Genomic DNA, 47,800 nt, shown 5'->3' on the forward strand with positions numbered 1-47,800 from the left:
CCGCGACCCCGCACACGCCGTGCGGCCGACAGCGCTGCAGGTAGAGCCGCCGACCTTTGTCGTCGCCGCCCTTTCCTGACGCTCCGCCCACCCGCCGGACGGCCAAGGCCCGTCAGCGGGGTACCTGCCGAGCCGCACCGCCCACCCGGCCGGAGCCCGTCAGCGGGGTACCTGCCGAGCCGCCCGCCTACCCGGACCGCGTGGGGCGCACCGACCTGCACCACCGCGCACCTTGGTAGGGGTGGGCCCACCAAGCAGCAGCGGCCACAAGCAACGGGCGGTGGGGTCACTCCCTGAGCCCACGCCCCTCCACCGTCAATGCGTCCCAGGTGGCCGGAAATCCGATCACGGCGCAAGAACGGCGGCGGTGGCTTCCCGTACCCACCGCCGCCGTTCGTCCCTTTCACCGGGTCCCGGCCGCCGTCCTCTCGGCCCGGACCCGGTGGCCCCCGCGGGGTTCCCCGGGCTCAGGCGGACTCAGGCTCGCTCAGGCCGGCATCGGGGTTCCGGCCGGGATCTGCACCGTGGCGTTGACCCTGTTGAAGAAGTTGGTCAGCCCGATCATCAGCACCAGCGACCCGAGCTGCCGCTCGTCGTAGTGCTTCGCGGCCGCGTTCCAGACCTCGTCGGGGACCGCCTGGCCGCTGTGGTCGGCCAGCCGCGTCGCCACCTCGGCCAGCTCCAGCGCCGCGCGCTCGGCCTCGGTGAAGTACGGGGCCTCCGCCCACGCCGCCACCGTCGCCAGCCGCTCATCGGTCTCGCCCTGCTGCTTAAGCTGCTCGACCCCCATGTTCACGCAGAAGCTGCACCCGTTGATCTGGCTGCCCCGCAGGTGCACCAGCTCCAGCGTCTTCCGGGGAACGCCGCCCTGGTGGATGACCTTCAGGATCGGCTGGATAGCCTCGTACATGCCCGGCATGGCCTTCATGGGGTCGGCGAAGCGCATGTCCATCTGTTCTCCTCATGGGGTGCCCCGCCGCGGAGGCGGGGTGTTTCCTCCGTCGCCCATGAAGACGGACGCCGACCGTGAGGTGTGACAGTGGACCACCAAGATCTTCTCGCGGAACGCTTCGAGCTGCACCGCACCCGGCTCAACTCCGTCGCCTACCGGATGCTGGGCTCCCTCTCCGAGGCCGAGGACGCGGTCCAGGAGGCGTGGCTGCGCCTCACCCGCACCGACGACGCGTCCATCGACGACCTGGCCGCGTGGCTCACCACCGTGGTCGGCCGCATCTGCCTCGACATGCTCCGCTCGCGCACCTCCCGCCGCGAGGACCCGCTCCTGCCCGAGCGCCTCCCCGACCCCGTCGTCACCGCCGAGCCCGTCGGCCCCGAGCAGCAGGCCGAGCTGGCCGACACGGTGGGCTACGCGATGCTGGTCGTCCTCCAGCAGCTCGCCCCCGCCGAGCGGCTGGCGTTCGTCCTGCACGACATGTTCGCCGTGCCGTTCGAGGAGATCGCCCCCGTGGTCGAGCGCTCCGTCGCGGCCACGCGCCAGCTCGCGAGCCGGGGGCGCCGCCGGGTGAAGGACTCCTCGGTGGAGCCCGACCCCGACCCGGTGGCGCAGCGCCGGGCGGTCGACGCGTTCCTCAGCGCCGCGCGCGGCGGCGACGCCGACGCCCTGCTGAGCATGCTCGCCCCGGACCTGGAGCTGCGCAACGACGACGGCGTGCACCCGCTGCGGGTCATCCGCGGCGCCGACCGCGTCACCCGCCAGGCGATCGGGTTCCACCGTGCGTTCGGCCCGATCGAGGCGGTCCCGGTGCTGGTCAACGGCGCGGCGGGGATCCTGGACATGACCGGTGGGAAGCCCAGGGCCCTGACCTCGTACACGATCAGCGGCGGCACGGTGCGCCACTTCGACATCATCTCCGACCCCGAACGCCTGGCGGCGCTGCTGCCCGCCGACCTCTCCGCCTGACCCCGGGACGGTCGGCGGCGCCCCGGCGCCCCGGCGCCCCGGTGCTCCGAAGCTCCGAAGCTCCGCGAAAAGGAGTGGCCGACGGGGCCCAACAGGTGTAGTGATCAGGACGGTCCCCGTCCAGATCCACCGAGAGCGGAGCACGATGACGAACTCTGATCGCCCGGCCGTGGAGGAGTTCCCGGTCGGCGCCCCCGGAGCGGGGCCGTACGGGATCACGCGCGGGCCGGGCGGCGCCCTGTGGGTGACGCTGGTCGGCTCCGCCGAGGTCGCGCGCCTGAGCCCCGACGGCGCCGTGGTCCTCCACCCCGCCGGGCCCGACGGTTGCCGCCCCACGGTCATCACCGAGGGCGCCGACGGGGCCCTGTGGTTCACCCGGTTCGGCGACCACCGCATCGGGCGCCTCACCGCGGACGGGGAGCTCACGGACCTCCCCGGTTCCACTCCGGACTGCGGCCCCTACGGCATCTGCACCGGTCCGGACGGCGCCGTCTGGTTCACCGAGATGAACACCGACCGGATCGGGCGCGCGGCCCCTGACGGCACGGTCACCCATGTCGGCCTGCCGGTGCAGGGCGGGTTCCCCTCCGCCATCACCGCCGGTCCCGACGGCGCCCTGTGGTTCACGCTCAACCAGGGCAATGCGATCGGACGGCTCTCCCTGGACGGGGAGGTGACGGTCCACCCGCTGCCCACCGACGACGCCGCCCCGGTCGGGATCGCCTCCGGCCCGGACGGGAACGTGTGGTTCGCCGAGATCGGCACCGGGGCCATCGGCCGGATCACCCCCGGCGGCGAGGTGGCGGAGTTCCCCTTGCCCGACCGGGCGTCCCGGCCGCACGCCATCGCCCCCTCCCCGGACGGGAGGTACTGGTTCACCGAGTGGGGCGCGAACCGGCTCGGTTCCATCGACGGCGACGGGAAGGTCACCGAATACGACCTGCCGACGCCGGGTTCGGAGCCCCACGGCATCACCGTGGGCGAGGACGGGGCCGTGTGGACGGCCCTGGAGTCGGGGGCGGTGGCCCGGCTCCTCCGGCGTTGATCTCGGGAGAAACGACCCTACCGGCGCGGATTCAGCGTCGCTTTTCCCGAGATCAACGGGGGAGTGCGTCCGTGGGCGGCCGCCCCTCCAGCGGGCTGGAGAACACCACGTTGGTCGTCACGGGCCCCAGGCTCGCGATGCGGCCGACGACCTCCTCAAGGTGGCGCATCGACCGGGTGCGCACCTTGAGGATGAAGCACTCCTCCCCCGTCACGTGGTGCGCCTCGGCGATCTCCGGCGTCTTGTCGATCAGCTCGTGGCAGGGCCGGTAGTTGTTGGTCGGGTACCGCAGGCGGACGAACGCCATCACTGGAAGCCCGACCCGCTCGGGGTCCACCACCGCCCGGTACCCGGAGACGACCCCGGACGCCTCCAGGCGCCGCACCCGCTCGGCGACGGCGCTCGGGGACATCGACACGGCCCGCGCGAGTTCGGCGTACCCGGCCCGCCCGTCGGCCTGGAGCGCCTCCAACAGGCGCAGATCGGTGGCGTCCAACGATTCAACGGTCATGGGTCATGAATACCGCGCCTTTCACGGCGGGTGCGCCCCAACACCGTGGAATGGACCTGGTCTGCGCAGGTCACAGAGCCATAGCGTATTCAGCATGACGAACACCGCCGCCGCACCGGCCTCCGCACCGGCCACCGACAACCCCGTTCTGCGCACCTCCGCCGCCGACCCCGCCGTGGCCGAGGCCCATTTCGCCGCCCGCCTGTCCCTGTACACCGACCCGAGCGACGTGCACGCCGCGTTGGCGGCCGACGGCGACCCGGGCTTCACCGTGGTGGACGTGCGCAACCGGGAGGCCTGGGACCACGGGCACGTCCCCGGCGCGGTGCACATCCCCTACGCCCGGGCGGCCGGCCTCGCCCCCGGCCTCATCGACCGGGACACCCCGGTGGTCGTCTACTGCTGGAGCCCCGCGTGCGACGGGGGCGCCCGGGGCGCGCTCGCCTTCGCGCGGCTCGGCTACCGCGTCAAGGAGATGATCGGCGGCTTCGAGTACTGGGCCCGCGAGGGGTTCCCCGCCGAGACCGCCGAGGGAACGGACCGGCGTGCGGCCGACCCGCTGGTCGCCCCCGCCGGGGTGTCATGCGCCTGCTGACTCCAGGTCCTCGTCGGGCACGCCCAGCGTCCCGGCGAGGACGGCACGCCCTTCGGCCGTGACCCCCACGGCGCGCCCGCCCCCTGTACCCCCGAGGCGCACGAGCCACCCCGCCTCCAGCGCACGCGAGCACAGCGCCGCCCCGACCGCCCCGGCGACGTGCGGGCGCCGTTCGGTCCAGTCCAGGCACGACCGGACGAGGGGGCGCCGTGTCCGGGCGGGGATCTCCGCGCCGAGGGCGGCCAGGCCGGTGCGGCCCGACGCCGTCAGTGACGGGCCGTCTTCCCAGTCGATCCAGCCCTGCCCGGTCACGGCCTCGGTGACGGCCACTCCCAGTGCTCCTGCGAGGTGGTCGTAGCAGGTGCGCCCGCGCGCGAGGGCGTTCGACCGGTGCACCGCCTTGAGCCCGCGCGGCGGCGCGGCCTTGGGCGCCGCCGCCGACATGGCCTCGATCAGCTCGGCGGTCTCGCGCGAGGCCAGCCGCAGGTACCGGTGTCGCCCCTGCCGCACTTCGACCAGCAGCCCGGCGCCGACCAGGGAGGTCAGGTGCTCGCTGGCGGTGGAGGGGGCGACGCCCGCGTGCCGGGCGAGTTCCCCCGCCGTCCAGGCCCGCCCGTCCAGGAGGGCCGTGCAGAAGGACGCCCTGGTCCGGTCCGCGAGGAGGGACGCCAGGGCGGCGAGGTCGGGCTCGGTGCCCTGCGAAGTGGTGGGGTGTGTCGTGGTGAGCACACTCCACGCTAACCGGCGCACGTTTCGGCGGCCGCCGAAACGTTCCGCGTCTACGGTCACCGCCATGACGACCACCATCCGCGTCGAGCACTACGCCGGGGTCCGCGCGGTCCTGAGCGACTCCGGCTTCGTGGTGCCCGCTCCCCCGGAGCCCCCTGAGGGCACCGCCTCCGCCCCGTCGCTCGCCTGGCTGCGCGAGCGCGCCACCCGGTTCAGCACCGGGGACGGCCATCGGCGGCGCCGGGCGCTCGCCTCGGCACTCCTGTGCGGCCCGGCCCTGTCCGAGCTGCGGGAGGCCGCCGGGGCCCGCGCGCGCTCGGCCGAACCCGACCAGGCGCCCTACGTCCCCGTCGCCGTCCTCTCCGCCGCCATGGGGGTTCCCGAAGCCGGGGTCCCGGAAGCCGTGGCGGCGGTGCGGGACGTCGCCGCCGCGTACTTCCCGGGCACCGAGGAGGGACGGGAGGACCGGGCGGACGAGGGCGTGCGCACCCTGGTGCGGCTGCTTCCCGATGCCGCTCCTGAGGAGGCGGCCCAGCGGGTGTGCCTGCTCGTCCAGACGTGCGACGCGACGGCGGGGCTGATCCGTACGGCGCTCGACCGCGAGGGCGCCCCGAGCGGCGGGACGGGCGGGCACGACACGTGGGCCCTGCTGACGGAATCCCTGCGGCTGTCCCCTCCCGCCCCCGTCATGAAGCGGACCGCCGTCGCCGACACGCATGTCGACGGCGTTCCGGTCCCTCAGGGCGCCCTGGTGGTGCTCGACCTCGCGGCCGCCAATCGCGACCCGGACGTCTATAGGGCACCGGACCGGTTCGCTCCCCAGCGCTTCTCCGGGGAGGACGGCGCCCCCGGCGAGCCGCCGCCTCTGTCCTTCGGGGCCGGTGAGCGGCCCTGCCCCGGTTCCGACCACGCACTCGCCATGGCGACGGGAGTCCTCCATGCACGGTCACGCTGACACCTTCCGGTCCCTGCACAGGCCCGGGGAGCCGTTCGTCCTCCCGAACGCCTGGGACCACGCCTCGGCCGCGGCGCTCGCGCGCGCGGGCTTTCCGGCGATCGGGACGACCAGCCTGGGCGTCGCCTCCGCCGCGGGGAAGCCGGACGCGGCCGGGGACACCAGGGACGAGACCCTCGCCCTCGCCCGGGGGCTGGCGCGCCTCGACGTGCCGGTGACGGTGGACATCGAGTCCGGATTCGGCGGGCGGCCGGACGAGGTCGGCGCCCTGGCGGCGGAACTGGCGTCCTTCGGGATCGCGGGGGTCAACCTGGAGGACGGGCGCGGCGGCGCCCTGGCCGGGATCGAGGAGCAGTGCGCACTCCTGCGGGCCGTGAAGGACGCCGCTCCCTCGCTCTTCCTCAACGCCCGGACCGACACCTGGTGGCTGTCCGAGCCGCCGGGGGAGCAGGAGCGTGTCGACGCGGCCTTCGAGCGCGCCCGCGCGTACCGTGACGCCGGTGCCGACGGCATCTTCGTTCCGGGGCTGACCGACGAGGCGACCATCGCGCGGCTGGCGCGCGCCGTCCCGCTGCCGCTGAACGTGCTCGCCCCGCGCGACCCGAGCGCTCTGGGCGGGCTGGCCCGGGCGGGCGCGGCCCGGGTGAGCACCGGTTCGCTGCTGTTCCGCGCGGCCGTCCACAGTGCTGTGGAAACCGCACGGGCCGCCGCCTCGGGGAAGGGCGCCCACCCGCAGGCCCCCGGCTATTCGGAGGTCGGCTCCCTCGCGGACGCCTTTCTCAGAGGGCTCTAAGGCCCCGCCCCCTAGGTTCTCAGGCGCATGACCGGGGAGGGAGAAAAAGGAGTCGTGGCCCCTTCTTCCCCTCCGACTCCGGCCGCTCCCCGGCCTCTCCCTCCCCTGATCCCCGATCCCCCGGGTCTCCCCCACAGACAGAGAAGGGACCGCGTGAAGAACCTCAAGAGCAAGGTGATCAGCACCGCCTCCGCCGCCGCACTGACGCTCGGCGCCTTCGGCACCATGGGGGCCGCGGCCCCCGCCGCCGACGCCGGGATCCTGTGCTCGGCGATCAGCAACGGCGGCCTGGGCGCCTACTCGGCCTGCAAGTCCTGGTCCGGGAACGACGCCACGCAGGTGCGCGTGGTCGCCGACTGCGGGTCGGTCAACCGCTACGGCCGGTGGGTCAACGGGAAGACCGACCGCAGCCACATCTCGTGCGCGGTCCGGATCGACCGCGCGTGGGTGCAGATCCGCTGACCCGGGCCCGGCCGGCTGGCCCCCGTCCGGGCGGGGGCGCGAGGAGGAAGCCGAAAAGAAGGCGCTCCTCCTCGCATCCGCCGCCCGACCACCCGTTTTCGACCTCGATCGAAAAGTATGGTGCTTTTCGTCGAGTTCCTCCAGGATCGTCGGAATCAGACCGCATTCCCGACTCCACGGAGGATGAATTGAGACGCGCCATCGCCCGCACCGCCGCGGCCTCCCTCGCCGTCGGCGGCGCGCTCACCGGCGCCCTGCTGGCCGCCGGACCCGCCGCCGCCGAGACGATCCTGGCCGGCCACTACGGCACGGCCATCGGCTGCGACATGGCCGGCCGGGCCGCGGTGAAGTCCGACGACTGGACCATCGGCTACGAATGCGACCACCAGTCGAAGGACACCTGGATCCTCTATCTGGTCCAGGGCCCCTCCCCCGCGTAGGACGGGACGGCGCACGGGGCCGCCCCGGCCTTCCCGCGGGTTCCGTGCGCCCCCGCACCCCCTGTGGCAACGACGGAGCGTCACGACCGGCCACCCCCCGGTGTTTTCGATGGTGGCCTGCGGGTATGGGAGCCCTGACCGAGTTCGGCGCCGTATCGGGGGGTTCGGCAATGAGCGGAATCGACAACGTCCGCAGCATCAACGTCTCCCGCCTCTGGTCCGGCGGTCTGGCCACCGCCGTCGTCGCCGGGCTGGTCATCCTCGTGGGCACGCTCATCGTGCGGGGCGTCTTCGGGATCCCGGTGCTCGCCCCGGAGGAGGCCGGGTACCTGGGCGACGCCACCACCGGCGTGTACGCGGCCACGGCCGCCATCGCGGCGCTCATCGCCACCGCGCTGCTGCACCTGCTCATGCTGAGCGCACCGCGCCCGATGACGTTCTTCGGCTGGATCGTGGGCCTGGCCACCATCGTGGCGGCGGTCACCCCGTTCACCCAGGGCGCGACCCTGGCCAGCCAGATCGCCACCGGCCTGATCAACGCCGTGTGCGGCATCGCCATCGTCTCGCTGCTGTCCAGCGTGGGCGCCAGCGCCTTCCGGCGGCGGTCGGGACGCCCGCGGCTGCACGGCGAGGGGGCGCTTCCCGAAACGGACTACGGGGCCGACGAGTACGAGAGCGGCTACCGCGACGCCTTCTCCGAGCAGCCGCGCCGCCGCTACGACGGCCGCCACCGCTCGTACGACCCCGAGGCCCGCACGCGGCCCGACCGGGACTGACCGGGCCTGGGCCGCAGGCGGGCTCAGCCCGCCAGCAGCGCGTCGACGCGCTGCGGGGCCAGGCCGTGCTCGATCACCATCACCGCCGCCCCGATCACCCCGGCCCGCTCGCCCACCTGTGACGACACGATGCTCAGGTCCTCGGTGGCCAGCGGCAGCGAGCGCTGGTAGATCACCTCGCGCACACCGGCGAGCAGGTGGTCGCCGGCCTGGGAGAGCGACCCGCCGATCACGATGATCGACGGGTTGAGCATGTTCACCGAGGCCGCCAGCACCTCGCCGATGTCCCGCCCGGCCTGGCGCAGCGCGCGCAGCACGGGCAGGCTGCCGCCGCGGGCCAGGTCCACCACGTCCAGCGCGCCGTGCGCCTCGATGCCCCGCCCGGCCAGGGCCGCGGCGATCGCCGACCCGCTGGCCACGGCCTCCAGGCAGCCGGTGTTGCCGCACCGGCAGGGCACATCGGCCCCGTGCGGCACCTGGATGTGCCCCATGTCCCCGGCGGCGCCCTTGGCCCCCCGGTACACGGCGCCGTCGGCGATGATGCCGCAGCCGATGCCGGTGGCGACCTTGACGAACAGCAGGTGCCGAGCCCGGCTCCAGCGGGCGAAGTGCTCGCCCACCGCCATGATGTTGACGTCGTTGTCGACCAGCACCGCCCCGGGCAGCAGCTCCCCGACGAACCCGGGCACGTCGAACCCGTCCCAGCCGGGCATGATCGGCGGGCTCACCGCGCGCCCGGTGTCGTGCGCGACCGGGCCGGGCAGCCCGATTCCGGTGCCCAGCAGCTCCTCCGGGACGCGCCCGGCCTGGGCGAGCAGGGCGTGCCCGTGCTCGGCCACCCAGCCCAGCACCTCGGCCGGGCCGCGGGCGATCTCGATGTCGGCGAAGGTGTCGGCGAGGACCCGCCCGGCGAGGTCGGTCAGGGCCAGCCGGGTGTAGGTGGCGCCCAGGTCGGCGGCGAGCACCACCCGCGCCCCGGGGTCGAAGACGAAGGTGGTGGGGGGCCGCCCGCCGGTGGAGGCGGCCTCGCCCGCGGGGCCGATGAGCCCTCCGGCCAGCAGGGCGTCGACCCGCTGGGTGACCGTCGAGCGCGCTAACCCGGTGACCGCCGCCAGCTCCGCCCGGGTGCGGGGGCGGCCGTCGCGGAGGAGGCGCAGCAGGGTGCCTGCGCCGGGCGGGGCGGGCGGGGACCCGGCGTCGGCGCGCCGGTCCCCCGTCTTCGTCAGCGCGTCTTCTGTCACACGACCAGTGAAGCACACGGGACTAAGGCCGTGCGGCCCCCGGACTATTTCGGCCGGATTCGGCAACTTATGCTTGACCATCGACAGAAGTACCGCTTACCGTCCTCTTATGCGAGTGAGTCAGGTCACAGGAGGCGGCTACCGGGCCGCCGTCGTCGGCGCCGGGTTCATGGGGCGGGTGCACTCCCGCGCGATCCGGGCCGGGGGCGGCCGCGTGGTGGGCGTCGCGGCCTCCACCCCCGAGCGCGCCCGCGCCGCGGCCGGCCCCCTGGGGGCCGAGCGGGCGTTCGACGACGCCGCCTCCCTGATCGAGGACGACGAGGTCGACGTGGTGCACGTGTGCACCCCCAACCACCTGCACGCCCCCCTGACCCTGGCCGCGCTGGACGCCGGCCGCCACGTGGTCTGCGAGAAGCCCCTGGCCACCGACGCCGCCGTGGCCGCCCGGATGGCCGCCGCCGCGGACGCCGCCAAGAGCGACGGCACACGGGTGGCCTCCGTCCCCTTCGTCTACCGCTTCCACCCGATGGTGCGCGAGGCCCGCGCCCAGGTCGCCGCCGGGGCGGTGGGGCGGGTGCACCTGGCCCACGGCGGCTACCTGCAGGACTGGCTGCTGCGCCCCGACGACGACAACTGGCGGGTCGACCCCGCCCTGGGCGGCCCCACCCGCGCCTTCGGCGACATCGGCTCGCACTTCTGCGACCTGCTGGAGTTCGTCCTGGGCGACCGGATCACCGCGGTCAGCGCGCAGACCACCACCACGCTGCCCCGCCGCGGCCCCGGCGAGGGCGCCCCCGTCGCCACCGAGGACCTGGTGGTGCTGCAGTTCCGCACCGCGGCCGGGGTGATCGGCACCGGCGTGGTCAGCCAGGTCTCGGCCGGCCGGAAGAACCGGCTGCACCTGGAGGTCTCCGGCTCCGAGCACACCCTGGCCTTCGACCAGGAGCAGCCCGAGCTGCTGTGGAAGGGCGGGCGCGACCGCAACGAGGTGCTGATGCGCGCCCCCGAGGTGCTCTCCCCCGACGCGGCCCGGCTGGCCCGGGTGCCCGCCGGGCACCCGCAGGGCTACCAGGAGTGCTTCGACGCCTTCGTCGCCGACACCGCCGAGGCGGTCGCCACCGGCACCGCCCCGGACGGGCTGCCGGTCTTCGCCGACGGCCTGCGGGCCGCCCGGATCGCCGACGCGGTGCTGGCCTCGGCCCGCTCCGGGGGCTGGGAGGAGGTCGCCCGGTGAACGGCGGGCCGCAGGGGCCGCTGCTGCGCATGAGCGGCGTGGGCAAGTCCTTCCTCGGGGTCCCGGTGCTGCGGGACATCGACCTGCAGGTGCGCGCGGGCGAGGTGCACGCCCTGGTCGGGGAGAACGGCGCCGGGAAGTCGACGCTGATGAAGATCCTGGCCGGGGTGCACCGGGCGGACGCCGGGACGGTCGAGCTCGACGGCGGGCGGGTCGACTTCACCCACCCGGTCGGCGCGCGCGAGGCCGGGGTGGCCACCGTCTTCCAGGAGTTCAACCTGCTGCCCGAGCGCACCGTGGCCGAGAACGTCTTCCTCGGCCGCGAACCGCGCGGGCGCGGGCTGCGCGCCGGTGTGGACGCGCGCGCGATGGCCGCCGAGACCGAGCACCTGCTGGAGGACCTGGGGCTGACCGCCATCTCCCCGCACGCGCCCGTGCGGTCCCTGTCCGTGGCCGAGCAGCAGATCGTGGAGGTCGTCAAGGCGATGTCGCAGAACGCGCGCATCGTCTCCATGGACGAGCCCACGGCGGCGCTGGCCGGGGCCGAGGTCGAGCTGCTGTACGGGCTGGTGCGCCGGCTCAAGGAGCGCGGGGTCGCGGTCCTCTACGTGTCGCACCGCCTCAAGGAGATCTTCGACCTGTCCGACCGCATCACCGTGCTCAAGGACGGCGCCGAGGTCGCCACCGTGGACACCGCCGACACCACCGGCGCCGACCTCATCCGCATGATGGTCGGCCGCCCGGTGAGCGCGGTCTTCCCCGAGAAGGTCGCGGGGACCGAGGCGGGCGGGGTCCGCCTGGAGGTGTCGGGAGGCGGCAACGAGCGGCTGGACGGCATCGACCTGCGGGTGCGCTCCGGCGAGATCGTCGGGCTGGCGGGCCTGCAGGGCAGCGGGCGCACCGAACTCGCGCACGCCCTGTTCGGCATCGACCGGTTCACCCGGGGCGAGCTGCGCATCGACGGCGAGCGGGCGGTGCTGCGCTCGCCCCGCCGGGCGGTGCGCTCGGGCGTCGCCCTCGTCAGCGAGGACCGCAAGACCCAGGGCCTGGCCCTGCACCGGTCGGTCCTGGACAACGGGCGCCTGGTCCTGGACGCGGTGACGCCCCGCGGCTCCCGCGCGCGCTCGGGCCGCCTGCCCGGCATCTTCTCCTCCCTGGAGCTGGCGGCCCGCTCCCCGTCGCAGGAGGTGCGGTTCCTGTCCGGGGGCAACCAGCAGAAGGTGGTCCTCGCCAAGTGGCTGGCCACCGACCCCTCGGTGGTGGTGCTCGACGAGCCCACCCGCGGCATCGACGTGGGCGCCAAGCACGCCGTGTACACGCTGGTGCGGCGGCTGGCCGCGGAGGGCGCGGCGATCGTGCTCATCTCCTCGGAGCTGCCCGAGGTGCTCGGCCTGGCCGACCGCGTGCTGGTGCTGCGGGACGGGCGCATCGCCGGGGAGCTTCCCGGCGGCGCGTCGGAGGAGGCCGTGATGGAACTGGCCGTGGGCGGCGCCCCGGCCGCGTCCGGCGGGGAGGTGGCGCCGTGAGCCTGCGCCTGGGCACGACCGGGCTGGTCTACGTGGCGCTGGCGGCCATCCTGGCGGCCGGCGCGGCGCTGGCCGCCGCGCGCGGGCAGGACCTGTTCACCACCGCCAACACGGTGGACCTGCTGACCCGCTCCAGCCTGCTGGGGTTCGTGGCGATCGGGCAGACGCTGGTCATCCTGTGCCGTTCGCTGGACCTGTCGGTGGGCTATGTGATGGCGCTGTCCAGCGTGGTCGCCGCCACCGCGATGGCCGGGCAGACCTCCCGCATCTGGCTGGGCGTGGCCGCCGTCGTCGTGGTGGCCGGGCTCATCGGCCTGGCCAACGGGCTGATCGTGACCCGGCTGGGGGTCAACGCCTTCATCACCACCCTGGGCATGGGCCTGATCATCAAGGGCTACCTGGACACCCGGTACAAGGGCCCGGCCGGGGAGGTGCCCGCCGAGTTCCAGCTCTTCGGCTACACCCGCATCGGCGTGGTGCCCCTGTCGTTCGCGGTGATGGCCGCCGTGGCCGTGCTGGCCGTGGTGTTCCTGCGGCGCACCCGCACCGGCGTGCACATGTACGCGGTGGGCGGCGACGCCGAGGTGGCGCGCATGTCCGGGGTGCGGGCGGACCGGCCGCTGCTCGCCGCGCACGTGCTGTGCTCGGTCACCGCCGGGCTGGCCGGGCTGCTCATCGCCTCCCGGTTCGGCACCGGCAGCACCCTGGTCTACTCCTCCGGCTACGAGCTGGAGTCCATCGCCGCCGTGGTACTCGGCGGCACCTATCTGCTGGGCGGGCGCGGCGGGGTCGGCGGGACCGTCGCCGGGGTGCTCATCCTGGCCACCCTCGACACCGTCTTCAACGTGCTGGGCGTCGACCCGTTCTTCAAGGACGTGCTGCGCGGCGCCATCGTCATCGCCGCCGTGGCGCTGTACGCCCGCCGCCAGGTGGACCGGGCCGCCACGCCGCCGCGGTTCCCGGCGCCGTCGCGTGTCCCCCTCCTGCGGCCGCCCCGGCCGCCGGAGGCCGCCGCTCGGAGAGGAGGACGGCCATGACCGCGACCGACACCCCCGCGGCCGGCGCCTCCGGCGCGCTCCGGCGGGCCGGGGCCGCCCTGGCCGGGGGCGGCGGCGGGACCGTGTTCGCCCTGCTGGTGCTGGTGTTCGCGGTGATCTTCGCGATCAACCCGGGCTTCGCCCGGCCCCCGTCGCTGCTGGCCTTCGCCCAGCAGGCCGCCCCGCTGGTGGTGCTGGCCGTGGGCCAGTACCTGGTGATCGTCTCCGGCGAGCTGGACCTGTCGGTGGGCTCCCTGGTCGGCGCGCAGGTGGTGGTGGCCGCCCGGCTGATCGACGGCCAGGAGCCGATGACGCTGCCGGTCCTGCTGCTCATGCTCGCCTTCGGCGCGGCCGTGGGCCTGGTCAACGGCCTGGTCACCACGGTGCTGAAGGTGCCCTCGATCATCGCGACGCTGGGCATGATGCTGGTGCTCTACGGCGCGGTCCGGCTGTGGACCGGCGGCGCCCCCACCGGCGCGCTGTCCGAGGCCTTCCGGGTGGCCGGGCGCGGCGACGCCGTCGTGCTGCCGTTCATCGGCGGCGTCCCCTGGGCGGTGGTGATCGCGGCGGCGGCGGGCGCGGCGGCCGTCGCGCTGATGCGCTCGCCCTACGGGCGCACCCTGACGGCCGTGGGCGACAACGCCACCGCCGCCTCCTTCTCCGGCGCCCGGGTGTGGCGGGTGCGCACCCTGGCCTTCGTCGGCTCCAGCGTGCTGGCCACCCTGGCGGCGGTGCTCATCGGCGGCTTCGCCGGGGTCACCGCCCAGGTCGGCGAGGGCCTGGAGTTCTCGGCCATCACCGCGGTGGTGCTCGGCGGCGTGGTGCTGGGCGGCGGGCGCGGCACCGTGCTGGCCGCGATCGGCGGGGCCTTGGCGGTCGAGGCGCTGTTCACCCTGTTCAACCAGCTCTACCTGCCCTCAACGATCCAGCCGGCCGTCCAGGGCCTCATCATCATCGCCGCGGTGGCCTACGCCGCCCGCGAGCGGTCCCGCAGATCCCCCCGGGCGCCGGCGGCCGCCGGCGGCCCGGAGAAGTCCCCCCGCGAGGAGGTCTGACCGATGCGCCGAACCCGCGTCCTGCTGGCCGCCGGCGCCGCGCTGAGCCTCGCGCTCACCGCGTGCACCACCGACACCCCGACCGACGGCCCCGGCGAGGAGGGCCAGACCAGTCCCAGCGGCGACTGGTTCGACGCCGAGGAGTACGAGACCCAGCTCGCCCAGCGCGACATGGAGCCCGAGGGGCCCGCCGACGAGCCCTGGCTCCAGGCGATCGACCCGTCCTACGTGGACACCTCCCAGTACGCGCTGGAGGGGGAGGACCGCGAGGACCCCACGGTGTGCTTCTCCAACGCCTCGGTGTCCAACCCGTGGCGGGTGACCGGGTGGATCACCATGCAGCAGCAGGTGGAGGTGCTGCAGGAGAGCGGCGACATCGGCGAGTTCCGCGTCTCCGACGCCGCCGACGACGACAACCAGCAGATCTCCGACATCCAGACGTTCGTGGACTCCGGGGACTGCGACGCCATCATCATCTCCCCCTCCACGACCGCCACGCTCACCCCGGCCGTGGAGGCGGCCTGCGAGAGCGGCGCCCCGGTCATCGTCTTCGACCGCGGGGTGAACACCGACTGCCACGTCACCTTCATCCACCCCATCGGCGGCTACGCCTACGGGGCCGACGCCGCCGAGTTCCTGGTCGAGGAGCTGGAACCGGGGTCGCGGGTGCTGGCGCTGCGCATCCTGCCCGGGGTGGACGTGCTGGAGCACCGGTGGGCCGCCGCCCAGCAGGTGTTCGGCGAGAGCGACCTGGAGGTGATCGGCCACGAGTTCACCGAGGGCGACGGCGCCACCATCAAGGACCTGGTCACCCAGCACCTGCAGCGCGGCGACGTCGACGGCATCTGGATGGACGCCGGTGACGGCGCGGTGGCCGGGCTGGAGGCGTTCGAGGACGCCGGGCAGCCCTACCCGGTGATCTCCGGGGAGGACGAGCTGAGCTTCATGCGCAAGTGGCAGGAGGAGGACCTGACCGCGCTGGCGCCCGTCTACTCCAACTTCCAGTGGCGCACCCCGGTGCTGGCCGCCTCGATGATCCTCGACGGCGAGGAGGTCCCCGAGGAGTGGGTGCTGCCGCAGGAGCCGATCACCGAGGACGAGCTGGACGACTACCTGGAGCGCAACGCCGACATGCCGAGCCTGCACTACGCCAAGTTCGGCGGCGAGGACCTGCCCGGGTTCCCCGAGGCCTGGCAGGACCGCTGATGCGGTGGGCCCTGGGCGTCAGCACGTGGGTGTGGACCTCCCCGCTGACCGACGCGGAGCTGGAGCGGATCGCCCCGCGCGTCGCCGGGTGGGGGTTCGACACCCTGGAGCTGCCGGTGGAGCGGCCGGGGGACTGGGACCCCGCCCGCGCCGCGCGGCTGCTGGACGGGCTGGGGCTGGCGGCGACGGTGTGCCTGGTGATGGGGCCGGGCCGGGAGCTGGTGGCCGCCGACGCGGCCACCGTCGCCGCCACCCAGGACCACCTGCGCCGCACCGCGGACGCGGCGGCCGAGGTCGGCTCCCCGGTGATCGCCGGCCCGGCCTACGCCTCGGTGGGCCGCACCTGGCGGATGGCCCCCGGGGAGCGCGAGGCGCGGTTCGCCGAGCTGGCCGACGCGCTGGGCCCCGTCGCCGAGCACGCCGCCGCGGCCGGGGTGAAGGTCGCCCTGGAGCCGCTGAACCGCTACGAGACCAGCCTGGTCAACACCGTGGCGCAGGGGCTGCAGGCGGTGGCGGCGCTGCCCGCCGGGCACTGCGGCCTGGCGCTGGACACCTACCACATGAACATCGAGGAGACCGACCCCGCGGCGGCGATCGGCGCCGCCGCGGGGCGCATCGCCCACGTGCAGGTGTGCGGCAACGACCGGGGCTCCCCCGGCCGCGACCACCTGGACTGGCCCGCGATCCTCGGCGCCCTGGACGGCGCCGGGTACACCGGGCCGCTGGTGGTCGAGTCGTTCACCGCCGACAACGACGCCATCGCCACCGCCGCCTCGGTGTGGCGCCCCCTCGCCCCGGACCAGGACACCCTGGCCCGCGACGGGCTGGCCTTCCTGCGCGCCGCGCAGGAGGGCCGCCCCGCCCCCGCACCCGACGACGGGAGGAGCGCATCCGCACCCCAGCAGTGAGCTCGACGACGAGCACCCCGACCGAGCACCCCTGAACGGGACCTCCCCCCGGCCGGGACGCGGCCCCGCGCCGCACCCGGCCGCCCCGTCGGCGCCGGCACGCCGCACGGACGACCCTTGCCCGTCTCCACGGACCCTGGACACACGACCGGTGAGGACTCTCCATGAGCGCACGCAACCGGCGCCTCCGAAGACTCGGCGCCGTGCTCTCCTCGCTGCTGCTCGCCCTCGGCCTGGCGGCCGCCCCCGCGGCCGCCGACGCCGAGGCGCAGCACGAGGAGTTCAACGCCCTGCTGTTCACCAAGACCGCCGGATACCGGCACGACTCGATCCCGTCGGGGATCGCCCTGTTCGAGCGCCTGGCCGAGGAGGAGCACTTCGGCCTTGAGCACACCGAGGACTCCTCCGTCTTCAACTCCGAGGACCTCGCCCGCTTCGACGTGGTCATCATGTTCCAGACCTCGGGCATGGTGTGGGAGGACGACGCCCAGCGCCAGGCCGTGCAGGACTACGTGGCCGGCGGGGGCGGCATCGCCGCGATCCACAACGCCACCGACATGAACATCGAGGGCGAGTTCGCCTGGTGGGACGACCACGTCAACGCCGGCGCCCACATGCCCAGCCACTCCCCGGGGGTGCTTCCCGGGACGGCGAAGGTCGCCGACCGGTCGCACCCCTCCACCCGGGGCCTTCCGGCCGTCTGGGAGCGCGAGGAGGAGTGGTACAACTTCGACGAGAGCGTGCGCGGCGACGCCCACGTGCTGGTCACGGCCGACGAGACCACCTACGACCCGGGCCCCGATGCGATGGGGCACGACCACCCCGTCTCCTGGTGCCGGGACGTGGACGGCGCCCCGGTGTGGGCCACGGCCATGGGCCACCCCAAGGAGGCCTACAGCGAGCCGGAGTTCATCGACCACCTGCTGGGCGGGGTGCGCAGCGCCGCCGGGGCGGTGGAGTCCGAGTGCGGCGGCACGGTGTGGGACAACTACGAGAAGGTCACCCTCGACGGGGACGCCTACGACCCGCTGGAGCTGGACGTGGCCGACGACGGCCGCGTGTTCTACGTGCAGCGCCAGGGCGAGGTGAAGGTCTTCGACCCGGCCACCAACCGCACCCGCACCACCGGGAAGCTGGATACCTACACCGGCGGCGAGGACGGGCTCGTGGGCATGGCCCTGGACCCGGGCTTCGCCGAGAACGGGTGGATCTACCTGTACTACGCGCCGGCGTCCGACGACGACACCGCACCGGAGAACCAGGTCAACAGGGTCTCCCGGTTCACCCTCACCGAGGAGGCGGGCGGCACGCTCGACCCGGACTCGGAGAAGGTGCTCATGGAGGTCCCCGCCTCGCGCACCAACGAGCCGGGGCACACCGGCGGGGCGCTGGAGTTCGGCCCGGACGGCGAGCTGTACATCGGCGTCGGGGACGACACCAACCCCTTCGCCTCGGACGGCTACTCGCCCATCGACGAGCGCGAGGGGCGCGAGGCCTTCGACGCCCAGCGCACCGCCGCCAACAGCGCCGACCTGCGCGGCAAGCTGCTGCGCATCGTCCCGCAGGACGACGGCACCTACTCCGTGCCCGAGGACAACCTGTTCAACGGCGGCCGGTGGGACGACCTGTTCCCGGACGGCGCCTACGACCCGGACCTGGCGCGGCCCGAGATCTACGCGATGGGCTTCCGGAACCCCTTCCGGTTCTCCGTCGACCCCGAGACCGGCAACGTCATGATGGCCGACTACGGCCCCGACGCCGCCGAGGGCGACCCCGGCCGCGGCCCGGAGGGCCTGGTCGAGTGGATGTCCATCGAGGAGCCCGGGAACTTCGGGTGGCCCTACTGCCACGGCCCGAACGAGCCCTACATCGACTACGACTTCGCCACCGGCGAGTCCGGGGAGGCGTTCGACTGCGGCGCCCCCGTCAACGACTCGCCCAACAACACCGGCCTGACGGACCTGCCGCCGTCGGTGGCGCCCGGCTTCCACTACGGGTACGGCCCGTCCGAGGAGTGGCCCGAGCTGGGCGAGGGGCCCGCCGCCCCGATGGCCGGCCCGGTCTACCACTACGACCCGGAGCTGGAGTCGCCCACCAAGTTCCCCGCCTCCATGGACGGCAAGCCCATGTTCTACGAGTGGGGGCGCTACTACCTGAAGGAGGTCTCCCTCGACGACGAGGGCGGCGTGCTGGACATCGGCTCCTTCCTGCCCGAGACCGGGTTCGACTACCCGATGGACATGGAGTACGGCCCGGACGGCTCGCTGTACCTGCTGGAGTGGGGCGCGGGCTTCGGCACCGGCGGCGACGCCGGCCTGTACCGGATCGACTACACCGGCGGCGAGCAGTACCCGGAGGCGGTGGCGTCCGGCGAGCCGGACGACGGGCCCGCGCCGCTGGAGGTGCAGTTCTCCTCCGAGGGCACCGGCCACCCCGACCCCGACGAGGAGGTGACGCTGAGCTGGGACTTCGGTGACGGGGCCACCTCGGAGGAGGCGAACCCGACGCACACCTACACCGAGGTGGGCGACTACGTCGCCCAGCTCACGGCCACCGACTCCCAGGGGCGCACGGCCATGGCCAACGTGCCGGTGTCGGTGGGCAACACCGCGCCGGAGGTGGAGATCTCCACGCCTCCGGACGGGTCGGTCTTCGAATTCGGCGACACGGTGCCGGTGGAGGTGTCGGTGACCGACGCCGAGGACGGGTCGACCGAGGACGGCGGTATCGACTGCGCCGACGTGACCATCACCGCCTCGCTCGGCCACGACGAGCACGCCCACCTGGTGGACCGGGTGCAGGGGTGCGAGGCCGACATCGCCACGATGGCCGACGACGGGCACGGGGCCGAGGCGAACCTGTTCTACGTCATCGCCGCCGAGTACACCGACTCCGGCGGCGCGGACGGGAAGGTGAACCCGCTGCCCGGGCGCACGGACACGCTCCTGCAGCCCAAGCGCAAGCAGGCGCAGTACACCGCGTCCGCGGAGGGGGTCTCCACCGAGGAGACCACCGACCCCGAGGGCGGCTTGGAGCACCTGACCGGCATCGACGACGGGGACCACGTGTCCTACGCGCCGGTGAGCCTGGCCGGGGTGGAGTCGCTGTCGCTGCGGGCGGCCTCCGGCGGCGCCGGGGGCACCGTGGAGCTGCGGACCGACGCCCCGGACGGGGAGCTCGTCGGGACGGCGGAGGTGGAGCCCACCGGCGGGTGGGACTCCTGGACCGACGTGCCGGTGGAGTTCACCGACCCGGGCCGCCCGGTGGAGCTGTACCTGGTGTTCACGGGCGAGGGGGAGGACCTGCTCGACCTGAACTACCTGCAGTTCACCGGCCCGGGCGCGGCCGACCCCGGCGGGGGCGGCGGTGACGGCGGACCGGAGCCGCCCTCGACCTTCGAGGGCGCCCGGGCGCTGGTCGACGGCTACCTGGAGGACGGCGTCATCGGCGAGGACCGGGCGCGGTCCCTGCACGACCACCTCGACAACGCCGAAAGGCACATGGGCGAGGACCGGCACGAGCAGGCCGACAAGGCGCTCGACCAGTTCGCCAAGCAGGCGGAGAAGGTCGAGGACGAGGAGGCGCGGGAGCTGCTGCTCGGCGCCGCCGACGCCCTGCGCGCCGACGGGTAGTCCGCGCCGGACCCCCTGACCCTCATCCGTTCCGGCGGGGCGCCCCGGAGGGCGCCCCGCCCCGACCCCCCTTCCCCCTACGCGACCGAGACCGGGAGCGGACATGGCACGGATCGAGTTCGACAGACGAGGCTTCCTCGGCACCGTGGCGGCGGGCACCGTCGCCGTCGGGGCCGGGACGGTGATGGGCGCGTCCCCTGCGGGCGCCGCGGGAGGCGGGCGCGTCTTCCCCAAGGGCAGGATCGGCATCCAGCTGTACAGCATCCGCGACAAGGTGGCCGAGCTCGGGTTCGCCCGGGTCTTCGAGGAGCTGTCCCGCATGGGCTACGCCGAGGTGGAGCTGGCCGGGTACACCCAGCCGGGGGTCGGCCCCATCACGGTGGAGGAGATCCGCAGGCTGCTCGACGAGAACGGGCTGCGCGCGGCCGGGACGCACGTCGGGCTGGACGCCTGGATGGACGACCCCGAGCGGGAGCTGGACAGCGCCGAGGTCCTCGGGGTGCCCTACGCGGGCACGGCCAGCGCGCCGACGGACGACACGACGGTGGCCGGGTACCGGGCCGCCGCCGAGGAGTTCAACCGGATCGGCGCGCTCGCGGCGGACCGGGGCATCGGCTTCTTCCAGCACAACCACCACTGGGAGTTCGCCTTCGCCGACGACGAGCCGCAGACGCGGCTCTACGACGTGTTCCTGGAGAACACCGACCCGGCGCTGGTGTACCTGGAGATGGACGTGTACTGGGCGTTCGTGGGGCAGCACGTGTACCCGGGCTTCGAGCCGGTGGAGTACGTGCTGGCGCACCCCGAGCGGTACCCGCTGTTCCACGTGAAGGACGGGGACGAGAACCCGGACAACCCGCTGGGCTACGACATCATCGAGTTCGGGGCGGGCGACCTGCCCTACGCCGAGTTCTTCTCCCGGGTGCGGGGGTGCCCGCACACACTGTGGGAGCAGGACAACGCGCCGGACTCGGCGGTGCCGCCGCACCCGGTGGACTCCCTGGGCAACGCCGAGCGGAGCTACCGGGCGATGCGCGAGCTGCGCCGGCCCGTCCCCGGGCGCGGCCACGGACACGGCCGGGCCGACTGACCTCCCTCCCCCGCGTTGATCTCGGGAGAAACGCCCCTACAGAGGCGGTTTCAGCGTCCATTCCCCCGAGATCGACGCGGGGCCACCCGACTGATCAGCACTTTCCTTCCACGACAGGATCATCCGCGCAATCCGTCGTCACCGAGCGCTTCCCTACCACTCGGTAGGAACTTAGACTCCTGCCCCAACAGGGGACAGAGGTGACGGGGGTCACACCAGAAAGGTGGCGCCGTGCCCAGTCGGCAGTCCGACGACCGACCCCGGAACAGCCGCTCGTCCGCCCCGAACCCCCCGCCCGGCTCCGCGCCCGTCCGGCGCGCTCTGCTGGCGGTCGCCGCCGCGCTCGCCATCTCCGGGGCCTCCGTCGGCGGGTACTACCTGTTCCTGCGCGAGCCGCCGCCCGGCCCCGACCCGGACCGGGTCGCCGAGCTGGAGGCGTCCGAGAGCGCGCGCGGCGTCGAGCAGGTGGGCGCGCTCATCGACACCACCCGCGACGCCCACGACGAGCTGCTCCCCGTCGTCGAGGGGCTGGACACCGCGCTGCCCGCCGACGGGTCCGAGCCGGGGGAGGCGCCCGGAGGCGACGAGGTCGATGGTTGGGCGGACACCGTCGACGGCGTCGCCGAGCGGCTGAGCGCCTCCCCCTCCGGCGATACCGGATACAACGTGGCACGGGGCGGGGTGCGCGCCGCGGTCGAGCAGCTGGGGTCGTCGGTCGACGTGTACGCGGCCGCGCTGGACGCCGAGGGCGGCGAGCGCGAACGCCTCGAAGGAGTCGCCGCGGACCTGCGCACGCAGGCGGTGCGGGCGTGGGCGGTGGCCGCGACCCAGCTCGACACCGTCGCCATCGAGACCGGGCACGGCCACGTGCACATCTACCTCCCGGCCGCCCCCGGCAGCGGAGCGCTGCAGCCGGACTCGGCCCCCGAGGGCACCGGGGCGCACGGGGGATCCGGCGACGGGGACGCCGGAGAGGAGGGCCACTGATGCGCACGGGGGTGTGGCTGGTCGGCGCCCGCGGGTCGGTGGCGGCGACCACCATTGCGGGGGCGCTGGCGGTGCGCGCGGGGGCGGCCGACCGGGTCGGCTGCGTGGCCGACCTTCCCGGCCCCGACCGGGCGCGGGCGCCCGGCATCGGCGACCTGGTATTCGGCGGGCACGACGTGGGCGGGCCGCCGCTGCCCAAACGGGTGGGGATGCTCGCCGAAGGGGGCGTGGTGCCGTCCGCGCTGCCCGGGCTGCTGGAGGAGGAGCTGGCCGCGGTCGAGGCGCGTATCCGGCCCGGGGCCGCGCGGCGGCTGGGCCGGGGGCAGCGCGAGGCGGCCGCCCGCATCGAGGAGGACCTGCGCCGGTTCCGGGAGGACGAGGGCCTGGACCGGGCCGTGGTGGTGGACGTCTCCAGCACCGAGCCCCCGCTGGACCCGGACGGCCCCGAGGCGGCGGCGACCGCGTCGGCGGACCTGCTGGAGGAGGCCTTGGACCGCGGGGCGGCCCCGCTCCCGGCGAGCTCCCTGTACGCGTACGCGGCGTTCCGCGCGGGGTGCCCGGTCGCGTCGTTCACGCCGAGCCCGGGGCCGCGGCTGCCCGCGCTGGAGGAGACGGCCCTGCGGGAGGGGCTGTGCTGGGCGGGGTCGGACGGGAAGACCGGGGAGACGCTGCTCAAGAGCGCGCTGGCGCCGATGTTCGCGCAGCGGGCACTGCGGGTGCGGTCGTGGTCGTCGGTGAACCTGCTCGGCGGCGGCGACGGCGAGACGCTGGCCGACCCGGCGAACGCGGGGAGCAAGACCGCGTCCAAGGGGCAGGGGCTGCGCTCGATGCTGGGGAACGAGGTGGGCGGGCCGCTGCACATCGACTACGTGCCGGACATGGGCGACTTCAAGACGGCGTGGGACCACGTGTCGTTCGAGGGGTTCCTCGGGGTGCGGATGAGCCTGCAGTTCACGTGGGCGGGGTGCGACTCGGCCCTCGCGGCGCCGCTGGTGCTGGACATCGCCCGCCTGACGGCGCGCGCGCACGAGGCGGGCGAGACGGGCCCGCTGGCGGCGCTGGGCTTCTTCTTCAAGGACCCCGCAGGGTGTTCGGAGCACGCTCTGGCACCCCAGTGGGACGCCCTCGTCGAGTGGTGCGCCCGGCTGGGGGACGCGGACACGGCGCCCGCGGCCACCGGGGAGGACTGATGTCCCGACTCCGCGACTTCGTCGAACTCGTCCGGCTGCCCGCGGCGCTCTCCGTCGTCGGAGACACGCTCGCCGGGGCCGCTGCCGCCGGGTGGCCGCACGGAAGGCGCACCTGGGCCATGCCCGCCGCGTCCTCTTGCCTCTACCTGGCGGGCATGGCCCTCAACGACTATGCGGACCGCGACCTGGACGCCCGGGAGCGTCCCGAGCGCCCCCTTCCTTCCGGACGCGTGCGCCCCTGGGAAGCGCTCGCCACGGGTGCCGCGCTGACCGGTGCCGGCATCGGCGCCGCCGCGTACGCGGGCGGCCGCAGGGGCGCGGTGACCGCGTCCTTCCTGGCCGCCGGGGTATGGGCGTACGACCTCGCCCTCAAGCCCGCTCCCCTGGCACCGCTGGGGATGGCCTACAACCGAGGGCTCGACGTCCTCATGGGCGCCGGGCCGCGGCCGCACCAGGCGGCGCTTCCCGCACTCGGACTGGCCGTGCACACCTTCGGGGTGACACTGCTGAGCCGGGGCGAGGTCCACGGCACGGACAAGACGACGGCCCGCACCGCCGTCGCGGGGACGGCCCTAGGGAGCCTGCTCCCGTCCGCCCCCGCGCGGGACGCGCAGGGGCCGCCCTGGGCGCCATGGGCGGCCGGGGCCCTCGGCGCCTGGTACGGCGCGTCGGTGGGCGCGGCCCAGGCGGCGGCGGTCCGGAGCCCCGACGGCCCGACCGTCATGGCGGCCACGGGCGCGGGCATCCGGGGGATGATCCCGCTCCAGGCCGCCTACATCGCCCGAGCCGGGGCGCCGGTGACGGCGGCCGCGCTGGCCGCGGCGGTCCCCGCCGCCCGCGCCGGGTTCAAGGCGGTGTCGCCGACATGAGGGGCACCGCCGCCTCGGGAGGGGCGACCGCCGACACGGCCCTCCGCTTCGGATACGGCACCAACGGGTTCGGCGACCACCGGCTCCGCGACGCGCTGGAGGTCATCGCCGGGCTCGGCTACGACGGCGCCGCCCTCACCCTCGACCACCCCCACCTCGACCCGTTCGCGCCCGACGCCGCCGCGCGGACCGCCGCCGTCGGGCGGGACCTGGAGCGGCTCGGGCTCGCGGTGGTCGTCGAGACCGGGGCCCGCTACCTCATGGACCCCTGGCGCAAGCACGAGCCCACCCTCGTCTCCGACACCGGGCGGGAGCGGCGGGTCGACCTGCTGCGGCGCGCCGTGCGCATCGCCGCCGACCTCGGGGCCGAGGCGGTCTCCTTCTGGTCCGGGATCCCGCCGCGCGGCACCCCCGCGGCGGTCGGCTGGGACCGCCTGACCGAGGGGGTCGCCCGCGTGCTGGAGGAGGCCGAGCGCCACGGCGTCACCTGCGCGTTCGAGCCGGAGCCGGGGATGTTCTGCGCGACCCTGGCCGACGTGCGGGCGCTGCGCGAGCGCCTCGGCCGCCCCGAGCGGCTGCGCATCACCCTCGACGTCGGCCACTGCGTGTGCAACGAGCCGCTGACCGCCGCCGACAGCGTCCGCGACGTGGGTCCCCTGCTGGCCAACGTGCAGATGGACGACATGCGGCCGGGCGTCCACGAGCACCTGGAGCTCGGCACGGGCGAACTGGACCTGGCGGCCACCGTCGGCGCGCTCATGGACGCGGACTACCGGGGCCTGGCCTCGGTGGAGCTGCCCCGGCACGGGCACGCCGCCCCACAGGTCGCCTTCCGGTCGCTGGAGGCCCTGCGCAGCGCCGGACGCCGGGCGCTCGACCTGCGGAAGGAGGCGGGATGACCAGTGACACCGCGCCCCGTGACCCGCTCGACGACCTCCTGGAGCGGGTGCGGCGCGAACCGAAGGCGATCGGCGTGCTCTTCCCCGCCGTCGGGCGGGAGGTCGGGCGCGGGCCCGGCCCCTCCGGGGACCCCGAAGGGATCCTCGGGCCCACCGTCCAGGACGAGGCCCGCACCGCCCTGGTCACCGCCCTGGCCGACGCGCTCGGGGACGCCTCCCCCGACCTGCTCGCCGAGGAGGTCGGGGCCCTCTACCGGTTCGGCGACGCCGAAGAGAAGCGCGCGGTGCTGCGCTCCCTTCCCGCGCTCCCGGGCGGCGGCGCGGCGTCCCGGATCGCCGCCGGGCTCCTCGCGGACGCGCTGCGCGGCAACGACCCCCGCCTCATCGCGGCCGCACTCGGCACCCCCGCGGCCGCCGCCCTCGACGACCACGCTTGGCGGCACGGCGTCCTCAAATGCCTGTTCAGCGACGTCCCCCTGGACGCCGTGCACGGGCTCGCCGACCGCGCCGACACCGAGCTCGGGCGCATGGCCGCCGGTTACGCCGCCGAGCGCGAGGCCGCCGGCCGCGACGTGCCCGACGACGCCCGGCGGCTGCTCTCCCTCACCCACGGCGAGACGGAGGCCTGATGCGCATCTTCGACCCGCACGTCCACATGACGTCCCGCACCACCGACGACTACCGGCGCATGTACGACGCCGGGGTCCGCGCCCTCGTCGAGCCCGCGTTCTGGCTCGGGCAGCCGCGCACCAACCCCGGCTCCTTCCACGACTACTTCGACGGCCTCATCGGCTGGGAGCGCTTCCGCGCCTCCCGGTTCGGCATCCGGCACCACTGCGCCATCGCCCTCAACCCCAAGGAGGCCAACGACCCCCGCTGTGCCGAGGTGCTGCGCACCCTCCCCCGCTACCTGGCCAAGGACGGGGTGGTCGCGGTCGGCGAGGTCGGCTTCGACGCGATGACCGCCGAGGAGGAGAAGGCCTTCGCCCACCAGCTCTCCCTGGCCGCCGAGCACGGGCTGCCGGTGCTCGTGCACACCCCGCACCGGGACAAGGCCGCCGGGACCCGGCGCACCCTCGAACTGGTCGCCGCCTCGGGGATCCCGCCCGAGCGGGTGCTGGTGGACCACCTCAACGAGACCACCGTCGACATGGTCGACGGCTCCGGCTGCACCCTCGGGTTCTCCATCTACCCCGACACCAAGATGGAGCCCGAGCGGATGGTGCGCATCCTCCAGCGGCGCGGGCTGGACCGGGTGGTGGTCAACTCCGCCGCCGACTGGGGGCACAGCGACCCGCTCGCCACCGCCCGCACCGGCGAGGCCATGCTCCGCTCGGGCTTCACCCGGGACGACGTCGACCGCGTGCTGTGGCGCAACCCGGTGGAGTTCTTCGCCCGCAGCGGGCGGCTCCTCCTCGAAGAGCTCGCCCCTTACTCCGGCGGCGCGTTCGCCGGGAACTCCATCCTCCGCGCCCAGCACGCGGAGCCCGACGCCTGAGCACTCCCCCGACCCCCTGAGAGGACTGACCCGCGTGCGCATGCGGCACCCCGACGGAACCACCGTCCACATCGCGTACTGCACCAACGTGCACCCCGCCGAGGACGTCGACGGGCTCATCGCCCAGATCCGCCGCTACGGCTCCGGCGTGCGGGAGGCCCTGTCCGCCGAGCGGCTCGGCCTGGGGCTGTGGCTCCCCGCCCCGGCCGCGCGCGCCCTGGCCGCTTCGGCCGCCGAGACCAAGCGGCTGCGCGCCGCCCTGGACGCGGCCGGATGCGAGGTCGTCACCCTGAACGCCTTCCCCTACGCCCGGTTCCACGCCGCGCGCGTCAAGCACGACGTGTTCGCCCCCGACTGGACCGCCCCCGAGCGGCTGGAGTACACGCTCGACTGCGCGCGCGTGCTGGCGCGGCTGATGCCCGACGACGCGGCCCGGGGCAGCATCTCCACCGTCCCCCTGGGGTGGCGCGAGGGGTGGGGGCCGGAGCGGGCCGACCAGGCGCTGGCCAACCTCGACCGGCTCGCGGGCGGGTTGGACGGGCTGGCCTCGGAGGAGGGCCGGACGATCCGGGTGGGGCTGGAGCCCGAGCCCGGGTGCGTGGTCGAGACGACCGCGGGGGCCGCCGCGCACCTCGGCGGCCGCGCCGGGCCGTCCCGCGGCTCCCGGGTCGGCCCCCGGGTCGGCGTCTGCCTGGACACCTGCCACCTGGCGGTCGGCTTCGAGGAGCCCGCCGAGGCGCTGGAGCGCGTGCGCGGGGCGGGCCTGCCGGTCGTCAAGCTCCAGGCGTCGGCGGCGGTCGAGGCCCCCGCCCCCGGGGAGCCCGGACAGCGGGCGGCGCTGGAGGCGTTCGCCGAGGACCGGTTCCTGCACCAGGTGCGCGAGGGCCCTGACGAGGGCGGCGGCCCGCGGGCGCGCGACGACCTGCCCGAAGCGCTGGGCGGCGCCGACCCGCTCCCCGGGCGGGATCCCTGGCGGGTCCACTTCCACGTGCCCGTGCACCGGCCCCCGGCCGCCCCGCTCGCCGGGACCGGCGGACACCTGTCGGAGGTCCTGCGCCACGCCCTGGGCGGCGCCGCACCGGTCACCGACCACGTGGAGGTGGAGACCTACACCTGGTCGGTGCTGCCCGAACGGGAGCGCCCCGCCGACGACGCCGGGCTGATCGCCGGGATCGCCGCGGAGGTCGCCTGGACCCGCGACCGGCTCACCGGGCTCGGACTGGAGGAGGTCTGATGCGCGGCCCGCACCCGCTGCTCGTCGTCGACGCCGTCGGGCTCACCCCGCGCCTGCTGGAGCACGCCCCGCGCCTCAAGGCCCTGGCCGAACAGGGGTGGCAGGCGCCCCTGGAAACGGTGCTGCCCGCGGTCACCTGCCCCGTGCAGTCGACCTTCCTCACCGGGGCCCTCCCGAGCGGCCACGGGATCGTCGGCAACGGCTGGTTCTTCCGCGACCTGGGCGAGGTCATGCTGTGGCGCCAGCACAACCGCCTGGTGCAGGGGGAGAAGGCGTGGGAGACGGCGCGCCGCGCCTTCCCCGACTACACGGCCGCCAACGTGTGCTGGTGGTACGCGATGGGGGCGAGCACCGACTGGACCGTCACCCCGCGCCCCGTCTACCACGCCGACGGCCGCAAGTCGCCCGACTGCTACACCCGGCCGCCGAAGCTGCACGACGCGCTGACGTCGGCGCTCGGCCCGTTCCCGCTCTTCAACTACTGGGGGCCGACGGCGTCGCTGCGCTCGACCGAGTGGATCGTGTCCGCGACGCGAAGGCTGCTGCCCGAGTCCGACATGACGCTGTGCTACATCCCCCACCTCGACTACGACCTGCAGCGCTATGGCCCGCACTCCGAGCAGGCCCACGCCGCCGTGCGGGACATGGACGCGGCGCTGGCCCCCCTGCTCGACGACGCCGCCGAGCGCGGCGTCCGGGTGCTGGTGGTGAGCGAGTACGGGATCGCACCGGCGAGCCGCCCGGTGCACGTCAACCGCGCGCTGCGCGACGCCGGGCTGTTGGAGGTGTACACGCAGCACGGCATGGAGTACCTGGACCCGTGGGCGTCGCGGGCCTTCGCCGTGGCCGACCACCAGGCGGCGCACGTGTACGTCGCCGACCCGGCCGACGTGGCGCACGTGGCCGCGCTCGTCTCCGCTCTGCCCGGCGTGGACCTGGTGCTCGACCGGGCGGGCCAGGCCGACCACGGCCTGGACCACGCGCGCTCGGGCGAACTGGTGCTGGTGGCCGAGCCGGAGGCGTGGTTCACCTACTACTACTGGCAGGACGACCGCTCGGCGCCCGACTTCGCGCGCGGGGTGGAGATCCACCGCAAGCCCGGGTTCGACCCCGCCGAGCTGTTCCTCGACCCCGCAGCCCCGGGGGCGGCCAAGGCGCGCGCCGCCATGAACCTGGCGAAGAAGAAGGTCGGGCTGCGCTACACGATGAACGTGGTGCCCACCGACGCGCGCTGGGTCCGCGGCACGCACGGGCGCCTGCCCGATGACCCGGCGGACGGGCCGATCGCCGTGTGCGGCGAGGCGTCGTTCGCCCGCGACCGGATCGCCGCGACCGACGTCCGCGACCTCATGCTCGGCCTCGCCGGTGTGCCGGCACCGGCGAGGCCGTCCTGACCCCGTCCCCTTCTCCCCGCTCTCCCTGCCCCCATTCCAACCCGAGGAGCGACCGCCATGCCCCGACCCGTCACCCTGTTCACCGGCCAGTGGGCGGACCTGCCGTTCGAGGAGGTGTGCCGCCTGGCCTCGTCGTGGGGATACGACGGCCTGGAGATCGCCTGCTGGGGCGACCACTTCGACGTGCGCCAGGCCGTGGAGGACCCCGCCTACATCGACGCCAAGCGCGCGGTGCTCGGCAAGTACGACCTCAAGGTGTGGGCGATCTCCAACCACCTCACCGGGCAGGCCGTGTGCGACGACCCGATCGACCACCGGCACCGGGACATCCTGCGTCCGCGCATCTGGGGCGACGGCGACGCCGAGGGCGTGCGGCGCCGCGCCGCCGAGGAGATGAAGCTGACCGCGCGCGCCGCGGCCCGGCTCGGCGTGGACACCGTCGTCGGCTTCACCGGGTCGCCGATCTGGAAGTACGTGGCGATGTTCCCGCCGGTCGGCGAGGACGTCATCGAGGCCGGGTACGCCGATTTCGCCGACCGCTGGAACCCGATCCTGGACGTGTTCGACGAGGAGGGGGTGCGGTTCGCCCACGAGGTGCACCCCTCGGAGATCGCCTACGACCACTGGACCACCGAGCGCGCGCTGGACGCGGTGGGCCGCCGCCCCGCCTTCGGTCTGAACTGGGACCCCAGCCACATGGTGTGGCAGGACATCGACCCGGCCGGGTTCCTGTGGGACTTCCGCGACCGCATCTACCACGTCGACTGCAAGGACACCCGCAAGCGCGTCGGCGGCGGCCGCAACGGGCGCCTCGGCTCGCACCTGCCGTGGGGCGACCCGCGGCGCGGGTGGGACTTCGTCTCCACCGGCAGGGGGGACGTGCCGTGGGAGGACTGCTTCCGCACGCTCAACCGGATCGGGTACGAGGGGCCCGTGTCGATCGAGTGGGAGGACGCGGGGATGGACCGGCTGCAGGGCGCGGCCGAGGCGGTGGCGTTCGTGCGGGCCAACCTGTTCGACCCGCCGACCGCCTCCTTCGACGCGGTGTTCGGTTCGGCGGAGGAGTGAGGCCGGAATGACGCCGGAGTGACGCTGGATCGGGCGGACCGCCCCGGCCCGGTCCGCCCGCCGTTCCGCCCGCCGGTCCGCCCACCGTCCGACCGTTCGGAAGGCGCCCGCTTGTGCGACTGGCCAGTAGCCCTAAGACTGGCGTGGCTCACACATGCCAAGGCCCAGAAGGCCTGACATAGCGGGGGAAAGACGACACATGACCGGGTCGCGGATCGTGGCGCTCGGCCACTACCAGCCCAGTACGGTGCTCACCAACGACGACGTGGCCCGGCTCACCGACACCAGCGACGAGTGGATCCGGACCCGCGTCGGCATCCGCACGCGCCACGTGGCCGGGCCCGGTGAGACCGTGGACGAGATGGCCGCGCACGCGGCGGCCAAGGCGCTCGCCAACGCCGGGACCGAGGCGCAGGACGTGGACATGGTCGTCGTGGCCACCTCCACGGCGGTCGACCGGAGCCCGAACATGGCCGCCCGGGTGGCGGCCCGGCTCGGCGCGCCCGCCCCGGCCGTGCTGGACGTGAACGTGGTGTGCTCCGGCTACCCGCACGCGCTGGCCACCGCCGACCACGCGGTGCGGGCGGGGGCCGCGCGCACCGCCCTGGTGGTGGGGTCGGACAAGATGACCGACGTGGTGGAGTGGGCCGAGCGGTCCACCTCGGTTCTGGTCGGCGACGGCGCCGGGGCGGCGGTCCTGGCCGCCTCCGGCGACGAGGGGGCCGGGCCGGGCGTCGGTCCGGTGCTGTGGGGCTCGTTCCCGGAGATGGGCGACGCCATCCGGATCGGCGGCACCCCCACCCGCTTCGTACAGGAGGGGCAGGCCGTCTACCGGTGGACGACCACCCGGCTGCCCGCCCTGGCCCGCGCCGCCTGCGAACGCGCGGGCGTGGCGCCCGAGGAGCTGGGGGCGGTCGTGATGCACCAGGCGAACCTGCGGATCATCGAGTCCATCGCCCGGAGCATCGGGGCGGTGAACGCGGTGGTGGCGCGGGACGTGGTGGAGTCGGGGAACACCTCGGCCGCGAGCATCCCGCTGGCGTTCTCCAAGCTGCTGGAGAGAGGCGAGCTGGAGAGCGGGGTCCCGGTGCTGCTCTTCGGCTTCGGCGGCAACCTGTCCTACGCGGGCCAGGTCGTCCGCTGCCCTTGACGGCGGTGCGGCCCTCCGGCCGCTGGGCCCAGGCGCGGGACGGCGGTTCCTGCGACAATCGCAGCACCCCGTCGCCTCCCCTTGAGCATCGCCCATGGCACCTCCGCCCAGTGGTCCGGCTCCTCCGCGCCCCCGTCGCCTCCTCGTGTCGGCCCTCGTCCTGAGCACGGCGGCCGCGTGCTCCGCTCCGGACGGACTCGGCGCTGAGGAGGGGAGGCCCCAGGAGGGGCCGACCGGCGGCGGGAGGGAAACGGACACCGGTCCGCCGCCCGATGACGAGCCCCCGCCGATGTACCCGGCCCTGGAGGAGCCGACGGCCCAGGCCCTCGCCTTCGGAACCGAGGCGACGGTGGAGATCCCCCACGCGAACGGGCTCCCGACCGACTACGCCTCCTTCACGGCCGAGGACGTGCACCGCACGTCGGAGACCGAGGCCGCGTTCACCTTCACCGTGTCCACCACGACCGACATGTCAGGCGACTACGGGTTCGGTCTCGGCGGCATGGTCCCCGTGTGCTTCGTGAACGGTGAGCCCACTGAACTGTCCTCGGACTTCATGGGGGACATGGACGAGAGCCCGCAGAGCTTCCCCCGTACCTGCCCGGTACCTGAGGACGCCGAGTGGCTGGAGGTACGCGCGCGCTTCACCGACACCGAGATGCGCTTCACCGGGCCGTTGGACGGGAGCGAGGGCGACGGCTGAGCGGGCCCGCTGCTGTCGGGGAGGCCCTCTAGGGTGTCGGCCATGTCCGACGATTCCACGAACGAGGACCGATTCCGCGCCGAGGCCGCGTCACGGGACCTGCCCGCCGACGAGACGGAGGCGTGGATCCGCGCCGCCCTACCGGCGGTCTACATCGGCGGTGGAGAGGCCCCTGGGGGACAGCCGGTGGCCCGGCTGGGCGGGAACCCGATGCTCCCGCGGGACACGCCCGACCCTCCGTCGCCGTTCATCGCCTCGCTCGACTGCGCCGCCCTCCCGCTCGGAGCCACCGGGCTGCCCTTCCCCTCCGAAGGGCATCTCCTGTTGTTCGCCGATCCCGCCGACAGGAGGCAGGGGCCGGCACCCGGCGAGGTCGTGTACGTCCCCGCGGGCTCGGCCACAGCCGCCCGCCCGGTCGGCGAACGCGCCCCCTTCACGGAGAAGCGGACGGCCCGGTCGTACCAGCGCCTGGAGCCGCAGTCCCACGAGAGCTTCACCGTCGACCGGTGGGGCCCAGCACCCGACGACGAGCACTTCGAGCTCGCCGAGGAGCTGGACGACGCGTGGAGGGACGTGCACGGCCTGCCGCCCGGATGGGACCTCCAGGTCGGCGGGCACACGATCGTCCTGCAGAACGACCCGGTCCACTGGGCCCGCGAGCAGGACGCCGGGGACTGGGCGCTGCTGGCCACGTGGCGGTGCGGGGACGATGTCACGGAGCTGGACGGCGGCGTGGTCCATTGGGTGATCCGCCGCGAGGACCTGGCGGCCCTGCGCTTCGACCGCGTCCACCGCTACACCGACATGGCATGACAGGGCCAGGCGGTTCCTGGGCCCGGCTTCTGCCCTCGCCGCCTTCTCCCTCGCGCCCCCGCGACGCGCCGCCCGGCCGGGGCCCGTGAGCGGGATTCCACCCGAGCCCCCGGCCCCCGAGCAACGCCCCAAGGGGAAGCGCTGGTCCCTGCGGCCCTTGCAGGTCCGGGTCAGGCGTCGTAGTCGACGGTCACCTGTGGCCCCATGGGGCGGGACTGGCACGTCAGGATGTACCCGGCCTCGATCTCGGCGGGTTCCAGGGCGTAGTTCACCGGCATGTCCACCTCGCCCTCGCACAGCTTCGCCCGGCAGGTGCCGCACACCCCGCCCCTACAGGCGAACGGGGCGTCGGCCCTGACGCGCAGCGCCGCGCCCAGCAGGGGCTCCTCATCGCCGTCGGTGTCCACCGTGCTGGTGCGGCCGTCCAGTGTGAAGGCGAACCGCGTCGACGCCGCGGGAGCCGACCCCCCCGACGCGCCTTCCGACTCCGCGGACCTGCGCCTGCGTGGCGGCGGGGCGCCCTCGACGTGGAACAGCTCGAAGTGGATCCGCTCCCGGGGAACGCCGTGCTCCCCCAGCACCCCCGTGACCGTTTCCACCATCTCCTGCGGCCCGCACAGGTACCAGTGGGCCACCTTCCCCGTCTCCGGGAGCACCTGCAGCAGCTCCGCCATGCGCCCGGCGTCGATGCGCCCGCTGGTGAGCGGCGCCTCGCCCTGTTCCCGGCTGAGCACGTGCAGGAGTTGGAAGCGCGCGGGGTAGCGGTCCTTCAGGTCGTTCAGTTCCTCCAGGAACATCACGTCCCGCGCCGTCCTGTTGGCGAACACCAGGGTGAACACGCTCTCCGGCTCCTCGGCCAGCGTGGTCGCCGCCAGAGAGAGCACCGGCGTGATGCCGCTGCCCGCCGCCACCGCCACGTGCGCCCGGGCCGCCCCGGCGTCCAACGGCACGTTGAACCCGCCCAGCGGCGGCATCGCCTCCAGGGTGTCCCCCGGCTTGAGTGCGTCGTTGGCGTAGCAGGAGAACGCCCCGCCCTCCAGCCGCTTGACGCCGATCCGCAGCGGCCCGTCAGGCGCCGGGGAGCAGATCGAATAGGTGCGGCGCACCTCCTCACCGGCACCGGCCTCCGCCTCGCCGGGGCGGCGCACCGTCAGGTGCTGCCCCTGCACGAAGCGGAACTCCTCGGCGTGCTCGGGCGGGACATCGAAGGTCACCGCCACCGCGTCATCGGTCAGCCGCTCAACGGCGGCCACCGTCACTGTGCGGAATGCGGCCCTGCGGCGGCCTGCGGTCATGGCTCTCCTGTCTGGTGGGTGGCGGAACCGGTGCGGGGCGCTAGAGCGGGCGGGTCGCTAGAGCGGTTTGACGTGGTCGAAGGGCTCCTTGCACCCTTCGCACACCCGCAGCTCCTTGCAGGCCGTCGACCCGAACCGGCTCAGCGTCCGCGTCTCGGGCGACCCGCACCGCGGGCACTTCACGCTCAGCCGCACCGGCACCGGGCCGACGGGGGCGGCCCCGCTCGGCGGGGCGATGCCGTGCTCGGCGAGCTTGCGCCGCCCCTCCTCGGTGATCCAGTCGGTGCTCCACGGCGGGGACAGCACGGTGCGCACCTCGGCGCCGGGGTGCCCGAGCCGCTCCAGCCGCTCGCGCACGTCCGCGCGGATCGCCTCCATGGCCGGGCACCCCGAATAGGTGGGGGTGACCACCACGACCGGCCTCCCGTCCGCGTCCCGCTCCACCCCGCGCAGGATGCCCAGGTCGCGCAGGGTCAACATGGGCATCTCGGGGTCGGGGACCGACGCGGCCTCCTCGGCGATGCGGTCCAGCTCCGCGGAGTGGGCGTCCCCGCGCGCCTCCCGGGTCACCACGACGCCCCCGGGTGCGACCGGTGCAGGTGCTGCATCTCCGCCAGCAGGTACCCGAAGGCCTCGGTGTGCACGCCCTGGCGCCCGCCCATCCCGGCGGGGCCGGTGATCGGCGGCACCTCCGGGCGGGCCAGCCCCGCCTCGGCCAGCACCCCGTCGATGAACGCGTCCCAGGCCGGGCGCAGCTCCGGCGGGTCCGCCCCGAGCCCGGCGGCGGCGACGCTGCGGAAGACCGGGTCGGAGGCGAACGGCTCCGCCGTGTAGGGCCAGGCCGCCTCCAAGGCGGCCGCCATCCGCTCGCTGCTCTCCTCGGTGCCGTCGCCCAGGCGGACGGTCCAGCCGGAGGCGTGGTCCCGGTGGTAGGCCACCTCCTTGACCGCCTTCCCGGCGATCCCGGCGAGCGTCTCGTCCGCCGACCCGGCCAGCGCCGTGTACAGCTCGAACTGGTAGGCCGAGAAGAGCAGCTGGCGGGCGACCGTGTGGGCGAAGTCGGTGTTGGGCAGCTCCACCAGGCGGCAGTTGGCGAACTGGTCCTCGTCGCGCAGGTAGGCCAGGTCGTCCTCGGTGCGCAGCACGCCGGTCAGCCGCTCCTCCAGGGACCCGGCGTAGGTGAGCAGGGACCGCGCCTGCCCCAGCAGGTCCAGGGAGATGTTGGCCAGCGCCACGTCCTCTTCGAGCTGGGGGCCGCGCGCCGCCAGCTCGGCCAGGCGCTGGGAGGCGACGAGGGCGTCGTCGCCGAGCCGCAGCGTGTAGGCGGCCAGCGCGGTGTCCCGCTCGGCGCTCGCGGATCCGTTCTCGCGCCCGCTCACAGGTGCTCCACCCCCTCGGGCACCGGGTAGAAGGTGGGGTGCCGGTAGACCTTGTCCTCGGCCGGATCGAAGAACGCGTCCTTGGCGTCGGGGGCCGAGGCGCTGATCTCCGCCGCCGGGACCACCCACACGCTGACGCCCTCCTGGCGGCGGGTGTACAGGTCCCGCGCGTTGCGCAGGGCGTGCTCGGCGTCGGCGGCGTGCAGGCTGCCGACGTGCACATGGGACAGCCCGCGCCGGGCGCGCACGAACACCTCCCACAAGGGCTGGTCCGCCATCGTCTCTCCTCGCCTCTCGTACTTGTCGTCCCCGGCGGCGCTCCTCCCGGGTCAGGCCGCCGCGCGCTGCCGGGCCCGGCTCTTGGCCGCGTGTGCGCGCGCCGCCTCGCGCACCCAGGCCCCCTCCTCGTGGGCGGCCTTCCGGTGCTCCAGGCGTTGCCGGTTACATGGCCCGTTCCCCTTGAGGACCTGCATGAACTCGTCCCAGTCGGGGGTGCCGAAGTCGTAGTGGCCGCGCTCGGCGTTCCACTCCAGGGCCGGGTCGGGCAGGGTGAGGCCGAGCGCCTCGGCCTGCGGGACGATCATGTCGACGAAGCGCTGGCGGAGCTCGTCGTTGGAGAAGCGCTTGATGTTCCACGCCATGGACCGCTCCGAGTGCGTGGACTCGGAGTCGGGCGGGCCGAACATCATCAGCGAGGGCCAGTACCAGCGGTCGACCGACTCCTGGGCCATCCTGCGCTGGCCGTCGGTGCCGCGCGCCAGGCTGTACAGGATGTCGAAGCCCTGGCGCTGGTGGAAGCTCTCCTCCTTGCAGATGCGCACCATCGCGCGCGCGTAGGGCCCGTAGGAGCAGCGGCACAGGGGCACCTGGTTGGTGATCGCGGCCCCGTCCACCAGCCAGCCGATGGCGCCGACATCGGCCCACGTCACGGTCGGGTAGTTGAAGATCGACGAGTAGCGCTGGCGCCCCTGGTGGAGCAGGTCGAGCAGCTCGTCCCGGCCCACGCCCAGCGTCTCGGCGGCGCTGTACAGGTACAGCCCGTGCCCGGCCTCGTCCTGCACCTTGGCGATGAGCACGGCCTTGCGGCGCAACGAGGGCGCGCGGGTGATCCAGTTGCCCTCCGGCTGCATGCCGATGATCTCGGAGTGGGCGTGCTGGGCGATCTGCCGGATCAGGGTCCGGCGGTAGGCGTCCGGCATCCAGTCGCGCGGCTCGATCCGCTCGTCGGCCGCGATCATGGCGTCGAAACGCCGCTGCCGGGCCTCGTCCGTCCCTGGGTCCGTCATCGCGGGTCCTCCCCCGGCCGTAATACCGACCGAACGTTCAGTTAGAAATTACCGCCCGGCGAAGGGCGGGGTCAACGGTGCGACCCCGCCCTGCGCGCGCCCCGCTCAGCCGTGCCGGCGGGACTGCACGAAGTTGAACCGCCCGGCGATGAACGCCGGGTCGGTCAGCGACGTGGTGGCCGCCCGGTTGGCGCCGCTGCCGTGGTAGTCGCTGAAGGCCGCGGACTGGTTGACGAACACCTGCCCGGTCAGGTTCTCCGACAGGTTCACCCCGGCGTCCAGGGCGGCCTTCTCGGCCTCGGCCAGCACCTCCTCGGAGGTGGAGTAGACCGACGCGGTCAGCGCGCCCCGGCGGCCCACGCTCTCGCGCAGCAGGCGCAGCGACTCCTCGGTGCCGGAGGTGGACACGAGGAAGGAGATCGGGCCGAAGTGCTCGCGGCCGTACACGTCGTCCCGGTCGGCCCCCACCTTGACCACGGCGGGGGTGCGCACGGTGGCCTCGGCGAAGTCCGGGTGGGCGACCTCCTCGGAGCTCCGCACCGGGTCGCCCAACCCCTCGGCGGCCGACAGCCGCTCCAGCACCCCTTCGTTGGCGATGGCGCCCAGCACGCCCGCGGCTTTGGCCGGGTCGCCCAGCAGCCGCCCGAGCGCGCCGGACAGGTCCCCGGCCACGTCGTCGGCGCTCTTGTGCCCCTCGTCGGTGTCGATGCCCCCGGCCGGGAGGAAGATGTTCTGCGGGGTGGTGCACATCTGCCCGCTGTACAGCGACAGCGAGAACGCCAGGTTGCCGAGCATGCCCTTGTACGAGTCGGTGGAGTCCACCACGACGCCGTTGACCCCGGCCTTCTCGGTGAACACCGCGGCCTGGCGGGCGTTGGCCTCCAGCCACTCGCCGAACTCGCTGGAGCCGGTGAAGTCGACGATCCGCACCTCGGGCCGCAGCGCCAGGTCGGCGGCGATCCGGTCCTCCCCCCGTTCGGCGGCCAGCAGCACCGCGTCGGGGTCCAGACCGCACTCGGCCAGCACCTCGCGGGCGATCGCCACGGTGATCGCCAGCGGCAGCACCGCGCGCGGGTGCGGCTTGACGATGACGGTGTTGCCGGTCACCAGGCTGGCGAACAGGGCCGGGTAGGCGTTCCAGGTGGGGAAGGTGTTGCAGCCGATGAGCAGGGAGACGCCGCGCGGCACCGCCGTGAAGCGCTTCTCCATCACCAGCGGGTCCCCCTTGCGCTGCGGCTTCTCCCAGCGCACGGTGCCGCCGTAGCCGGTGGTCATGTCGTGCCCGTAGGCGACCGCCTCCAGCCCGCGCTCCTGGGCGTGCGGGCCGCCCGCCTGGAACGCCATGACGAACGCCTGACCGCTGGTGTGCTGCACGGCGTGCGCCATCTCGAAGCTGCGCTTGTTGATGCGGTCCAGGATCTCCAGGCAGATCCCGGCGCGCGCGTCCGGCCCGGCGTCCCGCAGCGGCCCGGCCGCCTTCCGCGACGCCGCGATGAGCGCGTCGGCCCCGGCGCGCGGGTAGCCCACGCCGAGCGGCAGGCCGTAGGGGGAGCGCTCGGTGACCACCCGGTCCTCGATGCCGGGGTGGCCCTCCAGCGGGAAGTCGCGGCCCAGGTAGGCCTCGAAGGCCGCCTTCCCCGCGGGGGCGGCCTCCTCCCCGTAGACCTTCGGGCTCGGCGACTCGGGGTAGGGCGACCAGAAGTGCCGGCCCCGGATGGCGCCGACCGCCTCCTCCAGGGTCGTGCGGTGCCGTTCGTAGAGCTCGCTCGGGTCCATTGGGCGGCCTCTCCCTACGCGTCGTCGCGTCCAGCTGCGCATTCGGGCACCGGCGGCCGCCGCGCCCCTTGACAGCGCCCCGGCCGGTGGTGCTTGTCTATGCCGTACTTACTAACCGACCGTTCGTTCAGGCCGCAAGGGTCCGCCCCCTCCCCGCACCGCCCGGGTGCGCAAGCCGAAAGGACGACGCCGTGACCGACCCGTCCCCCCACGCCCCCGCCCCCGGCGGCAGGCGCCTCGGTCCCGCCCCCGGCCCCGGGATGCTCGATCCGATGGAGCGCGCCGACCGCGGCATGCTGGAGGAGCACCAGCTCAAGCGGCTGCGCTGGACGCTCGCCCACGCCTACGCCCGCCAGGGCTTCTACCGGCGCAAGTGCGAGGCGGCCGGGGTCCACCCCGACGACCTCCGCTCCCTGGAGGACCTCGCGCGCTTCCCCTTCACCACCAAGGAGGACCTGCGCGAGGCCTACCCCTACGGCGCGCTGGCGGTGCCGCACGACAAGGTGCTGCGGCTGCACGCCTCAAGCGGTACCACGGGGCGGGCGACCGTGGCCGCCTATACGCGCGGCGACCTGGACATCTGGTCGGACCTGGTGGCCCGCTGCATCCGCGCCTCGGGCGGGCGGCCCGGGCAGAAGGTGCACGTGGCCTACGGGTACGGGCTGTTCACCGGCGGACTGGGGGCCCACTACGGCGCCGAGCGGCTGGGGTGCACGGTCATCCCGGTCTCCGGCGGGCAGACCTCCCGCCAGGTGCGGCTCATCGCCGACCTGGAGCCGGAGACCATCATGGTCACCCCCTCCTACCTGCTCACCATCGCCGACGCGATGCGCGCCGAGGGGACCGACCCGCGGTCGACGTCGCTGCGCACCGCGATCCTGGGCGCCGAGCCGTGGACCGAGGACATGCGCGCCGAGATCGAGGAGGCCTTCGACCTGCACGCGGTCGACATCTACGGGCTCTCGGAGGTGATGGGCCCGGGGGTGGCCAACGAGTGCGTGGAGACCAAGGACGGGCCGCACGTGTTCGAGGACCACTTCCTGCCCGAGGTGGTCGACCCGGTCGACGGCGCCCCCGTGCCCGACGGCGGCGAGGGCGAGCTGGTGTTCACCTCGCTGACCAAGGAGGCCATGCCGGTGGTGCGGTACCGCACCCGCGACCTGTCGCGGCTGCTGCCCGGCACGGCGCGGCCCGCGTTCCGGCGCATGGCCCGCATCGCCGGGCGCAGCGACGACATGATCGTGCTGCGCGGGGTGAACCTGTTCCCCACCCAGATCGAGGAGCAGGTGCTGCGCATCCCGGCGCTGGCGCCGCACTTCCAGATCGTGCTGCGGCGGCCGGAGCGGCTGGACGAGATGACGGTGCGGGCGGAGGCCCGCCCGGGGGTGGCCGACCGGGAGCGCGCCCAGGCCGGGCGGGTCCTGGCCGAGGCGGTGCGCGAGCACACCGGGGTGGGCGCCGTGGTGGAGGTGCTCGACCCGGGCACGCTGGAGCGCTCCTCCGGCAAGGTGCGCAGGACGGTCGACGAGCGGCCGTGACGTCGGACACCGTTGGCGAGCAGGGCGGCGATGCGCCTTCGGGGACCGTTTCGGCCGGGGTAGATTCACCCTCTGTGTCCCGCTCCACCGCTTCCGGCCCCCCGCCCGGCTCCCCTCCCGGCCCCTCCGCCTCCGCGCGCCGCCGCGCCGGCAGGCCCGGCCACGACGCCGACTCCGTCCTGCGGACCGCGGTGCGCGTGTTCAACGAACGCGGGTACGACGGGACCAGCATGGAGGACCTGGCCCGCGCGCTCGGCGTGACCAAGTCCGCCATCTACCACCATGTCTCGGGCAAGTCCGAGCTGCTGCGCCAGTCCCTGGACCGCGCGCTGGACGCCCTGTTCGCCGTCACCCGCGAACCGGAGGCCACCTCAGGCCCGGTGCTGGGACGGCTGGAGCACGTGCTGCGGGGCAGCGTGCTGGCGCTCGCGGAGGAGCTGCCGCATGTGACGCTGCTGCTGCGGGTGCGCGGGAACACGGCGGTGGAGCGCAGGGCGCTGGAGCGGCGCCGCGAGTTCGACCGGTTCGTGGCCGACCTGGTCCGGGAGGGCGTGGCCGAAGGCGCGATCCGGCCCGACGTCGACCCGGACGTCGCGGGGCGCCTGCTGTTCGGGATGGTGAACTCCCTGGTGGAGTGGTACCGGCCGGGCGGCGGCCTGGACGCCGAGGGCCTGGCCTCCCAGGTCGCCGTGGTCGCCTTCGAGGGCCTGCGAGTGGACTGACGCCGTATCCGCGGACCGGTATCCGCGGGAACCGCCCGCGCGACCGCCCGTCCACAGGCTGCGTGGCACACCCGGATGGGCCGTGCCCGGACCGCTACGGTGTGCAGCAGACGCACCCGGAGCGAGGAGGATGCCGTGCCTGTGGGGGGACGTGCGGCCCGGCCCGCGGCCGTGCTCGCCGCGCCGGCCGCCGTCGCGGCGCTCGTGTCGGCGGTGGTCCTGGCCCCGTCGGCCGCACCCGCGTCGGCGTCGCCCTCCCCCGCCGCACAGGAACCGCCTTCCGGCGCCCCGGTCGTGCTCGTCGGCGTCCCGGGGCTCATGTGGGAGGAGATCTCCCCCTCCACCATGCCCGAGCTGTGGTCGCTGGTCGAGGGCGGCGCCATCGGGGACATGTCGATCCGCACCGCCACCTCGCGCACCTGCCCCGTCGACGGCTGGCTCACCGTCTCGGCCGGGCAACGCGCCTTCAGCGAGCGCCAGCGGTACTCCATCTGCGAGCTCCCCGTCCCGCCCGCCCGCGACGGGGAGGGGGCGGTGATCGAGGACTACGCCGACCACGTCGCGGTCAACGCCGACTCGCCTTACGGCGCGCGCGTGGGACTGCTCGGCGGCGCCGTGCACGACGCCGGGGGGACCACCCTGGCGGTCGGGCCCGGCGCCGCCCTCGCCGCCGCCGATGAGGACGGCCGGGTCGACGACTACCTCGCCAACCCCGCCGCGCTCACCGAGGAGCGGGTGGCCGACTCCTGGCTGACCGTGGTCGACCTGGACGGGCTGTCCGACCTGTACCTGGACCCGCCGGTGAACCCGGAGGCCTCCCCCGGCCCCGAGGCCTCCCCGGAGGGCGAGGCCGAGCCCGAGCCCGACCCGGTGCAGAGCGCCGACCGGCTGGAGGCGCTGTCGTCCATCGACGAGCGCATCGGCACGGTGGCGGACGCGCTGCCCGAGGGGGCGACGCTCATCGTGGCCGGGGTGTCCGTGGAGGCCGGGCGGTCCAACCTGAACGCGGCGCTGCTGTACGGCCCCGGCCCCGCCGGGGGCGGGTACGACGGGCGCTACCTCACCTCGGAGTCGACCCGGCGCGACGGGCTGGTCACCCTCACCGACACGACCACCACCCTGCTGCGGTCCCTTGGGGTGGACCCGCCCCCCGCGACGGTAGGGCGGTCCTGGGCCCCGGTGGAGCGCCCCGCCGACCTGGGCACTTCCGTGGACCGGCTGGCCGAGTTCAACACCGCGGCCAACGTGGTCGAGTCGCTCATGGCGGGGTTCTTCAGCCTGCTGGTCGCCATCCAGCTGCTCATCTACGCCGCGGCCGCCTACGCGGTGCACCGGTGGGGCGAGCGCGACCGGGACAAGCGCGCGGCGGTGCTGGCGGCCACGCGGGCGGTGGCGCTGGGCGGGGCATCGGTCCCCGTGGCGAGCTACCTGGCCAACCTGGTCCCCTGGTGGTCGTTCCCGGTGCCCGAGGCCGCCCTGCCGCTGTGCGTGCTGCTGTTCGCCTCGCTCATCGTCACGGCGGCGCTGGCGGGGCCGTGGCGCAAGGACATCCTGGGCCCGATGACGGTGGTCGCCGGGATCACCACGGCGGTGCTGTTCACCGACATGTGCACCGGCGCGAGCCTGCAGATCAACTCGCCCATGGGCTACACCCCCATCGTCGGGGGGCGCTTCTACGGGCTCGGCAACATCGCGTTCGCGACCTTCTCCACCGGCATGCTCATGGCGGTGGCCGGGATCGCGCACTACCTGATCGCGGCCGGGCGGCGCCGCACGGCGGTCGCGGTGGCCGTGGCCATCGGCGGGGCGACCGTGCTGGTGGTGGGCTGGCCGGGGCTGGGGACCGACTTCGGCGGGCTGTTCGCCCTGGTGCCGGGGCTGGCCGTGACGGTGCTGATGATCGCCGGCCGCAAGGTGACGCTGGTGCGGATGGCCGCGGTGTGCGCGGGCGGCGCGGCGGTGCTGGCGGCGGTCGCCTACTGGGACTACCTGCGCCCGCCGTCCGAGCGCAGCCACTTCGGCCTGTTCGCCGGGCAGGTGCTGGACGGCCAGGCGTGGCCGATCGTGCAGCGCAAGCTCGGCGCGATGCTCGGCACCCTGGGCAACTGGCAGCTCACGCTGCTGGCCGGGTGCGCGCTGCTGTTCCTGTTCGCGGTGCTGAACAAGCCGACGAACTGGCGGATGGGGGTGCTGCAGCGGGCCTACGAGCACGCGCCGACGCTGCGCGCCGGGCTGACCGGGTCGCTGGTGACGGCGCTGGTGGGGTTCGCCGCGAACGACTCGGGCATCGCCATCCCGGCGCTGGCGCTGACCGTGGCGGTACCGCTGACGCTGTCGGCGGCGACCTGGGTGCTGCGGTGCGAGGGCCCCGGGAGGCGGGACGGCGGCGCCGGTGGCGGCGCGAACGACGAGGACGGCGCGGATGACGAGGACGACGGGGTCAGCCGTCGAACCCCTTCGCGAAGTCCACGGTGACCCGGTGCATCTCGCGCCGCTCGGTGTAGTCGGGCACCGCGTAGTGCTGGACGGCCCGGTTGTCCCAGAAGGCGATGGTGCCGACCTCCCAGTGCAGCCGCACCTGGTACTCGGGGCGGCGGATCCGGTCGCACAGCATCGGCAGGATCGCCTCGTTCTCCCACTCGTCCAGGCCGCTGATCCGGGTGACCGAGCTGCGGTGCACGTACAGCAGGCGGCGGCCGGTCTCGGGGTGGGTGCGCACCACGGGGTGCTCACGGGGCGGGAAGCGGCGCTGCAGGTCGGCCAGGTCGAGGGGGTGGCCCTTGGCCCTGGCCTTGATGACGCCGGGGGTGATGTCGTGCACGGCGGTCAGGGAGTCGGCCAGCGCGCGCACCTCCGGTGACAACCCGTCGTAGGCGGCGCACGCGCTGGCCCACAGGGTGTCGCCGCCGACGCGGGGCAGCACGACGGCGCGCAGGATGGAGCCGTGCGGCGGGTCGGGCATGAAGGTGTTGTCGGCGTGCCAACTGTCGCCGCCCTCGCCCTTGGGGCTGGTCTGGTTCAGCACGTGCATCGCGTCGGCGACGAGGTCGCCCGTGGGCTCCTTGGTCTTCATCGGCGGGGTGTTGAGCTCGCCGAACCGCAGCGCGAAGCGGACGTGCTGCTCGTCGGTGATGTCCTGGCCCCGGAAGAAGAGCACGCCGTGGTCGAGCAGTCCGCGGTGGACGGCGGCGACCTCCTCCCCGGACAGCTCCTGGCTCAGATCCAGGCCGGTGACGTAGGCGCCGACGCGCGCGGTCGCCTTGGTGAACTCGATGGCCATGCCGGGACGCCTCCCAATAAAACAAGCAGTTGCTTGGTTGTGGTGAGGCTAACACCCCCACCCGACCATGAGCACGCTCGCGCTTCACTCATGTCACGAATAGGCCACAGCCGTGTGGTATGGTCCGGGACGGAGGCTTGTTCTAACCTCCTTAGCAACCAGCGGGCGTGAGAGTTCCAGCCCACGGGTCGCCCCGCAGGCCGCGTCCGGCCCGGCCACCCGCACCCGGCCGCCCGCCCCGGCGTCGAGCGATCGCCGACGACGAAGACCACGCAGATGCCGGTCCCCACGAGGTGCCCGGCATGAGGGGTAGAGCCACACGATGAGTCAGCAGTCCCGCCGCGACCATGCGCCCGCGCAGGCGACCGTGCACGGCGCACGCCCGGAACGGGGCGCCCCGCGGACCGCTGTCCCCGCCGGGGGCGCCCACGGCGCCCGCCCCGGCACTCCCGGAGCCGCCATGCCCGCCCTGACGATCAGCAGCCGCAGCCACGACGAGGGCCTCGTGCTCGTCCTCGAGGGCGAGGTCGACCTGGCCACCGAGCGGCGCTTCCACGCCGCCGCCCGCGAGGCGGTCGAGTCCATGCCGCACGGGCGGGTGGTGCTCGACTTCTCCGGGCTCGACTTCATCGACTCCAGCGGGCTGCGGGTGCTCATCCAGGCCCACAAGCTCGCCAAGGAGCACTACACGGCGGTGATGGTGGCCGCGCCGAACGAGCGCGTGGCCCAGATCCTGCGCGTCACCGCGATCGACACCCGGGTGCCGGTGATGCCGGACGTCGCCGCGGCGCTCGCCGCCCCGTTGAACGCGCCGAGCTCCTGACCGGGAACGGCGGGAGGGCGTGGCCGGATCCGGCCACGCCCTCCCGCCGTGGTCCCCTCACAGCACAGGGTCCGCGGAGGTCCACAGCAGCCACACGCCCAGCGCCAGCGACGCGAGGTTGACCGCGCCGAAGACCATCACCCACAGGGTGCCGGGCATCCCGGTGAGCCGGTGGAGCTGGTCGGCGTCGGACTGCGGGGAGGGCTGGCGGCGCCGCTGCGACTGCAGCTCGAACACCGGCCGCACCCCGGCGGCCAGCATGAACCAGGTGAAGAAGTAGGCGAAGGCGGCCTGCACTTCGGCCGGGGTGAACCAGGAGATCACGAACACCAGCGCGCCGGTGCCCACCACCGACACCACGCCGTAGAGGTTGCGGATCATCAGCAGCATCGCGGCCAGGAGCAGCACCGACACCCACAGCAGCGCGGTGATCCGGCCGCCGAGCAGGAACACCACCCCGACCAGGCCCACCAGCGACGGTGTCACGTAGCCGGCGAAGACGGTGAAGATCATCCCGATCCCGTCGGGGCGGCCGCGCGAGACGGTCACCCCGGAGGTGTCCGAGTGCAGCCGGATCCCGGTGAGCTGCCGCCCGCTGACCAGCGCCACCAGGGCGTGCCCGCCCTCGTGGGCGATGGTGACGACGTTGCGGGCCAGCCGCCACGGGCCGCCGGTGGACACCAGCACGAGGGCGGCCACGCCGGTCGCCACGACCAGCCACCACGGCGGCGGCATCTGCGTGCTGAAGACCTCCGACACGACCTCCTCGAAGGACGTTCCCTCCATGGCGTGTTTCCCCGTCCTCGCTCGGCAGCGGTCGACACGCGCGCCCCGCGTCCGGGGCCCACGCCTGAAGGGAGGGTAGGGCATCGGCCACCCCGCCGAGGCCGCCCGGCACAACGGCGCAAGGACGGTCGGCGCCCCGCTCATGGGCCCCGGCCGGGCGGCGGGCCGTCGGAGTGTGAGGGAGATGGCGGCGACGACGGGACCAGCCGGTACCCCGCTCATGGGCCCCGGCCGGGCGGCGGGCCGTCGGAGTGCGGGGTGGATGGCGGCGGCGGCCAGAGCCGGGGGGTTCCCTTGGCCTGCTTGCCGTCCGGCGGGTTCCTCGCGGTCCCGGCGGGCGGCGCAACCGGGGGCCGGTGGGCGGCGCGTATCGGGCATCCCGGACACAGGGCGGGCTGTCGGGCACTGTCGGGCATCGAGTGTGCAGAAAAGTACACACTGGGCGCGTGGGAGTGGTCGAAAGCGCACACTCGTTTGCCCCGGGGGCGCGTTGAACGCACGATAGAGGAACCTCAGGGCCGAACATTCCAGGCATACCGGGTGCGACGGGGAAGGGGCGGCGATCCCGCGTGGCGGATCCGCCACGCGACCACGCTGAAAGCGTCTCTTCCGCCGCACGGGAGGGCCCCGGGTCGCGCCCGGCGTCCGGATCGAGGGTTCCGGCCCGGCCGCTACCGGCATGGTGTCCGGTTCGTCCGGTTTGCGGGGCGCGGAGGCCCTTCTCTCGCCCTGTTCGACACCCAGGGCGGCGACGCGGGCGGCGGGGGTGCGCGGTCATCGCGATTCCAGAACACGTTCTGCCTCCAAGAGGGCCCCAAACAGCACACCGGAGCCGTTTAATGCCCCCTGCGTCACTGCGGGTAGCCGATATCGGTCCGGAGTGGACCCCGGGCGCTCGACGGAGGGGCCCAGGCTTTTGTGCGCCCGCTTCGATGCCCCACCGGAACCGCCCAGACGGGCACGTATCGGGCATTCCGTTTCCAGAACCCGTTCTGGAATCGTCGACTTCGCACGCCCGGAGCCCTCGCGGGTGTCGCTGAGCGCGCTTCCCGGCCTTCCCGCCCCTTAACGGGGAGTGTTCGCCCAGGTCATGGCCCTGCCGGGTTCGGGGTGGGCCCGGCAGGGGCGGGTCCGGGCGTCGGAGAGGACGAGCCCCGACCCCCGCGTCTCACCATGCGGGAGGATCTCCGTCAAGGGGTGCACGTCGGTTGAGATCACCCCCGGATCCGGGCCACCGGCCGCATCTCACCGAACCGGAACCCGCCTTTCGGGTGCCACAGACCCTCTCGGGGCATCCCGCGTAGCGAAAAGTACGCCTTCCCGTAGGCCGGGTGGCGAATCCGCCACCCTGGACCGCCGATCCCTCCGATCTGTACCCGGGATGCCCGGATTGCGCCGCCCGAGCGCCCCGTCGCCGCCCACCCGGACCGCGAGGAGCCCGCCGGACGGCGAGCAGGCCCGGGGAACCGCCCCGCTCACGCCGTCGCCGCCAAACACGGCGACCACGCACACGCCGCGCAGCCGACAGCACTGCAGGAAGAGCCGCTAACCTGCTTCGTCGCCGCCCTCACCCCCACACCCCGGCAGCCTGCCACCCGGCCGGGGCCCGTCAGCGGGGCACCCGCCGAGCCGCCCGCCCACCCGCACCGCGAGGAACCCGCCGGACGGCGAGCACGCCCGGGGAACCGCCCCGCTCACGCCGTCGCCGCCCATCACCGGGACCACGCACACGCCCGGCGGCCGACAGCGCCACCGCAAGGGCCGCCGACCTCCGTCGTCGCCGCCCTCACCCCCGGCACCCCGGTGTCGCGCCACCCGGCCAGGGTCCGGAGCGGGGCACCCGCCGAGCCGCCTGCCCACCCGCACCGCGAGGAACCCGCCGCCCGGCAAGCAGGCCAAGGGAACCGGCCCGCTCACGCCGTCGCCGCCAAACACGGCGACCACGCACACGCCG

At 74.3% G+C, this 47,800-nt stretch carries 44 protein-coding genes; 32 read left to right on the forward strand and 12 right to left on the reverse strand.

All coding sequences use genetic code 11. From position 1 onward, the window contains the following. Positions 1 to 487 precede the first annotated feature (487 nt). Complete coding sequence (locus O4U47_RS23220; RefSeq protein ID WP_270680068.1) at positions 488 to 952, reverse strand: carboxymuconolactone decarboxylase family protein; 465 nt, start codon at positions 950 to 952, stop codon at positions 488 to 490. An 87-nt stretch (positions 953 to 1,039) separates the two neighbouring features. On the opposite strand from O4U47_RS23220, the gene O4U47_RS23225 reads away from it, so the two are divergent. Both O4U47_RS23225 and O4U47_RS23230 read left to right on the forward strand, forming a co-directional pair. Then, a complete protein-coding gene (locus tag O4U47_RS23225; RefSeq protein WP_270680069.1) occupies positions 1,040 to 1,921 on the forward strand; it encodes a sigma-70 family RNA polymerase sigma factor in 882 nt (293 codons plus the stop codon). A 145-nt stretch (positions 1,922 to 2,066) separates the two neighbouring features. After that, the gene (locus O4U47_RS23230; RefSeq protein ID WP_270680070.1) at positions 2,067 to 2,966 is read left to right on the forward strand and encodes a Vgb family protein; all 900 of its coding nucleotides are present in this window, start codon (positions 2,067 to 2,069) and stop codon (positions 2,964 to 2,966) included. Positions 2,967 to 3,018: 52 nt separating this feature from the next. Here O4U47_RS23230 and O4U47_RS23235 read toward each other — a convergent pair whose 3' ends face one another. Beyond that, positions 3,019 to 3,477, reverse strand: coding sequence for an Lrp/AsnC family transcriptional regulator (locus O4U47_RS23235; protein ID WP_270680071.1), 459 nt, complete (start codon positions 3,475 to 3,477; stop codon positions 3,019 to 3,021). A 94-nt stretch (positions 3,478 to 3,571) separates the two neighbouring features. On the opposite strand from O4U47_RS23235, the gene O4U47_RS23240 reads away from it, so the two are divergent. After that, positions 3,572 to 4,072, forward strand: a complete 501-nt coding sequence (locus tag O4U47_RS23240) for a rhodanese-like domain-containing protein (protein ID WP_270680072.1) — start codon at positions 3,572 to 3,574, stop codon at positions 4,070 to 4,072. Here the strand turns inward: O4U47_RS23240 and O4U47_RS23245 are convergent. After that, positions 4,058 to 4,801 carry a winged helix-turn-helix domain-containing protein gene (locus tag O4U47_RS23245; protein WP_270680073.1) on the reverse strand — a complete coding sequence of 248 codons (744 nt, stop codon included), beginning with the start codon at positions 4,799 to 4,801 and terminating at the stop codon, positions 4,058 to 4,060. The two genes, O4U47_RS23240 and O4U47_RS23245, sit on opposite strands and share 15 nt — an antisense overlap. Before the next feature lie 64 nt (positions 4,802 to 4,865). Between O4U47_RS23245 and O4U47_RS23250 the strand changes: the two genes are divergently transcribed. The 5 genes from O4U47_RS23250 to O4U47_RS23270 all read left to right on the forward strand — a co-directional run bounded on the left by O4U47_RS23250 (position 4,866) and on the right by O4U47_RS23270 (position 8,227). Continuing rightward, positions 4,866 to 5,756, forward strand: coding sequence for a cytochrome P450 (locus tag O4U47_RS23250; protein WP_270680074.1), 891 nt, complete (start codon positions 4,866 to 4,868; stop codon positions 5,754 to 5,756). Then, positions 5,740 to 6,549, forward strand: coding sequence for an isocitrate lyase/PEP mutase family protein (locus O4U47_RS23255; protein WP_270680075.1), 810 nt, complete (start codon positions 5,740 to 5,742; stop codon positions 6,547 to 6,549). Before O4U47_RS23250 ends, O4U47_RS23255 begins: the two co-directional genes overlap by 17 nt. Before the next feature lie 153 nt (positions 6,550 to 6,702). Then, the gene (locus O4U47_RS23260; protein ID WP_270680076.1) at positions 6,703 to 7,011 is read left to right on the forward strand and encodes a hypothetical protein; all 309 of its coding nucleotides are present in this window, start codon (positions 6,703 to 6,705) and stop codon (positions 7,009 to 7,011) included. A 188-nt stretch (positions 7,012 to 7,199) separates the two neighbouring features. Beyond that, positions 7,200 to 7,451 (forward strand): hypothetical protein, encoded by a 252-nt coding sequence (locus O4U47_RS23265; protein ID WP_270680077.1) that lies wholly within the window; start codon positions 7,200 to 7,202, stop codon positions 7,449 to 7,451. Between the two features lie 170 nt (positions 7,452 to 7,621). After that, positions 7,622 to 8,227 (forward strand): DUF6069 family protein, encoded by a 606-nt coding sequence (locus tag O4U47_RS23270; RefSeq protein WP_270680078.1) that lies wholly within the window; start codon positions 7,622 to 7,624, stop codon positions 8,225 to 8,227. A gap of 23 nt (positions 8,228 to 8,250) precedes the next feature. On the opposite strand, the gene O4U47_RS23275 is transcribed toward O4U47_RS23270, so the two are convergent. Beyond that, positions 8,251 to 9,468 carry an ROK family transcriptional regulator gene (locus O4U47_RS23275; RefSeq protein ID WP_270680079.1) on the reverse strand — a complete coding sequence of 406 codons (1,218 nt, stop codon included), beginning with the start codon at positions 9,466 to 9,468 and terminating at the stop codon, positions 8,251 to 8,253. 169 nt (positions 9,469 to 9,637) lie between these two features. Here O4U47_RS23275 and O4U47_RS23280 point away from each other — a divergent pair, with 169 nt between their 5' ends. From O4U47_RS23280 to O4U47_RS23375, 20 genes are all read left to right on the forward strand, one after another. Next, positions 9,638 to 10,702 carry a Gfo/Idh/MocA family protein gene (locus O4U47_RS23280; protein WP_408639019.1) on the forward strand — a complete coding sequence of 355 codons (1,065 nt, stop codon included), beginning with the start codon at positions 9,638 to 9,640 and terminating at the stop codon, positions 10,700 to 10,702. Positions 10,703 to 10,731: 29 nt separating this feature from the next. After that, entirely contained in the window at positions 10,732 to 12,228 is a 1,497-nt protein-coding gene (locus O4U47_RS23285; RefSeq protein WP_270680108.1) for a sugar ABC transporter ATP-binding protein, read from the forward strand. Continuing rightward, positions 12,225 to 13,265, forward strand: coding sequence for an ABC transporter permease (locus tag O4U47_RS23290; protein WP_270680081.1), 1,041 nt, complete (start codon positions 12,225 to 12,227; stop codon positions 13,263 to 13,265). The genes O4U47_RS23285 and O4U47_RS23290 overlap by 4 nt, the downstream gene beginning before the upstream one ends. Next, a complete protein-coding gene (locus O4U47_RS23295) occupies positions 13,262 to 14,320 on the forward strand; it encodes an ABC transporter permease (protein ID WP_270680082.1) in 1,059 nt (352 codons plus the stop codon). Before O4U47_RS23290 ends, O4U47_RS23295 begins: the two co-directional genes overlap by 4 nt. 3 nt (positions 14,321 to 14,323) lie before the next feature. Next, positions 14,324 to 15,526, forward strand: a complete 1,203-nt coding sequence (locus O4U47_RS23300) for a substrate-binding domain-containing protein (RefSeq protein WP_270680083.1) — start codon at positions 14,324 to 14,326, stop codon at positions 15,524 to 15,526. Then, complete coding sequence (locus tag O4U47_RS23305) at positions 15,526 to 16,434, forward strand: sugar phosphate isomerase/epimerase family protein (RefSeq protein ID WP_270680084.1); 909 nt, start codon at positions 15,526 to 15,528, stop codon at positions 16,432 to 16,434. Before O4U47_RS23300 ends, O4U47_RS23305 begins: the two co-directional genes overlap by 1 nt. A 164-nt stretch (positions 16,435 to 16,598) precedes the next feature. After that, on the forward strand, positions 16,599 to 20,066 hold the full coding sequence (locus O4U47_RS23310) for a ThuA domain-containing protein (protein WP_270680085.1): 3,468 nt from the start codon (positions 16,599 to 16,601) through the stop codon (positions 20,064 to 20,066). A gap of 103 nt (positions 20,067 to 20,169) precedes the next feature. Further along, positions 20,170 to 21,156, forward strand: a complete 987-nt coding sequence (locus O4U47_RS23315) for a sugar phosphate isomerase/epimerase family protein (protein WP_270680086.1) — start codon at positions 20,170 to 20,172, stop codon at positions 21,154 to 21,156. A 231-nt stretch (positions 21,157 to 21,387) separates the two neighbouring features. Then, the gene (locus O4U47_RS23320) at positions 21,388 to 22,143 is read left to right on the forward strand and encodes a hypothetical protein (protein WP_270680087.1); all 756 of its coding nucleotides are present in this window, start codon (positions 21,388 to 21,390) and stop codon (positions 22,141 to 22,143) included. Next, the gene (locus O4U47_RS23325) at positions 22,143 to 23,333 is read left to right on the forward strand and encodes an inositol-3-phosphate synthase (protein WP_408639017.1); all 1,191 of its coding nucleotides are present in this window, start codon (positions 22,143 to 22,145) and stop codon (positions 23,331 to 23,333) included. The genes O4U47_RS23320 and O4U47_RS23325 overlap by 1 nt, the downstream gene beginning before the upstream one ends. Continuing rightward, positions 23,333 to 24,202 (forward strand): SCO3242 family prenyltransferase, encoded by an 870-nt coding sequence (locus tag O4U47_RS23330; protein WP_270680088.1) that lies wholly within the window; start codon positions 23,333 to 23,335, stop codon positions 24,200 to 24,202. Before O4U47_RS23325 ends, O4U47_RS23330 begins: the two co-directional genes overlap by 1 nt. Next, positions 24,199 to 25,101, forward strand: a complete 903-nt coding sequence (locus O4U47_RS23335) for a sugar phosphate isomerase/epimerase family protein (RefSeq protein ID WP_270680089.1) — start codon at positions 24,199 to 24,201, stop codon at positions 25,099 to 25,101. Before O4U47_RS23330 ends, O4U47_RS23335 begins: the two co-directional genes overlap by 4 nt. Continuing rightward, positions 25,098 to 25,730 (forward strand): EboA domain-containing protein, encoded by a 633-nt coding sequence (locus O4U47_RS23340; protein ID WP_270680090.1) that lies wholly within the window; start codon positions 25,098 to 25,100, stop codon positions 25,728 to 25,730. The genes O4U47_RS23335 and O4U47_RS23340 overlap by 4 nt, the downstream gene beginning before the upstream one ends. Beyond that, positions 25,730 to 26,599, forward strand: coding sequence for a TatD family hydrolase (locus O4U47_RS23345; RefSeq protein ID WP_270680091.1), 870 nt, complete (start codon positions 25,730 to 25,732; stop codon positions 26,597 to 26,599). The genes O4U47_RS23340 and O4U47_RS23345 overlap by 1 nt, the downstream gene beginning before the upstream one ends. Positions 26,600 to 26,633: 34 nt before the next feature. Next, positions 26,634 to 27,833, forward strand: a complete 1,200-nt coding sequence (gene eboE / locus O4U47_RS23350) for a metabolite traffic protein EboE (RefSeq protein WP_270680092.1) — start codon at positions 26,634 to 26,636, stop codon at positions 27,831 to 27,833. Then, positions 27,833 to 29,227: an alkaline phosphatase family protein gene (locus O4U47_RS23355; RefSeq protein ID WP_270680093.1), complete on the forward strand. Its 1,395-nt coding sequence runs from the start codon at positions 27,833 to 27,835 to the stop codon at positions 29,225 to 29,227. Before eboE ends, O4U47_RS23355 begins: the two co-directional genes overlap by 1 nt. A gap of 57 nt (positions 29,228 to 29,284) precedes the next feature. Further along, positions 29,285 to 30,295 carry a sugar phosphate isomerase/epimerase family protein gene (locus O4U47_RS23360; RefSeq protein ID WP_270680094.1) on the forward strand — a complete coding sequence of 337 codons (1,011 nt, stop codon included), beginning with the start codon at positions 29,285 to 29,287 and terminating at the stop codon, positions 30,293 to 30,295. Between the two features lie 199 nt (positions 30,296 to 30,494). Beyond that, positions 30,495 to 31,445 carry a beta-ketoacyl-ACP synthase III gene (locus O4U47_RS23365; protein WP_270680095.1) on the forward strand — a complete coding sequence of 317 codons (951 nt, stop codon included), beginning with the start codon at positions 30,495 to 30,497 and terminating at the stop codon, positions 31,443 to 31,445. A 145-nt stretch (positions 31,446 to 31,590) separates the two neighbouring features. Beyond that, a complete protein-coding gene (locus O4U47_RS23370) occupies positions 31,591 to 32,148 on the forward strand; it encodes a hypothetical protein (RefSeq protein ID WP_270680096.1) in 558 nt (185 codons plus the stop codon). Between the two features lie 42 nt (positions 32,149 to 32,190). Further along, positions 32,191 to 32,961 (forward strand): DUF1963 domain-containing protein, encoded by a 771-nt coding sequence (locus O4U47_RS23375; RefSeq protein WP_270680097.1) that lies wholly within the window; start codon positions 32,191 to 32,193, stop codon positions 32,959 to 32,961. A gap of 170 nt (positions 32,962 to 33,131) precedes the next feature. Here the strand turns inward: O4U47_RS23375 and paaE are convergent, their stop codons facing one another. The 6 genes from paaE to paaN all read right to left on the reverse strand — a co-directional run bounded on the left by paaE (position 33,132) and on the right by paaN (position 38,697). Beyond that, entirely contained in the window at positions 33,132 to 34,256 is a 1,125-nt protein-coding gene (paaE, locus tag O4U47_RS23380) for a 1,2-phenylacetyl-CoA epoxidase subunit PaaE (protein WP_270680098.1), read from the reverse strand. Between the two features lie 57 nt (positions 34,257 to 34,313). Continuing rightward, positions 34,314 to 34,829, reverse strand: coding sequence for a 1,2-phenylacetyl-CoA epoxidase subunit PaaD (gene paaD, locus O4U47_RS23385; RefSeq protein ID WP_408639018.1), 516 nt, complete (start codon positions 34,827 to 34,829; stop codon positions 34,314 to 34,316). Beyond that, positions 34,823 to 35,635 carry a 1,2-phenylacetyl-CoA epoxidase subunit PaaC gene (paaC, locus tag O4U47_RS23390; protein ID WP_270680100.1) on the reverse strand — a complete coding sequence of 271 codons (813 nt, stop codon included), beginning with the start codon at positions 35,633 to 35,635 and terminating at the stop codon, positions 34,823 to 34,825. The genes paaD and paaC overlap by 7 nt, the downstream gene beginning before the upstream one ends. Further along, on the reverse strand, positions 35,632 to 35,913 hold the full coding sequence (gene paaB / locus O4U47_RS23395) for a 1,2-phenylacetyl-CoA epoxidase subunit PaaB (protein WP_270680101.1): 282 nt from the start codon (positions 35,911 to 35,913) through the stop codon (positions 35,632 to 35,634). Before paaB ends, paaC begins: the two co-directional genes overlap by 4 nt. Before the next feature lie 51 nt (positions 35,914 to 35,964). Then, positions 35,965 to 36,921, reverse strand: a complete 957-nt coding sequence (paaA, locus tag O4U47_RS23400) for a 1,2-phenylacetyl-CoA epoxidase subunit PaaA (protein WP_270680102.1) — start codon at positions 36,919 to 36,921, stop codon at positions 35,965 to 35,967. Positions 36,922 to 37,026: 105 nt separating this feature from the next. Continuing rightward, positions 37,027 to 38,697 carry a phenylacetic acid degradation protein PaaN gene (paaN, locus tag O4U47_RS23405; protein WP_270680103.1) on the reverse strand — a complete coding sequence of 557 codons (1,671 nt, stop codon included), beginning with the start codon at positions 38,695 to 38,697 and terminating at the stop codon, positions 37,027 to 37,029. 191 nt (positions 38,698 to 38,888) lie between these two features. On the opposite strand from paaN, the gene O4U47_RS23410 reads away from it, so the two are divergent. The 3 genes from O4U47_RS23410 to O4U47_RS23420 all read left to right on the forward strand — a co-directional run bounded on the left by O4U47_RS23410 (position 38,889) and on the right by O4U47_RS23420 (position 43,432). Next, positions 38,889 to 40,235 carry a phenylacetate--CoA ligase family protein gene (locus O4U47_RS23410; RefSeq protein ID WP_270680104.1) on the forward strand — a complete coding sequence of 449 codons (1,347 nt, stop codon included), beginning with the start codon at positions 38,889 to 38,891 and terminating at the stop codon, positions 40,233 to 40,235. A gap of 74 nt (positions 40,236 to 40,309) precedes the next feature. Continuing rightward, positions 40,310 to 40,957, forward strand: coding sequence for a TetR/AcrR family transcriptional regulator (locus tag O4U47_RS23415; protein ID WP_270680105.1), 648 nt, complete (start codon positions 40,310 to 40,312; stop codon positions 40,955 to 40,957). 141 nt (positions 40,958 to 41,098) lie between these two features. Further along, the gene (locus O4U47_RS23420; protein WP_270680110.1) at positions 41,099 to 43,432 is read left to right on the forward strand and encodes a hypothetical protein; all 2,334 of its coding nucleotides are present in this window, start codon (positions 41,099 to 41,101) and stop codon (positions 43,430 to 43,432) included. On the opposite strand, the gene O4U47_RS23425 is transcribed toward O4U47_RS23420, so the two are convergent. Next, complete coding sequence (locus O4U47_RS23425; protein WP_270680106.1) at positions 43,398 to 44,237, reverse strand: TauD/TfdA dioxygenase family protein; 840 nt, start codon at positions 44,235 to 44,237, stop codon at positions 43,398 to 43,400. The two genes, O4U47_RS23420 and O4U47_RS23425, sit on opposite strands and share 35 nt — an antisense overlap. Positions 44,238 to 44,697: 460 nt before the next feature. Between O4U47_RS23425 and O4U47_RS23430 the strand changes: the two genes are divergently transcribed. Further along, positions 44,698 to 45,060, forward strand: a complete 363-nt coding sequence (locus O4U47_RS23430; RefSeq protein WP_270680111.1) for an STAS domain-containing protein — start codon at positions 44,698 to 44,700, stop codon at positions 45,058 to 45,060. 57 nt (positions 45,061 to 45,117) lie between these two features. Here the strand turns inward: O4U47_RS23430 and O4U47_RS23435 are convergent, their stop codons facing one another. Beyond that, entirely contained in the window at positions 45,118 to 45,846 is a 729-nt protein-coding gene (locus O4U47_RS23435; protein WP_270680107.1) for a M50 family metallopeptidase, read from the reverse strand. Between the last annotated feature and the right edge of the window lie 1,954 nt (positions 45,847 to 47,800).

This window comes from Nocardiopsis suaedae (genome assembly GCF_027706745.1).
Lineage (GTDB): Bacteria > Actinomycetota > Actinomycetes > Streptosporangiales > Streptosporangiaceae > Nocardiopsis_A > Nocardiopsis_A suaedae.

Bases quoted from the DNA above. Each gene is read 5' to 3' on its own strand.
- O4U47_RS23220 (WP_270680068.1), bottom strand. From the start codon at position 952: ATGGACATGCGCTTCGCCGACCCCATGAAGGCCATGCCGGGCATGTAC.
- O4U47_RS23230 (WP_270680070.1), top strand. From the start codon at position 2,067: ATGACGAACTCTGATCGCCCGGCCGTGGAGGAGTTCCCGGTCGGCGCC.
- O4U47_RS23235 (WP_270680071.1), bottom strand. From the start codon at position 3,477: ATGACCGTTGAATCGTTGGACGCCACCGATCTGCGCCTGTTGGAGGCG.
- O4U47_RS23240 (WP_270680072.1), top strand. From the start codon at position 3,572: ATGACGAACACCGCCGCCGCACCGGCCTCCGCACCGGCCACCGACAAC.
- O4U47_RS23250 (WP_270680074.1), top strand. From the start codon at position 4,866: ATGACGACCACCATCCGCGTCGAGCACTACGCCGGGGTCCGCGCGGTC.
- O4U47_RS23255 (WP_270680075.1), top strand. From the start codon at position 5,740: ATGCACGGTCACGCTGACACCTTCCGGTCCCTGCACAGGCCCGGGGAG.
- O4U47_RS23270 (WP_270680078.1), top strand. From the start codon at position 7,622: ATGAGCGGAATCGACAACGTCCGCAGCATCAACGTCTCCCGCCTCTGG.
- O4U47_RS23280 (WP_408639019.1), top strand. From the start codon at position 9,638: ATGGGGCGGGTGCACTCCCGCGCGATCCGGGCCGGGGGCGGCCGCGTG.
- O4U47_RS23285 (WP_270680108.1), top strand. From the start codon at position 10,732: ATGAGCGGCGTGGGCAAGTCCTTCCTCGGGGTCCCGGTGCTGCGGGAC.
- O4U47_RS23295 (WP_270680082.1), top strand. From the start codon at position 13,262: ATGACCGCGACCGACACCCCCGCGGCCGGCGCCTCCGGCGCGCTCCGG.
- O4U47_RS23300 (WP_270680083.1), top strand. From the start codon at position 14,324: ATGCGCCGAACCCGCGTCCTGCTGGCCGCCGGCGCCGCGCTGAGCCTC.
- O4U47_RS23305 (WP_270680084.1), top strand. From the start codon at position 15,526: ATGCGGTGGGCCCTGGGCGTCAGCACGTGGGTGTGGACCTCCCCGCTG.
- O4U47_RS23310 (WP_270680085.1), top strand. From the start codon at position 16,599: ATGAGCGCACGCAACCGGCGCCTCCGAAGACTCGGCGCCGTGCTCTCC.
- O4U47_RS23315 (WP_270680086.1), top strand. From the start codon at position 20,170: ATGGCACGGATCGAGTTCGACAGACGAGGCTTCCTCGGCACCGTGGCG.
- O4U47_RS23325 (WP_408639017.1), top strand. From the start codon at position 22,143: ATGCGCACGGGGGTGTGGCTGGTCGGCGCCCGCGGGTCGGTGGCGGCG.
- O4U47_RS23330 (WP_270680088.1), top strand. From the start codon at position 23,333: ATGTCCCGACTCCGCGACTTCGTCGAACTCGTCCGGCTGCCCGCGGCG.
- O4U47_RS23335 (WP_270680089.1), top strand. From the start codon at position 24,199: ATGAGGGGCACCGCCGCCTCGGGAGGGGCGACCGCCGACACGGCCCTC.
- O4U47_RS23340 (WP_270680090.1), top strand. From the start codon at position 25,098: ATGACCAGTGACACCGCGCCCCGTGACCCGCTCGACGACCTCCTGGAG.
- O4U47_RS23345 (WP_270680091.1), top strand. From the start codon at position 25,730: ATGCGCATCTTCGACCCGCACGTCCACATGACGTCCCGCACCACCGAC.
- O4U47_RS23355 (WP_270680093.1), top strand. From the start codon at position 27,833: ATGCGCGGCCCGCACCCGCTGCTCGTCGTCGACGCCGTCGGGCTCACC.
- O4U47_RS23360 (WP_270680094.1), top strand. From the start codon at position 29,285: ATGCCCCGACCCGTCACCCTGTTCACCGGCCAGTGGGCGGACCTGCCG.
- O4U47_RS23365 (WP_270680095.1), top strand. From the start codon at position 30,495: ATGACCGGGTCGCGGATCGTGGCGCTCGGCCACTACCAGCCCAGTACG.
- O4U47_RS23375 (WP_270680097.1), top strand. From the start codon at position 32,191: ATGTCCGACGATTCCACGAACGAGGACCGATTCCGCGCCGAGGCCGCG.
- paaE (WP_270680098.1), bottom strand. From the start codon at position 34,256: ATGACCGCAGGCCGCCGCAGGGCCGCATTCCGCACAGTGACGGTGGCC.
- paaB (WP_270680101.1), bottom strand. From the start codon at position 35,913: ATGGCGGACCAGCCCTTGTGGGAGGTGTTCGTGCGCGCCCGGCGCGGG.
- paaA (WP_270680102.1), bottom strand. From the start codon at position 36,921: ATGACGGACCCAGGGACGGACGAGGCCCGGCAGCGGCGTTTCGACGCC.
- paaN (WP_270680103.1), bottom strand. From the start codon at position 38,697: ATGGACCCGAGCGAGCTCTACGAACGGCACCGCACGACCCTGGAGGAG.
- O4U47_RS23425 (WP_270680106.1), bottom strand. From the start codon at position 44,237: ATGGCCATCGAGTTCACCAAGGCGACCGCGCGCGTCGGCGCCTACGTC.
- O4U47_RS23430 (WP_270680111.1), top strand. From the start codon at position 44,698: ATGCCCGCCCTGACGATCAGCAGCCGCAGCCACGACGAGGGCCTCGTG.
- O4U47_RS23435 (WP_270680107.1), bottom strand. From the start codon at position 45,846: ATGGAGGGAACGTCCTTCGAGGAGGTCGTGTCGGAGGTCTTCAGCACG.